This is a genomic window from Enterobacter sp. EGD-HP1, from assembly GCF_000733275.2.
GTDB lineage: Bacteria > Pseudomonadota > Gammaproteobacteria > Enterobacterales > Enterobacteriaceae > Enterobacter.
The window spans coordinates 114,000-171,670 of the sequence record NZ_AVOP01000036.1; the positions used below are offsets into that span (position 1 = coordinate 114,000).

Consider the following 57,671-nt stretch of genomic DNA (forward strand, 5'->3'; position numbering starts at 1 on the left):
TTCATTAGATGGTGTGCTGACAGCCAGCCGTCCGGCTGTTCGCGCAGATATTCGGCCAGCGTACGAGCCTGTGCCAGCAAATCCTGACCGGAGGTAATACGTCCTATGACCGGGGCATCGTAGTGGCTGGCTGTCGTAGGGGTTTCGCTGGCGCTGGCGTTCTGCGGAACAACCGCATCCACACCACCCGCTTTCTGCAAGCGGCTTTCAAGAGCACCATACAGCGTATTGAGTTCCGGTCGGGTATCATCCGGCTCATTTTCCGTCAGTTGCTCAATCAGCAGCAGTGCTCCGGTGGTACGCACCGCATCGATCCTGACCACTTCCGGGTACAGGGAAAGAGAGTCAGTCATTCGCGATCCCGCCAGCCATTCCAGTGCCGCCTTACGGCTGCGGTCACGCTGCGGATGCAACTGTGGTCCAAAGCGCTCCAGCAGACCGGCCAGCAGTTCAAGTCCTTCAGCCAGTCCCTGCTCGCCTTCGCGGTGCAGCTTCGCCCAGCAGTAGTACGTCGCGACGCGAATGTCTTTCGCGGTAGTGGTCAGCAACTTCTCCGCCAGCCGGCAGATGAGTTCGGTATCCGCGCCGGAGAGTTTGTTAACCTCTTCGCGCATCTGCTGGAAGTCATCGTCATAGCCGGGCTCTTCGCCAGCGGGCGATGAACCGGACAGCGGCTGCAGCCAGCTGTCCCACTGCGCCACGCGCTCACGGGTGGCCGCGAGCAGAGGTTCCTGCTCAGTCTGGCAGGCGCTGAGTAAGGCATTGAGCGTGCTCATCAGTATACGTCCTCTGTATCATTGCCTGCACTGGCAACCTGGTCTGGTGATGATGCACCGGAGGTGCTGAAGATGGTTTCCGGCAGACGGAAATTACGCAGCTTCAGCAGCGCCAGCGGGCCCTCTCCCGCTTCGGTACGAAGGGTATAATTGAGAGTGCGACCGTCCTGAGCCGTCCAGCTCAGGCTGTAGCTGCTACCCACGCCCGGATAAGCACTGACGGCGGCTTTGTCGAGCAGTCGGATCCAGCCCCAGGCGCCCGGAATATCCGCATACTGACGGGTGCCTGCCTGGGTGCTTATCCAGCTTAAGTTCGCACCAGGAGCCTCAGTATCCGCAGGCCAGGTGAAGCGCTTCCAGGCTGGCATCTGGTTAACGTATACCAGCTTCTGGCTGTCGATAATCATGGTGGTCTGCATCACGCCATCGGCAGTACCTGGACGTAGTTCGAAGTTCATCCCGGCATTGCCTTCGGTGAAGGCCACATCCGAGATATGACTCAGGGTGTTAATGGCATTGAGGAACTCTGGGTTAAAGGCCAGTCCCTGCGAGTTGATGCTGTCCGGCACCCAATGGTTCCCTTCTTTGTGCAGCACGCCTTTGAGACGGGTCTGCAGGAACTGAGCGATACGCCCGGAATCCGCGTTGAGGTATTTGGCCAGCAGCGGCAACGAGACATCACTACTTGAGTTGTTAAACGGATAGCGGCTACCAAAGGCACTGTTCCACTCAGCCACTACCGCCTGCTGCCACTGGGCATTGAGGCTGTCGGCCGCCGGGGTCAGCACCTGCTGCCAGGCCTGCTCCATTGGATTCACAAACACCGTTCGGCCAAAGCCGCTCCACTCCTGCCCCAGACCGGCGGCAATCAGGCTGCCGTAGTCGCGGGTTTCGGTGAGATCCACAGCTTTACCCTGAAATACGGTCTGGGCAATGGTCTGGGTCATCGCCTGCGGGTCGGCGGCATTGGTCACCTGCTGCAGACGCAGACGCACCTGCGTCACACGCGTCAGGTACGACTGCAGACTCAGCTCCTGTGCTCCCGTGTGATTTTTGTCCATCAGTGCCAGGACCGGGCCAAAGGTCGCATCCAGCGGGCCATGAACACCGGCACTTTGGTCAATGGCATCTTTGTTGTCGCCACCCAGCAGATTTTTGGCTGATTTCACCAGTGAATCTGATATTGCTTCGCCTGTCTGTCCGGTACGCCCCTGAACGTTCAGAGTGTTCATCAGCGCTACCAGAGGCGACTGACGCACGTCGGCCATCAGGGTCAGCTGGTCAATGGAGTCCGACAGCGTGGTGGCCTGGTTCCAGCGCAGGCTGTTGAGAAACTCCAGCCAGGCGCCGCCAAAATCGGCAAAATAACGCTCCGTCAGGCGATTTTTCAGTCCCTCCGGTGAGGTTTCGTCCTGCTTATTCACCTGACGCTTGCTGTCCGTTAGCACCCAGTCAAGCTCGTCCCGGCGTGCCTTCACCACCTTTTCTATAGCAGGTTGCACGGCCTGCTCCCAGGCCTGGCGGGTGAACATCCCCGGTACGATTTCGGTGGTGCTGAACAGGCGGGCAGCATCGGTATCGCCGGTCATGTCTTCGAGGCGCATATCGACATACAGATGCGCCACCTGAGAGAGCATCTTCTGATACAACGTCGATTCACTGTTACGCACGCCCATCAGGCGAACCAGCAGGGAGCGCGCCTGGCTGACCATGTTTTCATCGGCTCGCAGTTTCCACTCAGGATGTGTGAGCAACTGTGCGCCATAGAATGACAGCAGCGATGGCCCCATTCCCTGCCAGACGCCGTCTTTCACACCATCACGTTTTGGCCAGTCGTCCAGCAGCGCAGAACTGAACCAGGCGGCATCCATGTGTTGCGGGCGGGCCAGCATCAGATAGAGTTTGAGCTGATCATAAGTGGTTCTGGCCATCTGCTCGCGCAGCGGGCTGCCCGGTGGCAACGCATTAAAGGCATTCAGTTGTCCCTGCAAATGATCAGCGGCGGCATCCCGCAGCAGCGGCAATGCGCTGTCCTGGTAACGTGGCCAGAGTGCGGCCAGCAACGCATTGTTCTGGCTCAGCCCGGCCTTCTCGTACCACGGCACGCCGTGTTCTGAACGGTACTGCAGACGGGACAGGTTTTTTTGCAGTTCAGACAGCGCGTGCAGGCGCTGCTCCAGGGGCTGATTCTGCCGGGCGGCAAGTGCAGCCTGGGCATTAGCGCCGTCAATCTGGCTGCGGTTGGTGACATACGCAAGCACCATCCACGCGGCCCAGCCCACCATCGACAGGGCGACAACAGACGCAAACACTTTGCGCCAGGGAATGCCGGGCTTGCGAGGACGCAGCCCGGCAGGAAGTGTCCGGACAGACTCAGGCAGGACATCCCAGCGTTTATCCATGCCCCAGTGGTGCGGCACGGCACGTTCGGCACCGGCTGAAGGCTGACTGAACACCACGCCGGCCAGCGGCAGCGGGCGATACGGATTGAGTATCACCGACAGCGGTGCGGTCACGCTTTCCGGCTCACGAATGAGCTGGTCGGCAAGCGTCAGCAGGAAGTTATGTTTCACTTCACCGCAGGTCTGCTGAAGACCCCGTGAAGTCAAATCCGGCGTCAGGGCGGAGAGTTGTTCTGCCAGCCCTTCGGTATGGTAACCGGCAGGTAACAGACAGCCGGTCGCCTGCGTAATACGCCCTTCCGGCTTACCGGCGCGCGGGTGCAGGGACCAGACATATAGCGGGAGCTGCCAGCCAAGCGCCTCCATACGAGCGCTGATGGCGTGAGACAGGGAATCCATGGTGCTTTCAGACGGTACCGGCAACGGCTGTTCCAGCCCTGGTGCTGAGAGCTGGTCAAACGCTGAAGTGACCCACACCAGCCCATCCACCGGGCGACGGCGCAGTTTGCGCAGCGCTGTAAGCCAGGCACTGTCTGCTGGCGTATTGAGATCACCGCCCCACAGCAACAGTGTGCCGCGGTCTTCCTGCCAGAGCTGAGCTGTAAGACCTGGAGTCAGTTGTTCGACCTCAGAGACGGTGCCAGTGACCAGCAGGATGCGTGTTTTACGGGCCCAGCGACGACCGTAGAGGTTACGCATGGCGTCACGGATTGTATCAACGGTGACATTGCGTGGTGCTGTCTGCTTGACGCGGCCTTCATCGGCCGGCAGGACACTTTTACGCTTCCCCTGAAAACGCGACCACTGTTGTTTAATCGCGAGACTCATGATTTTGCCATGGCGGACAAGCAAAAGAAGGATTATAGCTGCCACAGATCCCAGCAACTTTAGTCCATTGCTTGTCAGTCCGAACGCATCACCCTTTTTCCAGATGACCAATCCTATCGCAACAGCAATTAGTGTGGTAATGCTGAGGTGACCCCAGTTACCACGCCACACTGAACTATCCTTCGCCATTCATCAGATTCCCTGTAGTTACGGTATTTACAAATCGCTGCTCTTTGTCATCCGAAAGCATCAGGCAATCTTCTTTTGTGAGCAGAGCTATATCACTGACGACGGCGGCCATAATCCACGGTGAGAAGGGACCACTGAGTCCGGCATATTTTTCCAGCCAGTGGCACTGCTGAGGTTTCCAGCTGCCTCCATATTGTTTTGCACTGGTCAGTAGAGCGGAAAAATCATCGCCCCACTCCATGCTGTCACCCACAATTGCACGCGCAGCAATAGCCTGTGACTGGGTCGAGAAAAAGGTATCGAGCTCTTTACTCAGCATTTGGGTTGATTCAATCGACATAGGCCGAAGCAGGCGAGCGTGATGGTTTAGCTGATACTTCGTTGCGACGTCATCAGAAGTCAGCATTAAAGCCGAGAGCGAATCACTGTACTCATTCCCTCCCTGAGTCTGGTGAACCAACAAAAGCTCAACATCCAGAATCGGGGCTTTAAGGCGTTCGCCCACCCAATCGAAGGCCCGGCCATTAAGAATCGTCAGTAACGGTACGGGGTAGGCCATTCCAACTAACTGGAGCCAGCATGCTGTAAATTCTCTCTGCAATGTCTCATCAGGATCGTGTGAATCAGTCAGTAAGGTTGCGTGGAAAGGGAGGTCTGATAAGCGCTGTAATGCTGATATGTCCAGGCCCCCAATCAATGCTGAAAAAGTATCTTCGCCAGCAGGTAACGTTATTCTCCGAGAAAGAGAGCTACTCTGTTCGAGATCTTTGGGAGCCAGCAGAAATGTTGATGGTGTCAATTTATCAGGCAGAATAACCCGGCTATACAGAACCGCCAGATAACGCCCGGCCCAGGAAACCCATTGCTGTTGTGCATAATCTGCTTCATCAGATTCAAACTGGTGACGATCCATTGCGTGGTTATACATCCAGCCGCGAATACAAATCGTCACGAACCAGATGAAAAGAGGACTTCCGGCAACAATCCAGAGGTTAAATTTTTGCAATTCACCAAGAAACTGATTGGCGTGGAGTACAAAGAGCAACACTCCAGCAATAACAGCAACAAGGCATGCAATCAGCCAGATGACCAGTGAAGGCTCATCAGGTTCTGCAGCAATTGTGGCTTTCTGACGCTCCCAGCTCATAACTTATCCTACTGAACAATCCGGCGCACTGGAGATAACATGGCAGCCACATTCACATTCGCAGCCATCCACAACAACAGGCTTCCCATCAGAGATCCATTCTGGTGATCCTTCGATAATGGCATTAATACCATGACCTACAACAGGGCAATTAATTTCATCCCCAACAAGAGCCACTTTATTTCCGTTAACAGTCATGGTTGAAGATGCAGATATAACCTCACCGCCGTGAGTAGTTTTATCTCCTAGCAATACAAATCCTTTGGACATATGAGCTCCCAACAAAGTAAAATTTGTTTTTACTGATTAATTTTCGACACAGCGGAAACCGTACCCAGGACCTTCAGTTTCAGGCTTATTGCTTCCTCGCGTGATATCATACAGACCAAACATTGAGCCTAAGTAACCTCTTACTACTTTTTCAGTCCCATTAGCTGGCCCCTGAGGATCCCTTTCAGGTGAATGCTGGTAATAATCCTCAGCATACCAGTCATTAACCCAATCATGACCATTACCCATCATATCGAAGAGGCCTAGAGAATTCGGGGCAAAACTACCTACAGGGGCGAAATCAAAAGTGAAATTCTGTTTTTCATCAGGCCAGCTCACATTGTAATAATTATCTCCGTTTGCAAATTGGTTAAATTTACCTCCACTTCGCGCGGCATATTCCCATTGTGCCTCAGTAGGCAGGGTTATTTTTTTATTAGATATAGTCCCTATCCATTGGCAAAAATCAGATGCGTCTTTCCAATTTGCAACAGCTGGAAAATCGTCTCCTGTTGTTTTTTTGAACCGTTCACTCCTATCCTTTTCGGTAGCCCACAAGTAGTACTTGCTTTTACCCCTGCCCGCAAGTTCTAACCATTCATTAAATTCTCGCCAAGTAATACGCTTTGCTGACATATGGAAATCAGAAAGCTCAACCCAGTGCAATGGTTTATTGTTCTGATCAGGGCTAAATGGCAATTTTTCTCCTACCAAAGGACCAAAATCCCCCATCTGAAAGCGCCCACCTTTAACCACGACCATTGAATTAACAATATTGTTAGCAAATTTATGGTTCTCCGCATCGCTTTTAGCATTATCGCACCCAGCAAGGGTGATTGCTGACAAGGATACAAGCGTCAGTACTTTATATTTATTCATTACATTCATAACTCGTGCCCACCAACGATTACTCTAGTGCAACTTTGCATGAGCACTGGAGAAATTTCTTTTAATTTATGCATTTCACCCCCCTTTATTTCCTCTGTATCTGGTAAGCTGCCCCAAATATCCATAAGGTTTTTGGCATAATGGCTTGGAAGTATCTTTATTTCGGATGCATTAGGCACGATACGTGAAGAACCATAAACGCGTTCCTGTTCCCCCAGAGCAAGAAAATCTGCAACTTTCTGCTGGTTTGCTTGCCACGAGCCAACAGCTTTAAAATCCTTGGATAGATGCTGCATTACATTTTCGTACTCACGTTTGGATTGAACCCAACGCAAGCACAACAAAACGGCACGTTTTCTGGCGCTAAACATAACTAACCCTTCACAGTCTGTCTGTGCATTCGAAGCCGGGCTGGCAAATTCATCCCAAAAATTATGTTCTATCAGGGATGCTATCGCCCCACCTTTACTTTCAGGTGGGGAATATTTCAAGCAATCACCATTGGAGTTTATAATCTCCTGCATTAAGGCAACCCTCTTCTCTTTATCACCCCAATCATTTTCTAACTTCATTAATAGAAGTCCAGTTTCATTCTCCAAGTTATTCAATAAAGCAACACCACCATGCATCGTCATTAATAAAGGTAATGCGCAAAATGCATAAAAGTCACCTTTACGAATTACATTCTCAGAGAGTTTTATGTAGTCAGCATTTCGAAGCATATAGGTCAAGCATGGCATGAAATCGGTAATTATAGCCACACCATCAATATCAAAAGCCGCACTTCCTTTTCCTCCCCCTCCCCAGCACATACCTCCACGCGCTAGAACCTGGACTTTCCCATTTTCATAGCTGAATCTGAACGTGCCACTCCATCCAACACCCATTTGGGCTGTCGCACCTACAGCTACTCTTGCAAGAGTGGTATATTCTTTGCTTTTCTCTGGGTTGCACCATTTGATTGAGCCTGAAAGGTTCGCTGAGGCTTGGGCTCCGGCAAAGACGGTTAATTCTCCCGTGACTTCTGGATCCTCAACAACTTTGCTTATATCTATTTTTCGCTCTCCGGGAGCGCCTGTATTGTATGAAGACCCGGGAACTCCTTTTGCCCAGTTACTTTTCATCGATACGCCGAGTTCAACACCTAAGCTTGCACCAACACTACCGGCCAAAGCCAGTTCAAAGTCAAAACGCAGCGTACCCAAATTACCGGTTCCCCCACCCATTTCTGGCTTCAGCGGGTAGGTCATCGTAATACCATGTATGTCAGGAAGCGACAGGGTTAATTTGCTTTTAGACTCAGCGAGAGCAAGACTTGCATAGGCACTTGCTTTTCCGCTGGCGACAGCTTCTTTTTTAAATTTTTTACCCTGATTACGAAAATCCACTTCAAATGGGTTTAGTTCCTCTGTCAGGCCCGCACCATAAGTCCAGCGCATAAGCTGTGACTGAGAATCAAAGCCAAATCTATCCCCCTGGTATGGAGAATGTTTAAGGCTGTCATTCATATCTCTGGCCCACTGACCAAGAATGCCTGTATGCTGTTCTAATAGTTCCTGTTCAGCCTTCAACATTTTTGGCTTTATCTTACTTATCTGGGGTTTAAGTTTATCATAATCAATCTTTTCCCGTGTTTTTGTGTTGCCTTCACTATCAGTATATGACTCAGAGACAACAAAGCTTTTACTTCCAGACTTTTTATCTCCTTCCTCAAGCGGATAACGTCGCCATTTGCTGTCAATTTGATCTGAGCGGGCATAGATATAACGAACGCCTTTCATATTTCCGCGAACTTCAATTAACTCCATTAGCCCGACAGCACTTTTGCTGTTATCAAGAAGAGTGGCCTTCGGAAGTTCTTCTGTAGCTGAAAGCGTCGCCAATTTTACTTTCAGTTTTTTATTAAGATCATCAAGTCTCTGGGCTTCTTGTTGTATCTGAGTTTGGAGAGTCTGCTTTTCCCCAACCTGCCCCCAGTTTAATTTTGTACACTGAGTTGTTAGATCATCTATGCGCATTTGCGTATCAACCTGATCACCTAACAATCTATTTAGTTCATTGCTTTCCTGCTCCAGCTTATCACCGTCAACAGCAAGAAATGTTTCACTATCAGCATGAAAATATAATCGGGTGCCAGTAGCATGATTGGCTTTGATGCCATTCGCTTGCATCCCTGTTTTACCACTACCATGAACGGTTTCTGTCGTATTACTCATGGAGGCAACTCCTGTTAAATTTGTTCTGATATATTCGGGCTAATTATCCGAGTTCAACTTTTATCTTGTCTGATAATGCTGTGAATATTTCAGCGGTTTTGCCCTCAGAATCTGTTACCCCTGAATATACAACACCCTTACCAGTCGTAATCCGATAGCGAGTGTTTGGTGTGATCTGCCCAGTTTTATCATCGTGCGCCACGAAATACTCACTATACCCACCAGGAAAATCAGGTACGGAGGATGTAGCGCTGGCTGCACTCATTTTCTGCGCATTGGCGCATTTCCACAGGATATTACCTTCACAGCCCAGAATAATATTCTTACCCTGCAACTGGATGAACGACCCATCCAGATTTTTCAGCACGACATTTTTCGCCGCCGTGATCTCAATTCGCCCTTCTGTACTGGTTACGGTCACATCCTTTTTGGCTATCGCATCAAGCGCATCATCCTGAGCCTGAATTTCTACTTTTCCCTTAGCCGCAAAGAGTTTCATTCCGGCCTTACGGGCCAGCATACTCACGGCTTCACCTGCTGCTACGGTAAATCGTTTAAGTGCGCTAATGTCTGTATTCTGTTGCGACATGATCCCAATGCTGGCACTACCCGACGCCATACGAACCGCCTGCGGGCTGGTGATGCTGACTCCTTCAGGCGCATTTAGCACCATTCCTGGCTGGGCAAGGTCTTTAAGAGCATCAGTCAACTTCACCTGGCTCTGTATATCAGCAGGAAGTGCTTGTGCCGTTTCAGCGGCATCAGACAAACTTCTGGCAATACTCAGTGCATTTTCCAACTGGGCAATAGCTTCCTGCATCGAAAGCATCTTGTCCCCGGCAAACGGCTGTTTATCTGCTGTGATAAATACACCAGCTCCGCCGCGAACGGCCACCCATTTATCAGTACGTAACTCCGCACCTTCACCCCGAAATACCCTGTCAGCATCCACATTGTGACCCAGATTAAGCTGCGTCTTACCGCCGTACTCTGTACTGATCTTAACGTGTTCTTCTCCCCGCTTGTCTTCCATCCGCAGCTTGTTCAGGCCAGCCGTGCGGATAACATTGCGCGTGCTGTTGGCCTCGGTGACGTGGTCGACGTGGCGGGAGTCGTGGAGGGCATGGGCAATATACGGACGATCTGGATCGCCATCATGGAACGCAATGGCGACTTCAGTACCCTGTATCAGCGGGAAGTGGAAGCCGTACTTGTCGCCACCGTAAGGTTTGGCAAAACGCACCGGCATACTTTCCTGGCCCTGACGCTTATCATCGCGGTCAGCATCAAACTTCACCCGGTACATGCCCGATGCATCCTGCCAGGCGTAGATATCGTTATCTTTGGCACTGGTCACGCGCGCCATCAGGGTGCCGCTGACCACCGGACGCTTTTTCGCGGCAGGGCGCCAGCAACGGTTCTCGTAGTACGGCATGGCCGCCCATTCAACCTTCAGCGCATTCTGACGGCTGGCGGAGTAACTCGCGCTGATGATGACGAGACCGTTTTCGGTTTCACGTGGCAGCGTCGGTGGGATAGCCGTCTCGGTGATAGTCAGCACCTGAGCCGGCCCCAGGGTATGGTCGGTACTGCTGCCGGTCACGGTGGTCTGGGTGGACAGGAAGCGCTCATGCTCCAGGCGCGCCCAGAAGTTACCGGTTTCTGCCGACGGTGTAATTTTGTCGCCACGTTCAAGGTGACGCGGGCGATAATAGTACACATCGCCGTAGGTGTTCCCCTCCCCGTCGCCGCGTGTCATGTCCGCCGGTACGGACATCAGGACGTTCTGGGCTTCGCGGTGGTTGTAATCGCTGGCGGTGACCGAGCGCTCCACTACGTTGTGCCACACATGCACGTCCCACACCGAGTCGACCGCATTGTCATTCGCCCCTGACGGGCTGTTCAGCGGTAGTTTCTTACCAAACGTCCACGCGCTCTGCTTGTCCGCAAAGTGCACCACTTCGGTCTGGGTATCAGGCTGCAGGGTGAAGAAGTAAAAAATCCCCACCTCCGCCAGCAGGCGTTCAATGAAGGCGAGGTCGTTTTCCTGATACTGGTTAATCTGCTCACGCTTTGGATAGTCGGCCTTGAGGGTAAACTCAAACTCCCAGCCTTTGAGGCCATGTTCCTGCAGCACCTCAGCAACCACTTCCGGCACCGACTTGTTGACGAAAAAGCGATGGGTGCGGAACTGATTCCCCAGCAATGCCAGGAAAGGCTCCAGCACGATGCAGTAATACGCTTCATCAGCGGAGCCACCGGTACGCTCGAAACGGGTCACCACCCCGTGAACCACCTTCCGCTCCGTCAGGGAAAGTAGGTTGCCCGCGCCCATGGTCAGGGTCGCGGGCTTGCTCAGCATCTGCCGGGCATCAATGTTCTTGTCGGCACTGGTGAAGTTGATGGTGTAGCTGTAAAGCTCGCTCATCGCTTCTGAGCCACTGAAGTCCTCCACGTCGATATCGGCAGTACAGGAAGGAATATCGAGACGGTAGCGGTTCAGGGCTTTTCCGGTGACGGTGGCCACCATCGTGTTCAGGGTATCCGTCAGGCTCATGGCGTTGACTCCATTGTGTATTTGGTTATTCCGTCAGGGCTGGCGCGGGCCAGTATCGGTCACAGGAAGTGAGAAAGAGATTATTTTTTTCGACGTGTTTTCAACCAGTAGAATAGCTTCATCAGGAGGTACGCCCCGACAGCACACAACGTTGTTTTAATCACGATGATGTGCATCTCGAAGCTGTCCATCGCTTCTTCCCCATCACCGCTAATCGGGATATGGGCCTTCACAAAACTCGCAACCCATACATCAGGAATGAAGTGGATCCCGCTCCAGAACAGCACAACAAACAGCAGGATTTTCATTCGGCATTCCCCGCTCGCTTTTTCAGGGCCTGCTGCATCCGGCGTTTCTCAGCCTCTTTTCGTTCTTCGGTTTCTTTATCACACAGGCTGTAGTCCGGGGTACCACGCACATCGATACGGGCATAGGCCTTCAGGCCATTGCCGCCAGGAACAGGGAACGTCCCCCGCTGCAGTAGCAGACGTCGCAGATGCTGAAAATCACTGGTTCGGCGAAGGGTGATACAGCCCCAGGACTCACCGGAACCATCGCTGTTCAAAGGATGAAGACGAAATCCTGTACGGTTCAGGCCATTCACCATGATGCCGTCTCTTTTAGTTTTATCGCTGAAAAGGGCAAACCATTCTGAATGGTGATTTCGGTAACCATGCCAGGCATCGATCGCCTCTGCCCGGACTCGGTTATACAAGCTGCCGGCAGGCCTGTCGGTCACCCAGTAAGTTCCCGGCGGGATAGCAGCATTTTCATGGTCAGCACAGTCAGGATTATTGATATAAAAATCCACGCCCGTCAGCACTTCAAAAGTCCCGATGCCGTAACATTTCAGGTACGCCGTTTTGCCATCCGCCGACAGGTTGCCGTAATCCATCATGCAAATCTGCATTTCAGCCTCCGTGCGCCTCATTAAACGCCAGTACAATCCCTTCTTCATCATTCCAGCCGAGCGTCAGGCAGTGTGGTTTCTGCTTTGCCGCCATATGGGTCAGTAACTGCTGGCTCAGCACCGGCAAAATTTGTTGATTCAGCAGGCTGTCGACGTTGCGTGCGCCGGTGTCCGGCAGCAGGCAGGCGGCAGTCAGCGCGTCATACAGGCTCTCATCAATATGCGTGGTCAGGCCGTAGTGACGATGTAAGCGCTTGCTGACCTGTGACAGTTTCATTTCAACGATGGTACGCATGGCAGCTTCAGCCAGCGGACGGTAAATCACCGTCTGGAAACGGGCGAGCAGCGCGGGCTGGAAGTGGTCGCGCAGTATCGGACGCAGCAGTTCTTGCAGATCTGCTTCGGTAGCTTCCGGGTTTTCATCCAGCAGCTGCATCAGGTGGTCGCTTCCGAGATTGGAAGTCATCAGGATGACGGTATTGCGGAAGTCGATTTCGCGCCCTTCGCCGTCGCGCATAAAGCCGCGGTCGAAGACCTGATAGAACAGGTTCATCACGTCGCGGTGCGCCTTTTCCACTTCATCCAGCAGCACCACGCTGTACGGGCGCTTACGCACGGCCTCGGTGAGGATCCCGCCCTGGCCGTAACCCACGTAGCCAGGAGGTGACCCTTTCAGTTGGGAAACAGTATGCGGCTCCTGGTATTCAGAGAGGTTAATCGTAACGAGTGACTTCTCGCCGCCGTATATGACATCAGCCAGCGCAAGCGCAGTTTCGGTTTTCCCCACCCCGCTCGGCCCTACCAGCAGGAATACACCCTGCGGGCCGTTCTCGGACGTAAGGCCCGTTTTTGCCGCACGCAGACGCCGGGCGATAGCCTCAAGCGCCACATCCTGCCCAACCACACGTTTACCGATTTCTTTTTCCAGGATCAGCAGTTCGGTCTGCTCGTCCTTCATCAGCGATGACAACGGCACGCCTGTCCAGTCGGCGATCACGTTGGCAACGGTGCGGATATCCACATCCAGGGAGAGCAGCGGGTTGCTGTGCTGCATCTCGTTAAGCTCCTGTTGCAGCCTCTGAGTCTCACGCTGACGTGAGATGTCCTGACGACTTTCGCGTAGCTGCTCGGTGAGTTTCATCTCCTGACCGTACTGGGTTTCCAGATCGTCGAGTGCCACTATCTGGCGCACCTCTTCCCGCTCAATCTCGCTCAGGCGCTCGGTATGACACTGATTGCCAATGGCGATATCGTCCAGTAACGCCAGCTTTTCCATGTCGAGCGCAGCGATACTCGCGCGAAGGCAGGTTAGCTGTTCCGGTACCGTGTCGAGACTCATACGCACACGGGCGGAAGCGGTGTCCAGCAGATCGACCGCTTTATCAGGAAGCTGACGTCCGGTCAGGTAGCGGCGCGAAAGGGTAACTGCCGCACGAACCGCATCGTCGGTAATATGAACATTATGGTGCTCGGCGTAGCGGGATTTCAGGCCACGCAGCATCAGGCAGGCGGTGTCATCGTCCGGCTCATCCACTTTGATCATCTGGAAACGGCGCTCCAGGGCGGCGTCGCGCTCGAAGTACTGTTTGTATTCAGACCAGGTTGTCGCGGCAATGGTACGCAGCTCGCCGCGGGCCAGTGCCGGTTTAAGCAGGTTAGCCGCATCCGCGCCACCCGCCTGGTTACCGGCACCGATAATGGTGTGGGCCTCGTCGATAAACAGCAGCACCGGCACCGGTGACTGCTGTACGGCGTCGATGACGTTTTTCAGGCGCTGTTCAAATTCGCCCTTCACGCCCGCCCCAGCCTGTAACAGACCGAGATCAAGGGTACGCAGGATAACCGGTTTGAGGGATTCCGGGACGTTCCCTTCGGCAATGCGCAGCGCCAGACCTTCAACCAGTGCGGTTTTGCCCACGCCGGGCTCGCCCACCAGGATCGGGTTATTTTTACGACGACGGGAGAGAATATCCACCATCTGGCGGATTTCCGTGTCACGGCCGAACACCGGGTCGATTTTGCCCTCTTTGGCTTTGGCGGTGACGTCGAGGGTGAATTTATCCAGCGCGTTCTGCAGCGCCGGGCTCAATTCCCCCTCTTTCATTTCTACTCCAGCCGGGCGCCCGACAAATTCCACCTCGCCACCATGGCTCTGTGCCAGCTCAGCTTCGCGCTGCATTTCCAGACGCTCATCTGATTGCGCATCCAGCAAAGGTCGCAGGCGCTCCAGCTGACTCTGACCGAGCGTCAGCAGTGGCCACAGGCCATCGCAGCGCACCAGATTCTGTTTTTCCACCAGGGCCATCAGCAGATGGACGCTGCGAATGTGCTCTTCGCCATTGAGTGAGGCCAGTAGCCAGGCTTGCTGCATCAGAGTATGGATGTCCTCTGAGAGCTGGGGCCGATGGCGTACGGAGCGAGGTTGCCTGTCGAGCCAGCCAAGCAAATCCTGCCAGATGCCATCCATATCCCATTCATAGCGACGCGCCAACACCGTCAGGTCACCTTCCCCCTGCTCCAGCAGCTTCAGCAGCCAGTGCTCCGGCAGAATTTCGGCATGGGCACGGGTCTGACAGAGCGAAGCTGCGCCTTCCATCGCTCGGGCACAGTAAGGGTTCAGACGACGTAACAGGATGGCTGGATTTTCCATGAGATTCTCTCTTTGTCGGTTCCTGGACACGCTACCGCCCCTCGCTGTTCACCAAAGCGCATAAGGTCAGGCAGGCAGATTGTTTTTTTCTTTGCTGAGTGCCCGCATCTCAGGCACTCAGCAAAAACTGCGGACAGGAAAAACCTGCCCGCATCAGGATTACGCGGTGGCGCGTTCGTTCCAGGAATCGGAATGAATGATGTTGCCGTCTTTGTAGGTCCAGGTGATTTTTTCGTAACGCAGTTCAACGCGCTCAAGGTGGTTGTGCTTCTCTTTAGAAGGATCCTTGATGTCATACATTTCAGGATTCACTTTCACCACCTTCACGTTTTCCAGTTTGGTGTTGAAGTACTCCACTTCCTGACCCGCGTCGTTGATTTTGTACCACTTGAATTCCGCAGACTTGAGGGTCTGACCGGTGGTCACAGCCTTGTACAGGTACGGGCTGGACGAGTCGATTTCCTTGGTGAACAGGAACGGGGTGTGGATACGGGTACCGGTCAGCTTGCCGGTGTTATTGTCGGTCGGGATGTACAGGTTATGCTCCTGTGCAACCACTTCGATGCTGCCTTCACGATCCTGAACGTCAACAGACCCTTTGATGTCCGCGCCGCCGTCGTCCTTCAGCCAAAGATAAACAGGAATTGCCATGTTAATTACTCCGTTTAATTTTCTGAGACGCCATCATCCTGCGATGGCGCCGGGTGTTTGCCGGGTATCTGACAGGCGTTCGCCTGAGGTACCAGACTGATTTCGACACGTCGGTTGAGCGCACGGCCTTCCGGGGTGTCGTTAGTTGCGATCGGACGGCTTTCGCCGTAGCCCTGCACCGCAAAACAGCTTTCCGGCACATCGCCGGTGTCACGCATCCAGTTGCGCACCGCTTCGGCACGTTTCAGGGACAGCGTCTGGTTCAGTTGCGGAGTACCGGTGTTATCGGTATGGCCGGACACGACAATCAGCCAGCCCGGTTTGGCCTTAACCCCCACCAGGGAATTGACCAGCATTTTGGTAGAGCCAGCTTTCAGCACGAACTTGCCGGAATCGAACAGCGACATACTGTCGAGGCGAAGGGTTTTCGGACCCTGAATGATTTTCTTAATGACCGGAGGAGGCGGTGGCGGTGGTGCCCAGTCACTGACTGCGGCCTCAACGGGCGGAATCAGTCGCAGTCCCTGATACAGCCCCATGCGATATCGCAGTGGCTCCCCGCGACGCGCCCAGTCGTCCAGCAGTGCGCCATCGGCCCGCAGGCGCTGCTGCGCACGCAGTTTCGGGGCAACAGGCTGACCCGTCAGCTGGTGATATAACGCAAGGTGATCGCCAACATTACGAATGAGGCGCTGGTTGTTCACCCAGGACGCCAGCATGGCCAGCGCGAGGAAAATCCCGCCCAGTAATCCGGCATAACGCCAGAACACCATCCTGCGGCTCACGCCACGTCGGCGCGGCAACGTCGGCAGCAGTAGTTCAGGCAGCGGCAGTGGCTTTGTGCTCACAACGGCATCCGGTGGCAGCGCCGTCACGGAAGTGATGTGCTGTTGCCAGAGATTGCCCGCGATACCCGTCACCGGAACTATGCATATACCCTGTACGCAGGGCTTCATCACCGGCAACTCTCCCCGCCGTACCGACAACAGGTCATTCATCGTACTGTTCTGCCAGGCAAGCAGACTGTCCAGCCACAGGCCCTGACTCAGACGAGAAAGACGCCCTTCTGCTTCAGTATCTCGGGCCCATTCCGTCAGTGACACACTGCCCTGACCGGGTTGATACACCTGAATACCGCCCCGCTGGCTTACCGTGGTAAACCAGACAGGCTCTTCCTCCGCACATGTTGCAGGGGGCGATAACCAGGTCACTGTCCACAGAGGGGGGAGCGTGCCGAATGCCGCGCGGCACTGAACGACAGCCCGCTGCCAGCCCCGAAGATTCTGGGTAAAATCATCGCCAGAGGTGTGCTGTTCAGGTACCACCGCCAGCATGACGGAGATTTGCGACACCAGGGCTGGACGCACCAAACTCAGGTGCTGCGCAAAGAGGGGAAGCTGTTCCGCATCTTTCACCCGCAGATACCAGCCCTGCCGGGTTTCCCGGTGACAGGAGCCGGACACAAACAGCGGGCTGTTATCGCCGCAGACGAGGATCACCGCCCCCTGAAAATCTTCCGGCGGCAGGTTTTCATCTACAATCTCGCGGACAGCGGTCGCCCGCGCCTGAGAAGCCCGGCGCTGACGCCAGAGCATCACCCCGGACACCAGCACAACCAGCAGACTGAGTGCCACACGGCTGCCCGAGGACAGTGGCCAGAATCCCAGAATGAGCCACAGCGCCAGCACGGCCCCCAGGACAGTTAACAGACTTCGGTACGCATCCCGCATCGCTTACTCCGGCCTGACGGTCTGGCTTACCAGCTCGGTAAGCGAAGACGAGAGGAAGAACCAGAGCGCCGCCAGGGCGACAACGGCCACGATCCAGGCCAGCCAGTACCCGCGTCGACCGCTGCGCAGACGTGATGCCCGGGCAACAATAGGGGCGTCCTGTGCCAGCGTGAAGGCCGGCACCCGTTCTGCAAGCGCGCGAACTGTATCTTCCCGACGCTCGTCATCCTGGGCGCGATACTGACCCACGAACCCCAGCTGCAGTGTTCGGTACATACAGGTCAGGACGGCGGCGTCAGGGGCAGTTTCTTTCAGCAGGTCTCGGATTCTTTCCCACAACTCCTCACCAGCATTGAGAGTGCCAAAGAAGTGTGCCTGCAGCGGGTCACGCCGCCAGGTCAGATAACCATCATCGGTGGTTCCCCGGTTCATCACGCTCTCATCAAGCAGCGCACACAGGGCATACACCATATGATCACGGCTGATGTCGCTGTAGCCGACTTCCGTGAGCGCCGCTTTCGCGTCCTGCACCAGACGGCAGGCCCGGCGATAGAGCCCTTCACCATCACGAACTTCCTGACCGCCCCGCAGCTGACTGACCATCAGCCAGCCCGGGTAGAAGATACGTTCTAACTGGGTGAGATCGGATATATTCATGTGCGCAGCACCGCAAAGAGTTCAAGTTTCACATCCCCCAGTGAGCGCGGGGTATAGAAGGTGCAGCTTCCCGCTTCCAGCATCGCCCGCGCTGCCTCACTACTCAGATCCAGCGAAAAATACTGGTTCTCAAGGCGTAACGGGATAGCGGCCGGCACATGGGTCAGCGGCTTGATAACCATCCCGCTCAGAGCCACATTCACCACATCCGACACATCTTCAAAGCTGCCCGCTTTACACAGCTGCGGGAATTTCGTCTGAAGTTCATGGTTCGGCATGGAGGAACGTACGGAGAGGTAGAAATCCGCCCCTTCGCGCAGGCGCGCATCGTGCAGGGCACCTTTCCAGATCTGATCCTGATGCTCCAGGTGGATACTCACCACCCGCGACGGCAGACTCGCTTCCAGCAGTTTATCGAGCAGTGTTAGCAGCGGTGGGAATACCCGTTCCGGTGCATCATGCTGATAAGCAGGAATGTTCCCGGCGTCGTGCTCAAGCGAGAAGGTCAGCAGGCTGCCGGCCAGACGAGTCAGTTCTCGGTACAGCAACTCCGGGTGCCGATCCGGTGCCTGCAGCAGTTCCGTCAGCACCGGCTCGGCGCTGTTCAGAGCATTGAGTAGCCAGAACAGGGAGACATCCGCGACTGCAAAGTCGGCCATCCTCTCATTGCTTTCACGGCGCATCGCCATCAGGCGACGTCGGCGGGCCTGCAAACGGATCAGCAAGTCACCCAGTTCGCTGGTCAGAAGCGGGCTTGCAGAAAGGGAAAGCATCGTCGGAATGAAAGCCGGGTCCCGGCTCCACTGCCCCTGAGCGTTACGCACCAGACGGGCCACCGGACAGGTCAGGTATGACGTATTTTCCTGGCTGGACAAACGAAGGGTCAGCGCATGACGCAGAATGGCCAACTCCCCGCTTTCATACCCGGCCAGTTCCTGCACTACCACACGCTCCGCTTTCCAGCGACGCGGGCGCTCACTGTCCTGACCGTTATCGAGGTTGCCGCCGCTGGCGCTCAGCAGCGGCAGTGCGACAACTACATCAACAGATTCACTGCCGGCTGCAACAGACAAGTCGCAGACCGGAGGAAGCGTATCTGCCAGGTCGGTATCCACAAGCGTACCGTCCTGAAAGCGTACCACCAGACGGATGGCATTCAGGCGAGAGAGCGCCAATGCAGCATCATCAAACTCTGCCGCAACCACGCCCCAGGGATGAGAAATACCCATCCGGGCGACCATGTTAGCAACGTGTTCATTCCAGCGGCCCTGCTGCTGGAACTGTTGCGGGGCCAGAGCGGCCCCATCCTCCCAAAGTGGGCGGTAAATTTTCATCCCTGATTTCCCCTCGCCTTACGACTTCGCTTTCGGCATCTGGGAAACCAGCGACAGGTTGACGTCCATCCCTTCCACCTGGAAGTGAGGAATCGCATACAATTTCACGCGGAAGAAGCCCGGGTTATCCTCAATGTCTTCCACCACGACTTTCGCATCACGCAGTGGATGAGACGCCTGCAGTTCGTCGCCCGGATCGGTCATTTCGGTCACCAGACTACGGACCCAGGTGTTCAGCTCCAGCTCCAGCAGTCGGCGATCCTTGGTGGTACCGATGTTCTCGCGCTGAATCAGCTTCAGGTAGTGGGCGATACGCGACAGCAGGAAAATGTACGGAAGACGAGCATTGATGCGGCTGTTAGCCGTCGCGTCTGCAGTGTCATACAGCGCCGGTTTTTGAGTAGAGTTGGCTGAGAAGAAGCAGGCGTAGTCGCGGTTTTTGTAGTAGGACAAAGGAATGAAGCCCAGATTCGCGAATTCGAATTCGCGGGTTTCAGGAATCATCACCTCGCTCGGAATTTTTACCTGATTACCGGTACCCAGGTCATACAGATGGATAGGCAGATCCTGAACCGCACCACCCGCCTGCGGGCCACGGATTTGTACACACCAGCCATTATTGATAAAGCTGCGCACCATGTTGGACGCGAAGGCAAACGAGGCGTTGGTCCACAGGTATTTGTCGTGATCCGGACCTTTGACTTCTTCGACATAGTTGAAGCTGCGAACCGGAACGGTATCCGGGCCATACGGTAGACGTCCCAGCACGCGCGGCATGACCAGGCCAATGTAGCGAGCGTCGTCCGTATCGCGGAACGATTTCCACTTGATGTACTCTGCGCGGTCAAAATAGTTGCCAATATCTTTAATCGCCGCGACGTCTTCCATGGACTCTTTAAGGAAGAATTTCGGGCCTGCAGAGCCGATAAACGGCATGTGCGCAGCAGCGGAGACTTTAGAGATGTTACGCAGCAGAGCGACATCCTGAGCTGAAGCATCAAACTCGTAAGCTGAAATCAGCGCCGCAATCGGCTCGCCGCCTGGAGTATCATATTCATCAATGTAGGCGTGTTTATAGAGACCACTCTGGATAATTTCCGGGCTGTCTTCAAAGTCCTGGCGCAGGTCTTCTTTAGACATGCTCAGCAGCTCAATTTTCACGTTCTGGCGAAAATCTGTTTTATCAACAAGTGACTTCACCCCACGCCACAGGCTTTCAACCGCCTGAAACTCGTCATGGTGCATAACCGCGTCCAGCTGGCGGCTGATTTGATAGTCGAGCTCAGCGATATGGTGATCAATCAGGCTTTTATCCAGTTTTTCGACCTTCGAGCCTGCTTTGGTCAGACATTCCAGAAAGACCTGCATACCGGCAGTCAGACGCTCATCAGCGGTCGCATCTGACATCGCTTGTGCATCTTGCCAGATGTCCAGCGCGCTCAACTCGGAGACAGGACTCAGATTGATTTTCTCAAACAGGGAGGCGTAAACCCCACCCGCAGCAGGACGTTCCAGCACCACGCTTTCACCGCCAGCAATATTATTTTGTACAGACATGAGCATTCCTTGATTAATCCGTTAAAACAGCGCGATGGTTAAGGTTGTTTTGATGCCAGTGCTGATAGCTCATTTCGCAGCTCAGCGCTAAGCGACTGGTCTAAAACGATTTTTTCCAGCTCTTTTCGGAAAGTCTGGTTATCTAACAGGTTCGCCTTTAGATCGCGAAGCAAGTTGCGCATCGCCAGCATCGCCTTCAGCTGCGGTATCTGAGCAGCCACCTGCTCTGGAGTAAAATCTTTCATATTCTGGAAAGTCAGCTGAATATTGTCCTCGCCACCATCATCAGACAGCGTATTTTTAACGGTCAGATTAACTTTTGGGGAATATTCGGAAAGAACGCTATCAAAATTATTCTTGGTGATGTTAATTTTTTCGCGCTCAGATATTGTCGCAGATTCCTGCCCATTGCTGAAATCACCCGTAACAAGCAACTTCAAGGGTAATTCCATTTTCTTGCTTGCTCCGCCCGTATGCAGGTCAAGCTTTAGGTTAATACGTGCCTTAGGCACCTCATTCTGAAAACTGTCAGCCATCTCATCATCCCTCTTTGTTTTGCTATGCCAACTTCACGGTATCGTTCTTGATGCGCAATAATAGAATAATGATCGAATCAAAATCAAATACACAGATCTTTTATCTGCCATGAGAAATTTCTTAAGAATTTTACACTGAAATATTATGGCGAATTACTCTGCCACATCAGAAAAAGACACTGCTTTTGGTATGTAAACCGAATATTTGTATCGAAAAAATGATTGCAGGCAGATAGAGACCTGGGAAAATACCTTATATTGATTTACATCAAGAAGCCGAGACCAAAAATCATTAATGGACTGCAATACATTATTGCAGCACGATAAAAATAAGATATTTTGGAATAATGGAAGAAAACTGAATTATTGATTGTGTAAATAATAAATCGGAAATTTCACAAGGAATTTTCCTATTCGAAAAATTTGAAGGGATAAATGAATTTCATAATTGAGTAATCTGTCACGAATAAACGCGCCGATCTTTTGGCCCATTCACGCCTTCATCATTAGATGAGCTATCTATCAAACTCATGCAGACAGCCCGCTCTTGCAGCGATTCATTATAAAATCCATAAAATCAAACACCTTCCGAACTGCCGCTTTTTTAATCAAAAACGAGTAATAGCACATATCGTATAACGGTGTTACATTATGCCGCCCAGCCAATGTCAGCTATGGCCAGGTAACGCCGTAAAGATCGGTAAAGCCTGCAACCATGACCTTGTACTACGGTCTAATAGGCACGTGGTATCGCACTATGCGTTACTTTCACCGGCTCTACATAGGTTTCTCTATTTTGTCTCAATCCAATTTCAAACGCGCATTTTTACATCCGCGTTACTGGTTTACATGGTTTGGTCTTGGCGTACTCTGGCTGCTGGTTCAACTTCCGTACCCTGTTCTGCGTTTGCTGGGATCGAAACTGGGCAGCGCTTCCCGCGTTTTCCTGAAACGTCGCGAATCCATCGCGCGTAAAAATATTGAGCTTTGTTTTCCGCAGTACAATGCCGAGGAGCGCGAGAAGCTGATCGCTGAAAACTTCAAATCTATCGGCATGGCGCTACTTGAAACCGGCATGGCCTGGTTCTGGCCGGATGAGCGTGTCCGGAAGTGGTTTGACGTGGAAGGTCTGGATAACCTTAAACGCGCACAGATGCAAAAACGCGGCGTGATGGTCGTTGGCGTTCACTTTATGTCGCTGGAGCTGGGCGGCCGCGTGATGGGGCTTTGCCAGCCAATGATGGCAACCTACCGCCCACACAATAGCCAGGTCATGGAGTGGGTGCAGACGCGCGGACGCATGCGTTCCAATAAGGCGATGATCAGCCGCAACAACCTGCGCGGCATGGTAAGCGCCCTGAAAAAAGGCGAAGCCGTCTGGTTTGCGCCAGACCAGGATTATGGACGTAAAGGCAGCAGCTTTGCGCCCTTCTTTGCGGTGAAAGACGTTGCGACGACTAACGGCACCTTTGTCATTTCGCGTCTGTCTGGCGCCTCCATGCTGACCGTGACGATGGTGAGAAAAGCAGATAAGTCGGGCTACCGCCTGCACATCTCTCCTGAAATGGCTAACTATCCGGAAAACGAGTGCGAAGCCGCAGCGTTTATCAATAAAGTCATCGAAACTGAAATCATGCGTGCGCCAGAGCAGTATCTTTGGATGCATCGCCGTTTCAAAACCCGCCCTCTCGGCGAATCCTCGCTCTATATTTAAGCCCTTCATGAAGGTTAGTTTCGCTAAGAAACTAACCTTTTCAATCACCTGTCTTCCAGTTGAAAAACCGTCTTTGATTGCGTCGCCCAAAGTGAATTTATTGCGAAGCGAAATCAAACTGTCGCCGTTCCACGACACTCGTAAGTAACGGAAATTATTTAAAAAAATGCCTCTTGTCACCCCTCATTTTTAGGCGTACATTAGCGCCGTCTGGCAACAGGAAAGCACAGAATTCTGAACTGGAGTCGGCGGCATAACGGGAAAATTCTCATTTCCGTTTTGACCGGATTTCAGCTCTCTATAATCAGGTGGACTCTGTTTTTAAATGCGTACCACAAGATACGCGGAGCGATGAAACGTGAAATATTTCTTTATGGGCATTTCGGTGATTGTTTTAGTCTGGGCCGGAACCTTTGCCCTGATGATCTAGTCAAGAACATGCAGTCAAAAAAACAGGAGCCATCGGCTCCTGTTTTTTTATGTCATGACGACGCGGGGTGATCTGCGACGCTCTTTGAGGTGAGAAGACCGTCGGCCCGGAACATACTCTTGATGCCCCTCACCGCCTGACGAATGCGGTCGCTGTTTTCAATCAGGGCAAATCGCACATGGGTGTCGCCGTAATCACCAAAGCCAATGCCCGGTGATACGCACACCTTCGCATCCTGCAGCAGCTTTTTGGCAAACTCCAGAGATCCCATTGCCGCGTACGGCTCCGGTATTTTCGCCCAAACGTACATGGACGCTTTCGGCATTTCCACCATCCAGCCCGCTTCATGCAACCCTTTCACCAGCACGTCGCGGCGGCGCTTATACTGAGCGGCAATCTCGTGAACGCACTGCTGATCGCCTTCCAGGGCAGCGATAGCCGCGACCTGCAGCGGCGTGAAGGTACCGTAGTCGTGATAACTTTTAATGCGCGCCAGTGCACTCACCAGCGTTTTGTTACCCACCATAAAGCCAATACGCCAGCCCGCCATGTTGTAGCTTTTCGACAACGTAAAGAACTCGACCGCCACGTCACGCGCGCCCGGGACCTGCATAATCGACGGGGCTTTCCAGCCGTCATAGACGATGTCAGCGTAGGCTAAATCGTGAACCACCAGCACGTCATAACGCTTGGCCAGCGCGACAACCTTCTCGAAGAAGTCGAGCTCCACGCACTGGGCCGTTGGGTTCGACGGGAAACCGAGGATCATCATCTTCGGTTTCGGATAACTTTCGCGAATCGCACGTTCCAGTTCGTTAAAGAAATCGACACCTTCCACCAGCGGCACGGAACGGACCTGCGCCCCGGCAATCACCGCGCCGTAGATATGAATCGGGTAGCTTGGATTGGGCACCAGCACCGTATCGCCATGATCCAGCGTGGCCAGCATCAGGTGTGCCAGCCCCTCTTTCGATCCGATGGTGACAATCGCTTCACTTTCCGGATCGATATCAACCTGATAGCGATCCTGATACCAGCGCGAGATCGCGCGACGTAATCTGGGGATACCGCGAGAGGTTGAGTAACCGTGCGTATCCGGACGCTGGGCAACCGTGCAGAGCTTCTCAACGATATGCGGCGGCGTTGGGCCGTCAGGGTTACCCATGCTGAAATCAATGATATCTTCGCCGCGCCGACGCGCAGCCATTTTCAGTTCAGCAGTGATATTGAAAACATAAGGGGGGAGACGATCGATACGCGTAAAACGGCGTTCAGGACTGAATTCAGCCATAGATTCCTCAGATTAACGTTAGCGCCCGGACCGTCCGAGCGACGCTGCCACCGATGTGGCATGTTTAGAAAATAACCTGAAAAAAATCATGCTGTCGAGAGGGAAATGAAAAAAAAGCGATCGACTGAAAACCGGAACCCGGCTGCGCCTAAAAGCGGAAGCCTCTGTTTCGGGATCGGCTTTCTGATAGCTGTTATTTAACATGATGATATCAAAACAGTTACCTGACGATGCGCCATCAGGAAAAAAACGGGACGCATCGGTCACTGCCGGATAATCCCCTTTGTAAATTATGGTTTTTCCTCATTTGATAAACCTGACGGATAGCTGGTCAATACGCGCCAGGTTTTTTATCATGGTTCTTTCCCGTTTTCCCAGGTCTACTCGTGCACGAAATATTCACTATGCTGCTGGCGGTTTTTGACCGTGCGGCATTAATGCTGATTTGCCTGTTCTTCCTCATTCGCATTCGCCTGTTTCGCGAGCTGTTGCACAAATCAGCCCACTCGCCAAAAGAGCTGTTGGCCGTAACCGCCATCTTTTCGCTGTTCGCCTTGTTCAGCACCTGGTCCGGCGTGCCGGTAGAGGGCTCGCTGGTTAACGTACGTATTATCGCCGTCATGTCCGGCGGGATTTTGTTTGGCCCATGGGTAGGCGTCATCACCGGCCTGATTGCCGGGACGCACCGCTACCTGATTGATATCGGTGGCGTAACGGCGGTGCCGTGTTTTATCACCAGCATTATCGCCGGGGTGCTTTCCGGCTGGATCAGCCGCAAAATCCCGAAAAAACAGCGCTGGCGCGCCGGGATCGCCGCAGGCATGGTGTGCGAAACGCTGACCATGATCCTGGTCGTCGTCTGGGCTCCAACCACCGCGCTGGGGCTGGATATCGTCTCGAAAATCGGTATTCCGATGATCCTGGGCAGCGTGTGCATCGGTTTTATCGTACTGCTGGTGCAAAGCGTTGAAGGGGAAAAAGAGGCCAGTGCGGCCCGTCAGGCCAAGCTGGCGCTGGATATCGCCAACAAAACGCTGCCGCTTTTCCGCCACGTTAACGCGGAGTCGTTGCGTCAGATCTGCGAGATTATCCGCCACGACATCCATGCTGACGCCGTCGCCATCACCAATATTGACCACGTGCTGGCCTACGTAGGCGTCGGGGAACATAACTACCGCGACAACGATGACACCATTAGTCCGACCACCAGACAGGCGATTAACTACGGTAAAATCATTATTAAAAACAATGATGAAGCCCACCGAACGCCGGAAATCCACTCGATGCTGGTGATCCCGCTGTGGGAGAAAGGCGTCGTGACGGGCACGCTGAAAATTTATTACTGTCACGCGCATCAGATCACCTCCTCCCTGCAGGAGATGGCGATTGGCCTGTCGCAGATTATCTCCACCCAGCTTGAGGTTTCGCGGGCGGAACAGCTGCGTGAAATGGCAAATAAGGCAGAGCTGCGCGCATTGCAGAGCAAAATCAATCCCCATTTCCTGTTTAACGCGCTGAACGCTATCTCCTCTTCCATACGTCTGAATCCGGACACCGCGCGCCAGCTGATTTTCAACCTGTCGCGCTATCTGCGCTACAACATCGAGCTGAAGGATGACGAGCAGATCGACATCAAAAAAGAGCTGTATCAGATCAAGGATTACATCGCGATTGAGCAGGCGCGCTTTGGCGACAAGCTCACGGTCATTTACGATATTGATGAAGAGGTCAACTGCGTGATCCCGAGCCTGCTTATCCAGCCGCTGGTCGAAAACGCGATTGTTCACGGTATTCAGCCCTGTAAAGGCAAAGGCGTGGTCACGATCGGCGTTACAGAAAGCGGCAACCGCGTGCGTATTGCCGTGCGCGATACCGGCCACGGGATTGATCCAAAAGTTATTGAGCGCGTGGAGTCTAACGAGATGCCCGGGAATAAAATCGGCCTGCTGAACGTGCACCACCGGGTCAAGCTGCTTTACGGCGACGGACTGCATATTCACCGCCTTGAGCCGGGCACCGAAATTTCTTTTTACGTCCCGAATGCGCGCGCGCTCGCGCATACAACGACATCACTGTTGCCCCAGGTGGAGTAGCCCATGAAAGTTATCATCGTAGAAGATGAATTCCTGGCTCAGCAGGAGCTCACCTGGCTTATTAAAACCCACAGCCAGATGGAGATTGTGGGTACGTTTGATGATGGTCTGGACGTGCTGAAGTTTTTGCAGCATAACCGGGTCGACGCCATTTTCCTGGATATCAATATCCCGTCGCTGGATGGCGTATTGCTGGCGCAAAACATCAATCAGTTTGCCCATAAGCCGTTTATCGTTTTCGTCACCGCCTGGAAAGAGCACGCCGTAGAGGCCTTCGAGCTGGAGGCGTTTGACTATATTCTTAAGCCTTATCAGGAGTCCAGGATTGTCAGCATGCTGCAAAAGCTGGAAGCCGCATGGCAGCAGCAGACCGCCCCCGCTAGCGCCACCCCAGCGGTACGGGAAAACGACACCATTAATCTGGTCAAAGACGAGCGCATCATCGTGACGCCGGTCAATGATATCTACTATGCCGAAGCCCATGAAAAGATGACGTTTGTCTATACGCGGCGGGAATCGTACGTGATGGCGATGAACATCACCGAGTTTTGCAGCAAGCTGCCAACGGCACACTTTTTCCGCTGCCATCGTTCGTTCTGCGTGAATTTAAACAAGATCCGCGAGATCGAACCCTGGTTTAACAACACCTACATTTTGCGTCTGAAGGATCTGGATTTTCAGGTGCCGGTGAGCCGCAGCAAGGTGAAAGAGTTCCGCCAGCTGATGCACCTGTAAAGAAAAAGCCCTCTCCCGCCGGAGAGGGCTATCCGTCAGAGGATTTGACCAAGAACCTGACGCAGATGGGCCCCCGAACCCAGCAGGCCAGGGTTATCATGCACGATCAGATAAACAGGAATGTCCTGCACGTAGCTTCTGAAACGCCCTTTATCTTCAAACCCGCCGCGGAAGCCCGAGGCTTTAAAGAAGTCGAGGAAGCGCGGTACGATCCCGCCCGCAATATAGACCCCACCGAAGGTGCCCAGCGTCAGCGCCAGGTTGCCGCCAAAACGCCCCATGATCACGCAGAACAGCGACAGGGCACGACGGCAGTCAATGCAGCTGTCCGCCAGCGCACGTTCGGTGACGTCTTTCGGCTGCAGGTTTTCCGGCAGACGGCCGTCAGATTTCACAATCGCCCGGTACAGGTTCACCAGCCCCGGGCCTGAAAGGACGCGCTCGGCGGAGACGTGGCCGATCTCAGCGCGTAACTCTTCAAGGATGATGCCCTCTTCTTCGCTGTTTGGCGCAAAGTCCACGTGGCCGCCCTCACCCGGCAGGCTCACCCAGCGCTGAGCAACATGCACCAGATGCGACACGCCCAGACCGGTACCGGCCCCGTAAACCGCAATCGGCTTGCCTTCGACCGGTTCAGCGCCGCCAAACTGGATCAGATGCTCTGGCTTCAGCATCGGGATCGCCATGGAGACTGCAGTGAAGTCATTGATGATTTCAAGATGCGAAAAACCGAGGTTTTTTTTCATCTCTGCGATGGAGAATGCCCAGGTATGGTTGGTCATTGCGACCCAGTCGCCGGTTATCGGGCAGGCAATTGCGATGCAGCCGTCTTCAACGCTTACCTGATGCTCGTCCAGATAGACGCGGACAACGGCCTCAAGGCTTGGATAATCCAGCCCTGAGTAGGTTTTCGCCCGGGAAATCTCACCGCTACTTACATCGCATAATGCGAGGCGCGCGTTCGTGCCGCCCACATCACCTACCAAAGCATACTTTGTCATTCTTCTACTGCTCCGCTAAAGTCAGAATAAATCTTTGGGACACTGTAAATTCAAGGCGTGATAACAACAACGGCCATAAGGTGAATGCCCATGGATTATCGATCTTCGTCACAGAATAACTTTACCGTTTCAGCACCTTTTGCACTATTGCCATAAAGCTTAATGTGCAAAGTAACGTAATACCGTTTTGTACAAGGAAATCATCATGCTCCACCCGCGAGCCAGAACCATGCTGTTACTGGCCATTCCGGCGTTAATCATTGGCGTGGCCTCAAGCCTGGTGCTCATTGTCGTGATGAAAGTCGCGTCGGTGCTGCAAACAATGTTATGGACAGCACTTCCGGCAAAACTGGGGGCCACCGCTGATTCTCCTGCCTGGATCGTTGTAATGCTGACGTTGACCGGTATTGCGGTGGGCCTGGTGATCCGTTTCAGTCCCGGCCATGCTGGACCAGACCCGGCGCAGGAACCGCTGATTGGCGCCCCGGTTTCCCCTTCTGCACTGCCGGGGCTGATTATCGCGTTGATTATCGGTCTGGCCGGCGGCGTCAGCCTGGGGCCTGAGCATCCGATTATGGCGGTGAATATTGGTCTGGCGGTTTTTCTCGGTTCACGCATTTTGCCCCGCGTCGGCGCACTGGACTGGACCATCCTTGCCTCCGCAGGCACCATCGGGGCGCTTTTCGGCACGCCCGTCGCTGCCGCACTGATCTTTTCACAGACGCTCAGCAGCAATAACGACGTTCCGCTGTGGGACAAGCTCTTTGCGCCGCTGATGGCCGCAGCCGCCGGGGCGTTGACGACCAGCCTGTTTTTCCATCCCCATTTTTCACTCTCCCTTCCCCACTACGGCCAGATGCAGATAGCCGATATTTTCAGCGGCGCCATCGTTGTCGCCATCGCCATCGCGCTGGGAATGGTCGCGGTATGGTGTCTTCCGCGCCTGCACCGGCTGGTGCATAAACTGAAACACCCGGTGTTAATCCTGGGGGCCGGCGGTTTGATCCTCGGTATTTTAGGGGCAATCGGCGGGACGGTGACATTGTTCAAAGGTCTGGACGAGATGCAGCAGCTGGCCTTCAGCCAGGTGTTCAGCGTCTCCGACTATCTGCTGTTTGCCGTGATTAAGCTGGCCGCGCTGTTGGTGGCTGCAGCCTGCGGTTTCCGCGGTGGGCGTATCTTCCCGGCGGTCTTTGTTGGCGTAGCGCTGGGGCTGATGCTGCACGAACATGTCGATGCGGTGCCGGCGGCCATTACCGTCTCCTGCTCTATTCTGGGGCTGGTTCTGGTGGTCACGCGCGACGCGTGGCTTAGCCTGTTTATGGCGGCGGTGGTAGTACCCGATTCAACGCTTTTCCCCCTGCTCTGTATCGTGATGTTGCCCGCCTGGCTCCTGCTGGCGGGCAAACCGATGATGATGGCCTGGCGAAACGACAAGTAATCAGGCGTTATTGCGCGCTTCCAGCGCTTTGGTAAGCGCGCCCAGCAACGGTGGGATATCGGCTTTCGGCAGCATCACCTCAATCAGCGAGAGACGCTCGTGATGCGCGACTTTTTCCAGTACGTCCGCCAGCTGCTCCGCTTCACTGACTCGCCAGCTCTGAGCCTGAGGATCAAGGCTCAGGGCCTGCGGAATTTGCGTCCAGTTCCATAGCGCAATGTCGTTGTACCGCTGCTCCGGCCCGTGGATCGCCCTTTCCACCGTGTACCCTTCGTTGTTAAGGACCAGAATGATGGGGTGTTGTTTATCCCGCAGCATCGAGCCAAGCTCCTGTATGGTGAGCTGCGCCGCGCCATCCCCCGTCAGCACAATCACGCGCCGGTTCGGACACGCAGTTTGCGCGCCAAATGCTGCCGCCAGGGTGTAGCCAATCGATCCCCACAGCGGCTGGACGATAAAATTCACGTCAGCCGGAAGACGAAGGTCGATCGCACCGAAGGCCGAGGTCCCCTGATCCGCAAGAATGATGTCCCCCGGGCGGATAAACGTCTGCAACGTTTTCCAGAAATTCTCCTGCGTCAGCGAGCCATCCGGCTGCGGATAGGGCATTGCGCTTTGAGACGACGGTCCCGGCGTATTGTGCACGTGCTGTTTACACAGCTCCACCAGCGTTTCGATTGCCTGAAGCATGGGGATGCCGGTAAACCAGACGTCACCAACGCGTGAGGCATGAGGCTGAACTTCAATTGTTTGTGACGGGGTTAGCTGATGCGTGAAGCCAGCGGTCAGGGTATCGGTAAATCGCGTGCCGATGCACAGCACCGTATCTGCCCCTTCAATCGCCTCTTTTACCGCACCGGCGCTCGCCGAACCGCTGTAGGTGCCGTAAAAACCGGCGTGACGCTCGTCAAATATGCCTTTGCCCATCAGCATGGTGGCGTGTGCCATCGGCACGTCTTTGACCCATTTCTGTAGGGCATGTTTCAGGCCGTGGCGCAGCACAAGGAAATCGGCCAGCAGCGCAGTACGCTTGCTCATGGCGAGCCTATTCTCTGCGGCATCCCGGAACGCTTTCAGGCAGGCGCTATCGGCATGCGCGTGCCTGAGAGTGAGAGCGTTTACAGGCGGTGTAGCGGCCTTTTTAGCTACGTCGGCAGGCAACATCAGATAGCCGGGGCGACGTTCCCGGAGCATGGTAGTTAACACCCGGTCAATCTCATAGCAGGCATTTTGTTCGGTCAGGATCGCCTGTGCGGCAGTGATCGGTTCGCTCATATGGTAAAAATGACGAAACTCACCATCGCCCAGCGTATGGTGCAGCAACTCCCCTCTTTGCTGTGACGCCGTACCCGGCGCGCCCACAATATGCAGTACCGGAACGTGCTCGGCATAGCTGCCCGCAATGCCGTTCATGGCACTTAGCTCCCCTACGCCAAATGTCGTCAGCAGCGCGGCGAAGCCCTTACATCGGGCATATCCGTCCGCGGCATAAGAAGCGTTTAACTCGTTGGCACAGCCCACCCAGCAGATATCCGGGCTGTCTATCACATGGTCGAGAAACTGCAGGTTATAGTCGCCCGGCACGCCAAACAGATGATCGGCTCCACAATCTGTAAGACGGTCCAGCAGGTAATCGGCGACGCAGTATGGGGTACGCATAAACAGGTATCCTTCTAATGTTGACCTCACCTTGAGTATTAAATAAGCGTGATGGCTGTCCAGAATTGGCGATAAGTAGGACATGGAAAGAATGCTTTACAAAAAAGGCTGCGCTATGCTGCTTTTTTTCACGTTAATGTAAACGCATACACTGACTTTTTTCTTCAGCGCCTGAGGTCACAAGAATGAGTTATCAGCCGGACAAAAATCGTTACCAGACAATGGAATATCGCCGTTGCGGCCAAAGCGGGCTTAGGCTGTCCGCCATCTCGCTTGGGCTATGGCATAATTTTGGCGACACCACACTTATCGAAAACAGCCGTCAACTTTTACAGCGCGCGTTCGACCTGGGTATTACGCATTTCGACCTTGCCAATAACTATGGTCCCCCTCCGGGGGCCGCCGAGCGTAATTTCGGCCGTATTTTGCAGGAGGATTTTCTGCCCTGGCGCGATGAACTCATCATCTCCACCAAAGCGGGCTATACCATGTGGGAGGGTCCCTACGGCGATTGGGGGTCTCGCAAATACCTGCTGGCAAGCCTGGATCAGAGCCTGAGGCGCATGGGGCTGGAGTATGTGGATATCTTCTATCATCACCGTCCCGACCCACAAACGCCGCTGCTGGAAACCATGAAAGCGCTTGACCATGTGGTACGCCAGGGAAAAGCCCTGTATGTCGGGTTATCCAACTACCCTGCAGAGCTGGCCCGCAAGGCGATAGATATCCTTAATGACCTCGGTACGCCCTGCCTGATCCACCAGCCGAAATACTCCATGTTTGAACGTGCGCCGGAAGCGGGACTGTTGGACGTGTTGCAGGAAAAGGGGGTTGGCTGTATTCCCTTCTCGCCGCTGGCTGGCGGGCAGTTGACCAACCGCTATCTGAACGGCATTCCGGCAGACTCCCGCGCCGCAAGCGGCAGTCAGTTCCTTAACCCTGACCAGATCACCGAAGAGAAGCTGGAGAAGGTAAGAAAGCTGAATGCCCTGGCAGAAAGTCGCGGCCAGAAGCTTTCTCAGATGGCGCTGGCCTGGGTATTACGCCATGAGAATGTGACGTCAGTGCTGATTGGGGCAAGTAAAGTGGCGCAGATTGATGACGCCGTGGGCATGCTGCAAAACCGCCATTTCACTGCGGAGGAACTGGCCCGTATAGAAGGGATTCTGAGCAGCTCAAAATAAAATCACTTTTAGCAAAAAGTGCTCTCATTCAGCAATTCGGAGTTGAGGCGATGAAACGAGGCTTTACCAACTCGTAATATTGCGTTAACAGGCCCAACAAAGGCCCCGATCGTGAAGGAGAAAGAGTATGTTCAGGTCACTGATTCTTGCAGCGGTATTACTGGCTTCAGCCCCGCTGATCGCCACTGCGGGCGAAATCACCCTGTTGCCATCAGTAAAATTACAAATTGGCGATCGTGACGACTACGGCAGATACTGGGACGGTGGCTACTGGCGCGACCGTGACTACTGGAACCGTCACTATGAGTGGCGCGGAGACCGCTGGTGGAAACATGATAACGGCAGACACCGCGGCTGGTATAAAGACAACGCGTATGAGCGCGGCTACCGCGAAGGCTGGAACGATCGTGACGACCGTCGCGGCGGCTGGGGCCACGGCAAAGGTCATGGCCACGGCCACCATCACTAATAAAAAAGGAGCCCCTGCGGCTCCTTTTTTTGTTAGAGCCCCAACGCTGTGCCAATTAGCAGCCACAGGTTCAGCGCCACCACTACCACCACGATGGCCCACCCGGTCCGTTTCACCAGCGTTGAGTTGACCAGTTCGCCCATCAGGGTTTTGTTGCTGGTAAAGATCAGCAGCGGCACCAGCGCCAGCGCGATACCAAAACTCAGCAGCACCTGGCTCATGACCAGAATTCGCGTTGGGTCGAGCCCCATCAGAATCACGATAAATGACGGGAGCATGGTTACAGCGCGACGAACCCACAGCGGAATGTGGAACCGAACAAATCCCTGCATCACCACCTGCCCTGCCAGCGTGCCTACCACCGTAGAAGACAGACCTGCGGCCACCAGGCTGAGACCAAATATCGTGGCCGCAGCATGACTCAGTAATGGCTCCAGCGTGAGATAGGCCTGGTCGAGATCGGCAATACCGGTATGACCGTTAAAATGGAAAGCGGCGGCAGCGGTGGCCATCATCGCCAGATTAACAAACCCCGCGATGGTCATGGCGATCGCCACGTCCCATTTGGTGGCGGAGTAACGCTCTTTACGCGTCCCACCGTGGAGATGCTGAGTCAACGAGGAGTGAAGGTAAATCACATGCGGCATGATGGTCGCCCCCAATACCCCGGCGGCCAGGAACACCGCTTCCGAGGTTGGCAGGCTTGGGATCACCATACCTTTACCAAGCTGCGCCAGATTCGGCTGTGAGAAAATTAGCTCGACGATATAAGCCGCCGCGACAAACAGCAGCAGACCGCCGATGACCTTCTCCAGCGGCTTTTGTCCCCGACGCTGCAGCATCAGGATAAGGAAAGTGGCAATCCCGGTCAGTACCGCCCCCTGCAATAGCGACACGCCCAGAATCAGCTTAAAGCCGATCGCCGCGCCGATAAATTCAGCGAGGTCAGTGGCCATGGCGATGATTTCCGCCTGGACCCAGTAGAGCCAGACGGCAGGACGCGGATAATGGTCGCGAATTTGCTCCGCCAGGTTTTTACCTGTTGCAATCCCAAGCTTTGCGGAGAGCATCTGAATCAGCATCGCCATCAGGTTAGCCCAGACGACCACCCACAGCAGCTTATAGCCGAAGCTGGCCCCGGCCTGAATATTGGTCGCAAAGTTACCTGGATCGATATAGCCAATGGCAGCGATGAACGCAGGTCCCATTAATGCGAACCGCAACTTGCGCGCGGCTCTGCCACTGCTACCCTCTACGCGACTGTTTGTCATTTCTGCCTCTGAAATATAGCCTTTGCTATGTTTAATGCTATCAAAATGAGAATGATTATCAAGATCATTTATAAAGTTTACAGTGATTTCTCTGATAGCTTTGAACGATAGGCGGCGGGTAAGTGGGGCGATCTAACAGAAACTGAAATCGCGCGCGCTTTTGTGAAGACTAGCACACAAACTTAACTTTTCACTCATTTACCTAACATAACAAAAATGTATTGTGGATCACTATTTTTGAGACTCGTCACAGGATGTAACTATAGTGTGTCCTCGATCTCGTTTTCTTTTCGCTTGTTACATAGAATGTGCACGAAAATTAAACCTGCCTCATATTTGGAGCAAATATGGACCGCGTCCTTCATTTTGTCCTGGCACTTGTTGTCGTTACTGCACTTGCATTGCTGGTCAGCACAGACCGCAAAAAAATTCGTATCCGTTATGTTGTCCAACTGCTGGTCATTGAAGTTTTACTTGCGTGGTTCTTCCTGAACTCCAACGTAGGCCTCGGCTTCGTGAAAGGCTTCTCCGAAATGTTCGAAAAACTGCTCGGATTCGCCAACGAAGGGACCAACTTTGTCTTTGGTAAAATGAACGACGAAGGTCTGGCGTTCTTCTTCCTGAAGGTTCTGTGCCCAATCGTCTTCATCTCCGCGCTGATCGGTATTCTGCAGCACATCCGCGTTCTGCCGTTCGTTATTCGTGGAATTGGCTTCCTGTTATCCAAAGTGAACGGCATGGGCAAGCTGGAATCCTTTAACGCCGTCAGTTCCCTGATCCTCGGTCAGTCTGAGAACTTCATCGCGTATAAAGATATTCTCGGCAAAATGTCCCGCAACCGCATGTACACCATGGCGGCAACTGCAATGTCTACCGTTTCCATGTCTATCGTGGGCGCGTATATGACCATGCTGGAGCCAAAGTATGTTGTTGCGGCGCTGGTTCTGAACATGTTCAGCACCTTTATCGTTCTGTCGCTGATCAACCCATACCGCGTTGACGCCAGCGAAGAGAACATCCAGATGTCTAACCTGCACGAAGGCCAGAGCTTCTTCGAAATGCTGGGTGAATACATTCTGGCCGGTTTCAAAGTGGCAATTATCGTTGCCGCCATGCTGATCGGCTTCATTGCGCTGATTTCTGCGCTGAACGCCCTGTTCGCCGCAGTGCTGGGTATCTCCTTCCAGGGGATTCTGGGCTACATCTTCTATCCGGTTGCATGGGTGATGGGTGTGCCGGCTCACGAAGCGCTGCAGGTAGGGAGTATCATGGCAACCAAACTGGTTTCTAACGAATTCGTTGCGATGATGGATCTGCAGAAAATTGCCAGCACGCTTTCTCCGCGCGCGGAAGGCATTCTGTCCGTGTTCCTGGTCTCCTTCGCGAACTTCTCATCTATCGGGATTATCGCAGGGGCGATTAAAGGTCTGAACGAAGAACAGGGTAACGTGGTTTCTCGCTTTGGCCTGAAGCTGGTTTACGGCTCTACGCTGGTAAGCGTCCTGTCTGCTTCCATCGCGGCACTGGTCCTGTAACGTTTATCCTTAAACAAAAAAACCGGGAGCCTGGCTCCCGGTTTTTTTATGCCCGCAACTCTTCCAGCGGTTTCGGTTTACCTATCAGGTAGCCCTGCAGGTAATCCACGCCAAAGCGAAGCAGCATCTCCCGCTGTGCCGGTGTTTCGACGTATTCCGCTACAACGCACAGCGATTTTGTCTTCGCCAGATTACACATCGACTGGACGATCATCGCATCCATATCGTCGGTACAAATGTCTTTAACAAAGCAGCCGTCAATTTTAATGATATCTGCCTGCAGTCGTCTGAGACGCTCGTAGTTGGCGTAGCCGGTACCAAAATCATCAATGGCAATCCGGAAACCGTAATCCCGCAGCTGCTGAATATTGTGGATGCTGCAGCCCGAATTTGAGAAGGCCTGCTCTTCGGTGATCTCAATCACGACGGCCTGAGGCGCAACGCCGTAGCGTTCAAAGAGCGCGCAAATCTCGGTCGCCACCTCTTTTTGCATCAGCGTGAGCGGCATCAGATTGACAGAGAAACGGGTGCCAGCCTGCTTTACAGGGTTATCGCGCAGCCACAGCAGTAATTTCTCCATGATGCTCATATCAAACCGGTGGCTCAGGTTGAACTGGGCAATCAACGGAATAAAGCGGTCAGGAGTGAAAATCTCGCCCTCGCTCTCCATACGCGCCAGAATTTCGTAATACCCGCTCCCGTCCGCCTTCTGGATCGGCTGCGCGTATAAATGGAATTGATCCGTCTCCAGAGCGTGCTTAATCCGCGCCAGCATCAGGACGCGCTCTGTTGTTTGCCCAGATGCCGCCTCGAGGCTATTCGTGAGTGCGAGAACGTTTTGCGCTCCGCTGGCCTGCTCTGCCAGCCAGCTCAGCTGCCCCAGCGTGTGATGCAGTTTTTCGCCATTTTCGACCATTCCCCAGGACGCGCCAAACTCAATATCCAGCCCTGCGTTGTTCCAGAAAATCTTACTGCTGTTGAGCCGATCGACCATATGCTGGAGGCGTTCAGCAATTTCCGGCCCGAGCAGTACCAGCACCAGCTCGCTTCCGGGCAACTGGAAGAGCATCTCATCTTTTTGCAGGAGCGGCTGAAGCGATGTGGCGATCGTTCGTTTGCAATGAACCCGCATAATAATCCCGTAGTGGCGGCTCAAAAATTCCAGATTATCCATGCGCAAAATGCACACTTTGGCATCTGGATGAATCTCAAGATAATCTTCCAGCGCACGGATGTTCGGTAACCCGGTCAGCGGATCGGTGAGCGCTCTGTCCTGCCAGCCCCGCTTGAGCCATTCGCTACGTTGATAGATCCGCGACATGTAAAGCAAACAGATAGCGAAAGAGATAAGCACGGACAGGATAAAAGAGAGCGAATGGCCCGATTCCACCCCGTTAAGGAAGTTGTAGTTGTAGGTCAACAGCAGGAGCGCAGATGCAGCCCACAGCAGAGAGATAAGCGCATAGGTCAGGCGGCTTATCGCCAGGGTAAAAAGAATAAAAATCAGCGGCATCAAATAGCCGGCAATGACGGGGGATTCAAAAGGACCACATAAAATGACGAGAATGAAAATTAAAAGCATCAGCCAGACAAAAATATATAATGAATTCTTGTGAAAAAACACGGGCTTCACGCTTTGCCGCCAGAAGTTCCTCGCGTAGCGAGGATTAATTATCATTCTTAATGGGTAATAAAACATCATGGTAAAAATCAACGCCGCACATATCAGGCTCAGTATATCCACAACGTTATAAATTACCGTTCCTTCGCCGAAAAATGTCGAGATTGTGACAGGAAAATCAAACAAATAGCCTGCCATATACATCGACAGCTTAATACCTATCGGCACGATAAAACCAAGCCAGAATATACGTAAACCGATGTGCTTGTTAGGAATGCAGTAGCGCCAGCGCTTACCCAGTATGATGCGCAGAACGCCGCACGCCGTGAACAACGCAAAGGTCTGACAAAACAGTAATACTGCATATTGTAGCGGTGCTAAATTAATATAAAATAGATTAGTGACAGTAAAACCTAACACAATGGGAAGAATAGCCCTGCGCCCAAATAGCAGAATTACCGCCAGCATAACGCTTAGCGGTAGCCATGCTAAATAAACGTCGTGACCATTAACAATTGCGCGGGGAGAGAGATAACGGGAGACAGGTACCGTAATCAGGCAAAGTATCAGGGCAATTATAAATATCTTTACATTCTTATACGTTTTTCTATTCATTAAGCTGATGAGTATATTATCCGTTCGAATCATTGACCGGATGGATAATAGGTTTATTAATTGCACGAATCAAGTTCAAGTCTATTTATAGACTGGTTTATTGATGTCGATTGAGGTGAGGTATGGGAATACCTTCTTTTTGATAACAAAATACGGGGATGGGTGTTACAAACACATAAAAAAAACCCTCGTCTTTTGACGAGGGTTTACAATTTTGGTGGAGCTAAGCGGGATCGAACCGCTGACCTCTTGCATGCCATGCAAGCGCTCTCCCAGCTGAGCTATAGCCCCACATGTTACTTTACTGACCGCACTCTGTTGGGTTCAGAGTTTGGTGGAGCTAAGCGGGATCGAACCGCTGACCTCTTGCATGCCATGCAAGCGCTCTCCCAGCTGAGCTATAGCCCCATCGTAAAGCTGTCATGTTGACGGGCGGCATAATATGAATTCCGCTGCGGAGTGTCAACGGCAAAATCAATCCCAGCCATTCAATCGCCGAAAAATCATGCAAATGAATCACTTTGCGAGCCTGCTCGCAGCCAGGAGTTAAGCCTGTCACGTTTTCACGTAAAACGGTGCTATAAAATGAGCCGTTAATTAACCCCACAGATATTCAGGAAATTGCATGATCAAGGAACGAATGACGCCAGAAGAGTTAGCCCTCCTCACTGGCTATAGCCGCCAGACCATCAATAAATGGGTACGCAAAGAGGGTTGGATTACGTCACCAAAACCAGGCGTCCAGGGCGGGAAAGCGCGCCTGGTTCATGTGAACGAAAAAGTCCGTGACTTTATCCGCAGCGCACGTCGGGCAAGTGAGACGTCCGAACTGCCAGACGGCATCAGCCATGACGGTTCGCTTCACACCCTGCTCCTCACGCTGGCCAATGAAATGACGCCGGAAGAGCAGAAGCAGATGACATCGCTGTTAATGCGGGAAGGGATTACCGGATTGTTGCAACGTTTAGGGATACGCGATCGGGACTGATATGAAAAGATTACGGAGCAAAATGACCACGGAAGAGCTGGCGGAAAGTTTGGGCGTTGCCAGACAAACGGTTAATCGCTGGATACGCCAGCAGGGGTGGAAAACGGAAGGGCTCAACGGCGTGAAAGGCGGTCGCGCGCGGCTCATTCATGTCGATGCACGCGTGAAGGAACATATAATGAGTCTCCCGGCGATCCGCAACCGTCAGGCGGTTTACCACCTCGCTGAGGTCACCGCTTCCTACCGTGCCCCCTCTTCAAATCTCTCTCCCGGCATTATTGAGACGCTGGAGAGTATGACGCCGTCAGAACAGAAGCGTCTGGATGCCTTTTTGAAACGCGAAGGCATTCACGGCTTTCTTACGCGGCTGGGAATCACCGAATAAAAGGCATAAAAAACGGCAGGTTACCCTGCCGTTTTTTTATCTGAGGCGTAATTACTGCTGATTTTCACGTTCAGCGATAAAGTCCAGCGCCTTGTTAATGCGCGCCACGCTGCGTGACTTGCCGATGGCATGAACCGTCACATCCAGCGCCGGAGACTGACCCGCACCCGTCACCGCAACGCGCAGTGGCATACCCACTTTACCCATACCGATTTCCAGCTCGTCTGCCGTCGCCTGAATGGCGTGATGCACATTCTCAGCGGTCCACTCGGTGAGTGCAGCCAGCTTGTCGCGCACCACTTCCAGCGGCTGACGCGCTACCGGGCGGAGGTGTTTCTTCGCGGCATCTGCGTCGAACGCATCAAACTCTTCATAGAAGTAGCGGCAGCTTTCGGCAATCTCTTTCAGCGTCTTGCAGCGCTCGCCGAGCAGTTTCACCAGATCCGCCAGTTCAGGGCCAGTGCGGGTATCAATATTTGCCTGCTCAATGTGCCACTGCAGATACGTCGCCACATATTCTGGCTGCATGGTATTGATGTAATGGTGGTTCAGCCACAGGAGCTTATCGGTATTAAATGCGCTCGCTGATTTGCTCACAGAGCTCAGAGAGAATAGTTCGATCATCTCTTCGCGACTGAAGATCTCCTGGTCACCGTGGGCCCAGCCCAGGCGAACCAGATAGTTCAGCAGCGCTTCCGGCAGATAGCCGTCGTCGCGATACTGCATAACGCTTACCGCACCGTGACGTTTAGACAGTTTCTTGCCATCATCGCCGTTGATCATCGAAACGTGCGCATAGACCGGAACAGGCGCATTCAGCGCTTTCAGGATGTTGATCTGGCGCGGCGTATTGTTGATATGGTCTTCACCACGGACAACGTGGGTAATTTCCATATCCCAGTCATCAACTACTACGCAGAAGTTGTACGTTGGGGAACCGTCGGTACGGCGGATGATCAGATCGTCCAGCTCCTGGTTGCTGAATTCAATTGGGCCACGGATCTGGTCGTCAAAGATCACCGAGCCATCCTGTGGGTTAGCAAAACGCACCACGCAAGGCTCATCAGCAGCATGCTCGCTGTGGTCGTGGCGGCAGCGGCCGTCATAGCGCGGCTTCTCACCGTTCGCCATCTGCGCTTCACGCAGCGCATCCAGACGCTCTTTCGAGCAATAGCATTTGTACGCCGTGCCCGCGACCAGCATCTCATCAATGACGGCGTTATAGCGGTCAAAGCGTTTGGTCTGGAAATACGGGCCTTCGTCCCATTCCAGATTCAGCCAGTTCATCCCATCCATAATGGCTTCAATTGCTTCCGGCGTGGAGCGCTCAAGATCGGTGTCTTCAATACGCAGCACGAACTCACCTTTGTTGTGGCGTGCGAAAAGCCAGGAATAGAGAGCGGTACGTGCACCACCGACGTGCAGATAGCCTGTCGGGCTCGGCGCGAAGCGAGTTTTGATTTTCATGAAATGGCCTTACGTTATAAAGATGCCGGCAATCGGCAAATCCTGGGGAAAAAACGATGGGCAATATTCTATCACTGTGGGGGGATTCCTCAATGTTGATCCCTTTATCGTGCCCGAGTTTGCGATTTTTGTTTAGAAATCATGCGCCACTGCCCGTTTCGCGATCGTTTTGTCTAATTTTACGACGAACGAATAAAAACTTTAGAAAATGCGTTGACTCATTTTCAACTCTCCCTATAATGCGACTCCACACAGCGGGGGTGATTAGCTCAGTTGGTAGAGCATCTCCTTTACACGGAGGGGGTCGGCGGTTCGAGCCCGTCATCACCCACCATCTACTTCGGTAGACTCGCAGTGTAGATAAGAATTGAGATTGGGCGATTAGCTCAGTTGGTAGAGCATCTCCTTTACACGGAGGGGGTCGGCGGTTCGAGCCCGTCATCGCCCACCATTCTCACCTTATCGCAGCAGTTCCGAAATGGGCGATTAGCTCAGTTGGTAGAGCATCTCCTTTACACGGAGGGGGTCGGCGGTTCGAGCCCGTCATCGCCCACCATTTCGGGTCGTTAGCTCAGTTGGTAGAGCAGTTGACTTTTAATCAATTGGTCGCAGGTTCGAATCCTGCACGACCCACCAATGTAAAAAGGCGCCCTAAAGGCGCCTTTTTGCTATCTGCGATCTGGATGATTCGAACCTGCAGCAGGTTCGAGCCGAACGCAGTGAGGCACCGGAGCCGTTTACGGCGACGGCCCGAAGGGCGAGCGAAGCGAGTCATCCTGCACGACCCACCAATGTAGAAAGGCGCCCTAAAGGCGCCTTTTTGCTATCTACGATTTACATCGTTAGTGTTGCAATCAGCGTCTTCACCGCTGGCGTCGCCTGCTTCTCGTCATACACCACATATAAATCTGCCGGTATACGCTCTTTCAGCGGGCGGAATACCACACCCGGCCACTGCATTTGCGCGTAGCTGTCTGCGGCGAGCGTGATCCCCATGCCCATGCTGATCATCGCCAGCACCGTTTGCGGTTCAACGGCTTCGCGCACAATCATCGGCGAAAACCCGGCCTGCTGGCAGACGCGATGTAAAAATGCCCAGTCAGAATGGGCCGAAGGCATCGTGACAAAATACTCATCCTGCAATTCTTCGAGCGCAATGGAATGCTCCCTGACCAGCCGGTGATCTTCCGGCATTGCCACCAGAAAAGCCGCCTCACGCAACCGCAGGCTGGTAAACCCCGCGGTAGGTTCCGTTGCCATTCGCCAGATGCCAACATCCAGTTCCCGGCGCTCAAGCAGCGCCATCTGCATTACCGGCGATTTTTCGCGAAACACAACATCAACATTCGGATGCTCTTTCAGGAAAGCGCGCATGACCGTGCGCACCTCACTCCACATGGCGGTGCCCACAATCCCCAGCTCAATACGCCCTGCCTCACCCCTGCCAATTTGCTCGACGCGAGCCAGAGCCTGGTTTGCGCTGGCGAGCAGCCGGCGTGACTCTTCCATCAGCACTTTACCGGCATGCGTCAACGCGACGCTCCGCGAGTGGCGAATAAACAGTAACGTGCCCAGCTGACTTTCCAGCTCTTTGATATGCAGGCTTAACGGCGGCTGAGACATGTTGAGACGGGCCGCAGCCCGTCCAAAATGCAGTTCCTCCGCAACGGACAGAAAATAACGCAGCAGCTTGAGATCGGTCCGATAGACGCGTTCCATCAAAACATATCCTGGCGAAAACACTTATGCGCCTACCTTAAAGCCTTTCAGCGTGCGGAGGGAAAATTTAGTGCGCAACTGTGCGCATCCCGCTGTTTTTACAGGTGTGGCGGTCGTTAAAGCTGAAGTAAAAGACTACCGCGAGCCCCAGGGAATAGGCCGCAAACACCAGCCAGATCGTCTGCCAGTCCTTTACCCCGTCCACCGAGAAATAATCCACTGCCATACCGCTCAATACCGAACCGAAATACGCCCCGATACCGTTAACGGTCGTCATAAACAACCCTTGCGCGCTGGCGCGGATATCGGCGCTGACCTCCTGTTCAACAAATACCGAGCCTGAAATATTGAAGAAGTCGAACGCGCAGCCGTAGACAATCATTGAGAGCATGAGCAGCACAAAGCCCGTTGCGGACGGATCGCCAAAGGCAAATAGCCCGAACCGCAGCATCCAGGCCGCCATGCTCATCAGCATGACGGTTTTAATACCAAATCGTCCGAGGAAATACGGAATGGTCAGAATGAAGAACACCTCAGACATTTGCGAAACGGAGAGCAGGATGGACGGGTATTTGACGATAAAGCTCTCTGCATACGCCGGATTACGCGCAAAATCATGCAGGAAGGGGCTGCCAAACGTGTTGGTTATCTGCAGCACGGCGCCCAGCAGCATCGCGAATAAAAAGAACACTGCCATGCGGGGCTGTTTAAACAGGATAAACGCATTGAGGCCCAGCTTGCTTGCCAGAGACGAAGACTTTTTTGTCTTTGCAACCGGAATGGCCGGTAGCGTCAGAGAGTAGAGCGCCAGCAGCAGGGACGCGGCAGCCGCGATATAGAGCTGCACGTTGCTCAGCTCCGCCCCCATCAGGCTTATGGCCCACATCGCGGCAATAAAGCCCACGGTGCCATACACCCGCACTCGCGGAAAATGGCTCACCGTATCCAGCCCTGCCTGTTCAAGACAGGAGTAGGAAATGGTGTTCGACAGCGCAATCGTGGGCATGAAGGCCATCGCATTCACCAGCATGACCCAGAACATCAGCCCGGGCTCATTGACCTGCGCGGCATAGCAGAGCGCGACGGCGCAGACGAGGTGGCAAATCACGTAGGCACGGTCGGCCCGCAGCCACTTGTCGGCAATAATCCCCACCAGCGAAGGCATAACGATCGCGGCAAGTCCTTTAGAGCTGTACACCATGCCCACGTCGGAGCCGGTAAAGTGTAGGGTGTTAATCATGTAAGCGCCGAGGGTAACCAGCCAGCTCCCCCAGATAAAATATTGCATAAAGGACATCATCTTTAAGCGAGTCGTGATGTTCATAACCCATTCCTTATAGCAGTGTGGCCCTCGCGGGCCACTTTATTGTTTTACTCAGGCAATATGGCGAAGAAAACCGCAGATAAGATTGATAAAGTTCTGGCGGGAGAGCTCGGCGGCGGCAAGGGTTTGTTCATGCGAGAGTTTGACCTCACCCAGACCTTCGGCGAGGTTGGTAATTGCAGAAACGGCCACGACCTTCAGGCCGCAGTGGCGCGCGGAAATCACTTCCGGCACCACGGACATCCCCACCACATCGCCGCCGATAATCTGCATCATGCGGATCTCGGCCGCCGTCTCGAAGTTCGGGCCGGGATAAGAGACAAACACCCCTTCATGCAGCGGGAAGCCTTCTTTCGTTGCCACGGTTTGCAGAACGGCACGGTAATCCGCGTCGTAAGCATTGGCCAGAGAGAAGAAACGATCGCCAAAGCGCTCATCGTTCAGCCCCACCATCGGCGTGCCCGGCATAGTGTTGATATGGTCGCTCAGGGCAACCAGGCTTCCTGGCTGAACCGCCGGGCGCAGCGAGCCCGCCGCGTTGGTGCTAAACAACAGCTCGCACCCCAGCAGCGCAAAGGTGCGGATCGCATCGGTCATGATAGTCATCCCGCGTCCTTCATAGAAATGGCCGCGCCCCTTCATGCAGGCCACAGGCACCCCGGCCAGATGCCCGAGCACCAGCTCGCCGGCATGCCCATGCACGGTGCTCACCGGAAACCCCGGCAGCTTTTCGTAGCTCAGGGAAACGGCGTCATCAATCTGGTCGGCGAGCGCGCCCAGGCCAGAACCGAGAATAAATGCCACGCGAGGCGTGAAGTTCGGCTTAGCGGCACGAATGATGTCGGCGCAGTACCACGGGTTATTCGAGAGGGTCATAGAGGCTCCTTAAGGATTAAGATCGCGATAGCGGGAATCGCATGACTTACGTCTTATATCCCCAGCCTGCAGGTGGCCTCCAATACACTTTCACCGCACCATCAATACTGATTGTGTATTGATGCAACTCCCTGCCAGATATGGCAGTTTTGCTCAAGCTAATCCCATCGGTGCCGATACCTCTGTTTTATACGCGAGGAAAAAGTATGACGACCATTCAGGCTTCAACCCAACAGATTCAAACCAGCGGCGCGAGTGGAACTTCGAGCAGTAACGATATCTCAGCGCAAATCACCCGCATTCTCGACAAGATCAAAAAGCTGACTCAGCAGTTAAAAGAACTGGCAAACAGTCCCGTCAGCACCGATGAGAAGAAGAAGCAGCAGGAACTTATTCAGACCCAGATCAAAGTGCTGCAGGCGCAGCTCGCCGCACTGCAGCGCCAGCAGGCCGAAGAGGCTCAGAAGAAGCAGGATCAAAAGCTGGGTAAAGTGGAAGGGGTGAACAGCCCGTCAGACGCTAATCAGATTGATATCTACATCTAATCTTCTGACGCGTTAAACAGTGGGTCGCGTATGCGGGCTTCGGTTAATCGTTGTGCCTGGATACGCACCACTTCCCAGATAGCCTGTGCCGCCCCTGAAAGTGAACGATTTTTTCGCCGCACCAGCATCAGTTTTCGCTCGACAACGGGCGTTAATCGCCTGACGGCCAGCCGGCTTCCCTGCGGCAGGGGAAGCGCCAGGGCGGGCAACACGCTGATGCCAATGCCGGCTTCCACCATCGGAAACAGCGTCGCCGGGTGACCAATCTCCTGCACGATCGTTGCCTTTACGCCCTGATTCACCAGCGCGGAATCAATCAGCGGACGGCTGCCCGAGGCATAATCCTGTAAAACCAGGTTCGCGCCCGTCAGGCACTGCCAGCTGACCACCGGCAACGTGGCCAGCGGATCGTCATCACGGCAGAGCAGCAAAAAGGGCTCAGAAAGTACGCTTTCGCACGCCAGATCGCTTACCTGACCGGGATCGATAACAATACCAAAATCCACATCCCCCTGGCGGATGCTCTCCAGCACCCACTGTTGCGGCCTGTCATGCAGTACAAAATCAATATCCGGGTAGCGATGACTTCCCTCGGCAATACACTGCGGGATAAGGTGCGCAGAGATCGTCTGACTGGCCGCGACGCGCACGGTCCCCGAAAGCTGCTGCCCCAGCCTCCCCACGTCTCTGAGCGTGCTGTTCAGCTCATCCAGCAGCCGTTCGAGGCGCAGGGCCAGCTGCTGCCCTGCTTCGGTCAACACCACTTCGCGCGTGGTGCGGTCAAGCAACTTCACCCCGGTCTGATTCTCCAGCTCTTTCACGCTGTGGCTGACCGCCGACTGGCTCAGGCCGATGATATCCCCTGCCCTGCTAAAGCTGCGGGCATGGGCAACGGTGACGAAAATACGAAGCTGACGTAAGGAGTAATTCATCTGTTTCATTCATGAATGGATGCAATAAATCAATTTTATTTCTCAAATGGAAAAAAGCACAATAGCGATATCTGATTTCAGGAGTCATTATGAAACTGTTTCGTATCCTTGATCCGTTCACGCTTACCCTGGTGGTCACCGTTTTACTGGCCTCCTTCTTCCCCGCACGCGGCGGTTTTGTCCCGTTCTTTGAAGGACTCACCACGGCGGCCATCGCGTTACTGTTCTTCATGCACGGCGCCAAACTTTCCCGTGAAGCAATCATTGCAGGCGGTGGTCACTGGCGACTGCACCTGTGGGTGATGTGCAGCACGTTTATTCTGTTCCCGATCCTCGGCGTCCTGTTTGCCTGGTGGGCACCGGTAAACGTCGATCCGGCCCTTTATACGGGTTTCCTCTATCTGTGCATTCTGCCCGCGACCGTGCAGTCCGCCATTGCGTTTACCTCGCTGGCTGGCGGCAACGTAGCGGCGGCGGTTTGTTCAGCATCCGCGTCCAGCCTGTTAGGAATTTTCGTCTCCCCGCTGCTGGTAGGCCTGCTGATGAACATGCACGGTGCGGAAGGTAACCTTGAGCAGGTCGGCAAAATCTGTCTGCAGCTGCTGCTGCCGTTTGTGCTGGGGCATCTTTCCCGACCGTGGACCGGCGCGTTTGTGGCGAAGCATAAAAAATGGATTTCAAAAACCGACCAGACCTCGATTCTGCTGGTGGTTTACTCCGCCTTTAGCGAAGCGGTCGTGAACGGGATCTGGCACAAGGTGGGCGCAGGCTCGCTGCTGTTTATCGTGGTGGTCAGCATCGTCCTGCTGGCGATTGTGATTGCAGTAAACGTCTTTGTGGCACGCAGGTGCGGCTTCAACAAAGCGGATGAAATCACGATTGTGTTCTGCGGTTCGAAGAAGAGCCTGGCGAACGGCATCCCGATGGCCAACATTCTGTTCCCGACCTCGGTGATCGGGATGATGGTGCTGCCGCTGATGATTTTCCATCAGATCCAGCTGATGGTCTGCGCGGTGCTGGCGCGTCGCTACAAGCGCCAGACGGAAAAGCTGGCGCAGGAAGAGACCCGCGCCGCGAAGGCTTAAGGACGTTTCAGGGGCTGAACCAGCTGGGTCAGCCCCTCGGTTTTGATCAGTAACGTGATAGCCATCAGCTCGCCCAGTCGCCCGGCCGGGAACTCATCCTTGCGGGCAAACCACAGCAGATACTCCTCCGGCAAATCAATCAGCCTGCGGCCCTTGTATTTACCGAACGGCATCTCGGTATTGGCGATCTCAACGAGCTGCTCTTTCTCCACGTTACTCTCCTAACAGACGCATCATTTCCGCTTCGTCGATAACCGCAATACCGAGCTCCTGGGCTTTTGCCAGCTTCGAACCCGCCGCTTCCCCGGCGATCACCAGGTCGGTTTTCTTCGACACGCTGCCCGCCACTTTGGCCCCCAGCGCCACCAGACGGGCTTTGGCATCGTCACGTGAAAGCTGGCTCAGGCTGCCGGTCAGCACTACCGTTTTACCGGCGAACGGGCTGTCGATCTCTTCGGCGTTAACCACCACCGGCGCGGGCCACCTGATGCCCTCTTCCAGCAGTTTGCCGATGACTTCACGGTTGCTCTCTTCGGCGAAGAAGTTAAAGACGTGCGTGGCGACGACGATGCCGACATCCGGAACTTTCTGCAGCTCGTCGATGCTTGCCTTTTCCAGCGCCTCCAGCGTACCAAAGTACGCCGCCAGGCCCGCGGCCGTCGCCTCACCCACTTCACGAATGCCCAGCGCGTAAAGGAAGCGGGCGAAGGTGGTCTCTTTGGCGGCTTCCAGCGCGTTTACCACGTTCTGGGCTGACTTTGGCCCCATACGATCCAGGCCGGTCAGTTTACCTGCCGTCAGCCTGAAGAGATCCGCCGGCGTGTGGACATACTCTTTCTCAACCAGCTGATCGATAATTTTATCGCCCATGCCGTCGACGTCCATCGCCCGACGGGAGACGAAGTGCTTCAGCGACTCTTTACGCTGCGCGCCACAGATTAAGCCGCCCGTACAGCGCGCCACCGCTTCACCTTCCACACGCTCAACGTCAGATCCACACACCGGGCAGTGGGTCGGGAAGACGATCTCGCGCGTATCGGCAGGACGTTCAGACTCCACGACGTTAACCACCTGCGGAATAACGTCGCCCGCGCGGCGAATCACCACTTTGTCACCAATGCGCAGGCCCAGGCGTTCGATTTCATCGGCGTTATGCAGGGTGGCATTACTCACCAGCACGCCCGCCACCTGCACGGGCTCCAGACGGGCAACCGGGGTAATGGCCCCCGTACGGCCGACCTGGAACTCGACGTCGCGAACGAAGGTCATCTGCTCCTGAGCAGGGAACTTAAACGCCACCGCCCAGCGCGGCGCGCGCGCCACAAAGCCCAGCTGCTCCTGCAGCGCCAGTGAATTCACCTTGATGACGACGCCATCAATATCAAACCCGAGCGTCGGACGGTCCTCTTCCACTTTGTGGTAGAACGCCAGCACCGCTTCCGGCGAGTCGCAGAGCTGGACGCGGTTGCTCACCGGCAGGCCCCACGCTTTAAACTGCAGCAGACGCCCGAGGTGGGTGTCCGGCAGCTCGCCGCCCTCAAGAATACCGACGCCGTAGCAGAAGAAAGTCAGCGGTCGCTTCGCGGTGATACGCGGGTCAAGCTGGCGCAGAGAGCCTGCTGCCGCATTACGCGGGTTAGCAAACACCTTCCCGCCGGTGCGGCGCGCCTCTTCGTTAATTTTCTCGAAGCCCGCCTGGGGCAGGAACACTTCGCCGCGCACTTCCAGACGCGCAGGAATATTGTCGCCCTGCAGCTTCAGCGGGATCGCGCGGATGGTACGCACGTTGGTGGTGATATCTTCACCCGTCGTACCGTCGCCACGCGTCGCGGCACGCACCAGCACGCCGTTTTCGTAGAGAAGGCTGACCGCCAGGCCATCCAGCTTGAGCTCGCAGCACCATGTGAGGGAGTCGCTGCTTTTCAGGCGATCCTGCACGCGCTTGTTAAACGCCAGAAAGCTCTCTTCATCGAAGACGTTATCGAGCGACAGCATCGGCACCTCATGGCGCACCTGGCTAAACGCCCCCAGCGGCTCAGCGCCGACGCGCTGGGTGGGGGAGTCCGGCGTGATGAGCTCCGGATGCTGCGCCTCTAATTCGCGCAGCTCGCGCATCAGGCGGTCATATTCCGCGTCCGGGACTTCCGGCGCGTCCATAACATGATAGAGGTATTCATGATGGCGAAGCGTGGTTCGCAGTTCAGTGAGTTGTTGTTCGATTGAGTCCATATCGCACCATCAATGAGAAAAAACCCCCGACAGGCGGGGGTTGAGGAGGAGTTGAAGTAAACGCGACGATTACGCGTTAGCTTCCTTAACTTCGCGGATGCGGTCCTGATACTCGCGCAGCTTCTGCGGGGTCATCATTCGACGCTGATCGTCGAGCACCACGCCGCCGACTTCGTCCGCGATGTGCTGAGCGGACTGCAGCATCAGCTTAAAGTTTTGCAGTTCGTCGCCGTAGGACGGCACCTGCATAAAGATAGTCACGCCCGGGGTGACGAAATCACCGGTCATTTCCGGATCAAAGGTGCCTGGGTTAACCATGTTGGCCAGGCTGAACAGCGCCGGGCCGCTACCGTCAGGGCTCAGGTGGCGATGGAAAATGTTCATATCGCCAAACTTGAAGCCTGCCTGTTGAATACTGTTAAGCAGCACGTCACCGTTGAGATGGCTACCGTGATGCGCGGCCACGTTCATGATGATCACCGCTTCTTTACGCTGCGGTTTTTCAACAACTGGCTCTGGCTCGACAACGGGCTCAGGCTCAACGTGCGGGGCCGGAGCAGGCTGAGGCGCAGGCTGCACGTGAACAGGCTGCTGCGGCTGTTGTACCGGCTGAGCAGGCTGTTGCTGCACGGGCTGCTGTACCGGTTGCTGTTGAACCGGCTGGGCAGGCTGCTGATAGACAGGCTGTTGCGGCGGCTGGCGCACCGGCTCTTCCACAGGCTGCGGCGCTGGCTGGCGCGGCTGTGCAGAAGCATACGGCGGTTGATACTGGTGCTGCGAAGGACGAGGCGCTTCATGCTCCCCATGGCCTGCGCCGGGCGCAGTATTGACCCGATGAACACGAACTTCACCCACGCCGTCGTCATCGCTGCCGTCGATGTCATCTTCACTGTCATCGTCGTCACGACTGGACTTCATGCGCTTCAGTGGGCGATCGCGAAACATCGAGGAACGCTCTTTACGGCTGGTCCAGAAACCATGTACCAGTAAAGCGATTATGGCGATCGCGCCAACAATGATTAATATCAGACGCAAATCCTGCATCATTATATTCTCTGTTGTTCTAACACCTTGCCACCACGGCAAACATTTACTCACTAAGAGTATTTGCCGTTTACGTCAAGTGCAAGTGTGTGCAGAGCATTCACAGCATAAAGATGAAGGAAATCGTGCTTTTTGCTGGTTTTTCGAACATTTCCGAACTGGTCATTGCTCCGTAAGTGGATAATATAGGCGGGCAATTCCACTGGTTGTGTAAAAAGGAGTACAGCCTGTCTATGGTTTCAACATCTTCTTCTCCCCCGCGCAGCGGCGTCTGGTATTTTTCTCAGGGCTGGAAACTGGTCTCCCTGCCGGGGATTCGACGCTTCGTGATTCTGCCGCTGTTGATCAATATTATTCTGATGGGCGGTGCGTTCTGGTGGCTGTTCACAAAGCTGGAGATCTGGATCCCGTCGCTAATGAGCCATGTGCCGAACTGGCTTCAGTGGCTTAACTACCTGCTCTGGCCGGTGGCGGTGATCTCCGTGCTGCTGGTATTTGGGTACTTCTTTTCGACGATTGCCAACTGGATAGCCGCACCGTTTAACGGTCTGCTGGCGGAACAGCTGGAAGCGCGGCTTACTGGCGCGACGCCGCCGGACACGGGCGTGCTGGGGATCATGAAAGATCTGCCACGCATCATGAAGCGCGAGTGGCAGAAGTTTGCCTGGTACCTGCCCCGCGCGATTGTGCTGCTTATCCTCTATTTTGTGCCAGGCATTGGCCAGACGGTGGCACCGGTGCTGTGGTTCCTGTTCAGCGCCTGGATGCTGGCCATCCAGTACTGCGATTATCCGTTCGATAACCACAAGGTGCCGTTTAAAACGATGCGCACCGCCCTGCGCAGCCAGAAGGTCGCCAATATGCAGTTTGGCGCACTGACCAGCCTGTTCACCATGATTCCCTTCCTGAATCTGTTCATCATGCCTGTCGCCGTCTGCGGCGCGACGGCGATGTGGGTCGACTGCTACCGTGCTAAGCACGCGTTATGGAAATAATGCAAAAATGTGTAAAGCAGGGGTGGCTTATGCCGCCCCTTATTCCATACTGATCCCCATTATTTCCTTGCAGTATATAGATATGCGAATTCCTTACTTCCCCCTACCTGCTTAGCAGGTATGCTGGGTCGGTATCCCAATTTCATACAGTTAAGGACAGGCCATGAGTAAGATTTATGAAGACAACTCGCTGACTATCGGTCATACGCCCCTGGTTCGACTGAACCGTATCGGTAATGGACGCATTCTGGCGAAGGTCGAATCACGTAACCCGAGCTTCAGCGTAAAATGCCGTATCGGTGCAAACATGATTTGGGATGCTGAAAAACGTGGCGTACTGAAGCCAGGCGTTGAGCTGGTGGAACCGACCAGCGGCAATACCGGTATCGCTCTGGCCTATGTGGCTGCCGCGCGCGGCTACAAGTTAACGCTGACCATGCCAGAGACCATGAGCATCGAGCGTCGTAAGCTGCTCAAAGCGCTGGGCGCGAACCTCGTTCTGACCGAAGGCGCGAAGGGCATGAAAGGTGCCATTCAGAAAGCTGAAGAGATTGTGGCCAGCGATCCGGCGAAATATCTGCTGCTGCAGCAGTTCAGCAACCCGGCTAACCCGGAAATTCACGAGAAGACCACCGGTCCGGAAATCTGGGAAGATACCGACGGCCAGGTTGACGTCTTTATCTCCGGCGTGGGTACCGGCGGTACGCTGACCGGCGTGTCACGCTATATTAAAGGCACCAAAGGTAAAAAAGACCTGATCACCGTTGCCGTTGAGCCGACTGACTCACCGGTTATCACCCAGGCACTGGCGGGTGAAGAGCTTAAACCAGGCCCGCATAAAATCCAGGGTATTGGCGCAGGCTTCATTCCGGGCAACCTGGATCTGAAGCTGATCGATAAAGTGGTTACCATCACTAACGAAGAAGCCATCTCTACCGCGCGTCGCCTGATGGACGAAGAGGGCATTCTGGCGGGTATCTCTTCCGGTGCAGCCGTTGCGGCAGCGCTCAAACTTCAGGAAGATGAAGCCTTTACCAATAAGAATATTGTGGTTATCCTTCCTTCCTCGGGTGAGCGTTACTTGAGCACCGCACTGTTTGCCGATCTGTTTACCGAAAAAGAGCTGCAACAGTAGTGCCAGCATGTTAATAACGCGTAAAAAAGCACCTTTTCAGGTGCTTTTTTGTGGCCTGCTTCAAACTTTTGCCCCTCCTGGCATTGCTTCACCCCGTTGGGTCTGGTATTTAAACCAGCAATTATTTTGATGCGTGAAATTAATCAGTGAACGAAATAGCCTTGCTGAATCGATTTTATGATTTGGTTCAAGTCTTGCTTTCGCTGCATAATGTTTAATGACGATCGAAACGTCAGCGCTAACAATACAGGCTAAAGTTCAGTCGCCAGGCTAGACTTTAGTTCCACAACACTAAACCTATAAGTTGGGGAAATACAATGTTCCAGCAAGAAGTTACCATTACCGCTCCGAACGGTCTGCACACCCGCCCTGCTGCTCAGTTTGTTAAAGAAGCAAAAGGCTTCACTTCTGAAATCACTGTGACTTCCAACGGCAAAAGCGCGAGCGCAAAAAGCCTGTTCAAACTGCAGACTCTGGGACTGACTCAGGGCACCGTTGTCACCATCTCTGCAGAAGGTGAAGACGAGCAGAAAGCAGTTGAGCATCTGGTAAAACTGATGGCTGAGCTCGAGTAAGTTTCCGGGTTCTTTTAAATATCAGTCACAAGTAAGGTAGGGTTATGATTTCAGGCATTTTAGCATCCCCGGGTATCGCTTTCGGCAAAGCACTGCTGCTGAAAGAAGACGAGATCGTCATCGACCGGAAAAAAATTTCTGCCGACAAGGTTGATCAGGAAGTTGAACGTTTTCTGAGCGGTCGTGCCAAGGCATCTGCGCAACTGGAAGCAATCAAAACTAAAGCTGGCGAAACTTTCGGTGAAGAAAAAGAAGCCATCTTCGAAGGGCACATCATGCTGCTCGAAGATGAGGAGCTGGAGCAGGAAATCATAGCCCTGATTAAAGATAAAGGCATGACGGCCGACGCGGCTGCGCATGAAGTTATCGAAGGTCAGGCAACTGCCCTGGAAGAACTGGATGATGAATACCTGAAAGAGCGTGCGGCCGACGTACGTGACATCGGTAAGCGCCTGCTGCGCAACATCCTGGGCCTGGCCATCATCGACCTGAGCGCGATTCAGGATGAAGTGATCCTGGTTGCCGCTGACCTCACCCCGTCTGAAACTGCACAGCTGAACCTGAAAAAGGTCCTCGGTTTCATCACCGACGCGGGCGGCCGTACCTCCCACACCTCAATCATGGCGCGCTCTCTGGAACTGCCTGCCATCGTGGGTACCGGTAGCGTCACCTCTCAGGTGAAAAACGGCGACTATCTGATTCTGGATGCCGTAAACAATCTGGTTTACGTCAACCCAACCAATGAAGAGATCGATAAACTGCGCGCGGTTCAGGAGCAGGTTGCGACTGAAAAAGCGGAACTCGCTAAGCTGAAAGACCTGCCGGCCATCACCCTGGACGGTCATCAGGTAGAAGTGTGCGCAAACATCGGTACCGTCCGCGACGTTGATGGCGCTGAGCGCAACGGTGCGGAAGGCGTAGGTCTCTATCGTACAGAATTCCTGTTCATGGACCGCGACGCGCTGCCAACGGAAGAAGAGCAGTTTGCTGCCTATAAAGCCGTGGCTGAAGCGTGTGGCTCTCAGGCGGTTATCGTCCGTACCATGGACATCGGTGGCGACAAAGAGCTGCCGTACATGAACTTCCCGAAAGAAGAGAACCCGTTCCTGGGCTGGCGTGCAATCCGTATCGCGATGGATCGTAAAGAGATCCTGCGTGACCAGGTTCGCGCGATCCTGCGTGCCTCTGCTTTCGGTAAACTGCGCATCATGTTCCCGATGATCATCTCTGTTGAAGAAGTGCGTGCACTGAAGAAAGAGATCGAAATCTACAAACAGGAACTGCGCGACGAAGGTAAAGCGTTTGACGAGTCAATCGAGATCGGCGTGATGGTGGAAACACCTGCGGCGGCGACCATTGCGCGTCATTTAGCCAAAGAAGTTGATTTCTTTAGTATCGGCACCAATGATTTAACGCAGTACACCCTGGCAGTTGACCGTGGTAATGATATGATTTCACATCTCTACCAGCCAATGTCACCGTCCGTACTGAACTTGATCAAGCAAGTTATTGATGCTTCTCATGCAGAAGGTAAATGGACTGGCATGTGTGGTGAGCTTGCAGGCGACGAACGTGCTACACTTCTGTTGCTGGGTATGGGTCTGGACGAATTCTCTATGAGCGCCATTTCCATCCCGCGCATTAAGAAGATTATCCGTAACACGAACTTCGAAGATGCGAAGGTGTTAGCAGAGCAGGCTCTTGCTCAACCGACAACGGACGAGTTAATGACGCTGGTTAACAAGTTCATTGAAGAAAAAACAATCTGCTAATCCACGAGATGCGGCCCAAATTACTGCTTAGGAGAAGATCATGGGTTTGTTCGATAAACTGAAATCTCTGGTTTCTGATGATAAGAAAGACTCCGGAACTATTGAGATTGTTGCTCCGCTCTCCGGCGAGATCGTCAACATCGAAGACGTGCCGGATGTAGTGTTTGCTGAGAAAATCGTTGGTGATGGCATTGCTATCAAACCAACTGGCAACAAAATGGTTGCTCCAGTTGACGGCACCATCGGTAAAATTTTTGAAACCAACCATGCGTTCTCTATCGAATCCGATAGCGGTATCGAACTGTTCGTTCACTTCGGTATCGACACCGTTGAACTGAAAGGCGAAGGCTTCAAACGTATCGCGGAAGAAGGCCAGCGTGTTAAAGTTGGCGACCCGGTGATTGAATTCGATCTGCCACTGCTGGAAGAAAAAGCCAAGTCTACCCTGACGCCGGTTGTTATCTCCAACATGGACGAAATCAAAGAACTGATCAAACTGTCTGGCAGCGTCACCGTGGGTGAAACCCCGGTTATCCGCATCAAGAAGTAATTCTTGCCGCACAGAAAAATGGCGCCTTCGGGCGCCATTTTTGTTTATGCGGGGAGGATAAGCTCGTCGTAGCCTTTCGACTGCGTATACAGCATCACGTCGGTCACCCGATCGCCCGCCATGCGAATGGCATCGGCAACGGTTTTTCCCTCAACAATTCCGCTCACCAGCTCTGAACAGAACAGGTCGCCCGTCCCTTTCAGATCGGTTTCTACCCGCGGATGCGCGCTGACGGTCATGCCTTCATTCGTCACTAGCACCACGTGGATGTTTTCCGGGTCATCGGCCACCGGCGCGCTGGTGATCGCCACCCATTTCAGACTGTCGGAGAGCAGTCCCTGCGCCGCCGCGATGGCGCTTTCGGGCGTGCGGCAGGTTTTGCCGCTTAACACTTCCAGCTCATAGACGTTTGGCGTGATCCCCTGCGCCAGCGGCAGCAGGTGCTCCCGATACGCCTGCGGGATCTCAGGCTTAACGTACATACCGCTGTCGATGTCGCCGATAACCGGGTCGACCAGCACGAGCAGGTCAGGATGCTGCGCTTTGACCGCCTTCAGCCATTGAGCCAGCAGGACGATCTGGCTGGCGCTGCCCATATAGCCAGTGGTCACCGCCTTAAGCTCGCGCAGTATCTCGCGCTCTTCCAGCGCCTTAAGGTAGCCGCTGAACCACTCGTCGGGGATCACCCCACCATAAAACGTGTCGTAGTGCGGTGTGTTGCTAAACAGTACTGTCGGCACGGCGGTAACGTTCAGCCTGTGGGTACGAATATTCGGTACCGCAATGCTGTTCCCCACGCTACCGTAAACCACCTGCGACTGCACGGCGACAATGTCGGTTTGCTGCGCCCGGGTATTATCCCGGAATAGAATCATCTCCATGACGCTTAAATCCCCGCCCCCTGCGAATAACTCTCTTCACCAAAGACGCCGGTAGACAGATAGCGATCGCCGCGATCGCAAATAATCGCCACCACTACGGCACCCGGGTTTGCCTGCGCTACCCGAATCGCACCCGCTACCGCGCCGCCCGAGCTGACCCCGCAGAAGATACCTTCGCGCACGGCCAGCTCACGCATGGTATTTTCCGCCTCGCGCTGGTGAAGATCCAGCACCTGGTCCACAAGCTGCGCATTAAAGATGCCGGGCATATACTCCGCCGGCCAGCGGCGAATGCCCGGAATGCTGCTCCCCTCTTCCGGCTGGAGGCCAACGATGGTGACGGCTTTTTCCTGCTCGCGCAGAAAACGCGATACGCCGGTAATGGTGCCGGTGGTGCCCATGCTGGAGACAAAATGGGTGATACGCCCGTCGGTTTGCTGCCAGATTTCCGGGCCGGTGGTGGTGTAGTGCGCGTACGGGTTGTCCGGGTTGTTGAACTGATCGAGCAGTTTACCTTCACCGCGCTCGGCCATTTCTAACGCTAAGTCGCGTGCGCCTTCCATTCCCTGCTCTTTAGTCACCAGAATCAGCTCCGCCCCGTAGGCACGCATCGCGGCGCGGCGCTCCTGACTCATGTTGTCCGGCATCAGCAGCTTCATGCGGTAGCCTTTCAGCGCGGCAATCATCGCCAGGGCGATACCGGTGTTGCCGCTGGTGGCCTCAATCAGCACGTCGCCTGGCTTTATCTCGCCGCGTTTTTCGGCCTGGACAATCATCGACAGCGCCGCGCGGTCTTTCACCGACCCCGCCGG

At 54.2% G+C, this 57,671-nt stretch carries 48 protein-coding genes, 6 tRNA genes and 1 other RNA gene (2 of these 55 cut by a window edge); 22 read left to right on the top strand and 33 right to left on the bottom strand.

What is annotated here, in order from left to right:
* The 16 genes from tssA to tssB all read right to left on the bottom strand — a co-directional run.
* On the bottom strand, positions 1-776 hold the 5' end (the start) of the coding sequence (tssA, locus tag N037_RS21835) for a type VI secretion system protein TssA (protein ID WP_032643487.1). The gene continues 820 nt to the left of window position 1, outside the view; 776 of the gene's 1,596 nt are visible here — the first part of the coding sequence; it begins with the start codon at positions 774-776; the stop codon falls past the left edge of the window.
* Positions 776-4,195, bottom strand: a complete 3,420-nt coding sequence (locus tag N037_RS21840; protein WP_032643489.1) for an ImcF-related family protein — start codon at positions 4,193-4,195, stop codon at positions 776-778. The genes tssA and N037_RS21840 overlap by 1 nt, the downstream gene beginning before the upstream one ends.
* Entirely contained in the window at positions 4,182-5,342 is a 1,161-nt protein-coding gene (locus tag N037_RS21845; RefSeq protein ID WP_032643491.1) for a hypothetical protein, read from the bottom strand. The genes N037_RS21840 and N037_RS21845 overlap by 14 nt, the downstream gene beginning before the upstream one ends.
* Positions 5,343-5,345: 3 nt before the next feature.
* On the bottom strand, positions 5,346-5,612 hold the full coding sequence (locus N037_RS24440) for a PAAR domain-containing protein (protein WP_072164040.1): 267 nt from the start codon (positions 5,610-5,612) through the stop codon (positions 5,346-5,348).
* Between the two features lie 36 nt (positions 5,613-5,648).
* Complete coding sequence (locus tag N037_RS21850) at positions 5,649-6,491, bottom strand: formylglycine-generating enzyme family protein (RefSeq protein ID WP_032643626.1); 843 nt, start codon at positions 6,489-6,491, stop codon at positions 5,649-5,651.
* 5 nt (positions 6,492-6,496) lie between these two features.
* A complete protein-coding gene (locus N037_RS21855; RefSeq protein WP_032643492.1) occupies positions 6,497-8,716 on the bottom strand; it encodes a hypothetical protein in 2,220 nt (739 codons plus the stop codon).
* Between the two features lie 43 nt (positions 8,717-8,759).
* The gene (locus tag N037_RS21860; protein WP_032643494.1) at positions 8,760-11,273 is read right to left on the bottom strand and encodes a type VI secretion system Vgr family protein; all 2,514 of its coding nucleotides are present in this window, start codon (positions 11,271-11,273) and stop codon (positions 8,760-8,762) included.
* 80 nt (positions 11,274-11,353) lie between these two features.
* Positions 11,354-11,581 carry a hypothetical protein gene (locus N037_RS21865; protein ID WP_032643496.1) on the bottom strand — a complete coding sequence of 76 codons (228 nt, stop codon included), beginning with the start codon at positions 11,579-11,581 and terminating at the stop codon, positions 11,354-11,356.
* Positions 11,578-12,234: a DUF2778 domain-containing protein gene (locus N037_RS21870; protein ID WP_331456757.1), complete on the bottom strand. Its 657-nt coding sequence runs from the start codon at positions 12,232-12,234 to the stop codon at positions 11,578-11,580. The genes N037_RS21865 and N037_RS21870 overlap by 4 nt, the downstream gene beginning before the upstream one ends.
* Positions 12,185-14,833 (bottom strand): type VI secretion system ATPase TssH, encoded by a 2,649-nt coding sequence (gene tssH / locus N037_RS21875; protein ID WP_032643500.1) that lies wholly within the window; start codon positions 14,831-14,833, stop codon positions 12,185-12,187. Before tssH ends, N037_RS21870 begins: the two co-directional genes overlap by 50 nt.
* Positions 14,834-14,992: 159 nt before the next feature.
* The gene (gene hcp / locus N037_RS21880) at positions 14,993-15,484 is read right to left on the bottom strand and encodes a type VI secretion system effector Hcp (protein WP_023325816.1); all 492 of its coding nucleotides are present in this window, start codon (positions 15,482-15,484) and stop codon (positions 14,993-14,995) included.
* Positions 15,485-15,498: 14 nt separating this feature from the next.
* Entirely contained in the window at positions 15,499-17,214 is a 1,716-nt protein-coding gene (locus tag N037_RS21885) for an OmpA family protein (RefSeq protein WP_197278588.1), read from the bottom strand.
* Between the two features lie 3 nt (positions 17,215-17,217).
* Positions 17,218-17,871 (bottom strand): type VI secretion system protein TssL, short form, encoded by a 654-nt coding sequence (gene tssL, locus N037_RS21890; protein ID WP_032643502.1) that lies wholly within the window; start codon positions 17,869-17,871, stop codon positions 17,218-17,220.
* Positions 17,868-19,205, bottom strand: a complete 1,338-nt coding sequence (gene tssK / locus N037_RS21895) for a type VI secretion system baseplate subunit TssK (RefSeq protein ID WP_032643504.1) — start codon at positions 19,203-19,205, stop codon at positions 17,868-17,870. The genes tssL and tssK overlap by 4 nt, the downstream gene beginning before the upstream one ends.
* Positions 19,206-19,223: 18 nt before the next feature.
* The gene (gene tssC, locus N037_RS21900; RefSeq protein ID WP_032643506.1) at positions 19,224-20,768 is read right to left on the bottom strand and encodes a type VI secretion system contractile sheath large subunit; all 1,545 of its coding nucleotides are present in this window, start codon (positions 20,766-20,768) and stop codon (positions 19,224-19,226) included.
* A 32-nt stretch (positions 20,769-20,800) separates the two neighbouring features.
* The gene (tssB, locus tag N037_RS21905; protein ID WP_032643508.1) at positions 20,801-21,298 is read right to left on the bottom strand and encodes a type VI secretion system contractile sheath small subunit; all 498 of its coding nucleotides are present in this window, start codon (positions 21,296-21,298) and stop codon (positions 20,801-20,803) included.
* Between the two features lie 757 nt (positions 21,299-22,055).
* On the opposite strand from tssB, the gene lpxP reads away from it, so the two are divergent.
* A complete protein-coding gene (lpxP, locus tag N037_RS21910) occupies positions 22,056-23,012 on the top strand; it encodes a kdo(2)-lipid IV(A) palmitoleoyltransferase (RefSeq protein WP_050511275.1) in 957 nt (318 codons plus the stop codon).
* Between the two features lie 358 nt (positions 23,013-23,370).
* Positions 23,371-23,442 (top strand): membrane protein YpdK, encoded by a 72-nt coding sequence (gene ypdK, locus N037_RS24990; protein ID WP_099458937.1) that lies wholly within the window; start codon positions 23,371-23,373, stop codon positions 23,440-23,442.
* A gap of 52 nt (positions 23,443-23,494) precedes the next feature.
* Here the strand turns inward: ypdK and alaC are convergent, their stop codons facing one another.
* On the bottom strand, positions 23,495-24,733 hold the full coding sequence (gene alaC / locus N037_RS21915) for an alanine transaminase (RefSeq protein WP_023332931.1): 1,239 nt from the start codon (positions 24,731-24,733) through the stop codon (positions 23,495-23,497).
* A 386-nt stretch (positions 24,734-25,119) separates the two neighbouring features.
* On the opposite strand from alaC, the gene N037_RS21920 reads away from it, so the two are divergent.
* Entirely contained in the window at positions 25,120-26,826 is a 1,707-nt protein-coding gene (locus N037_RS21920; RefSeq protein ID WP_032643510.1) for a sensor histidine kinase, read from the top strand.
* Positions 26,827-26,829: 3 nt separating this feature from the next.
* Positions 26,830-27,561, top strand: a complete 732-nt coding sequence (locus N037_RS21925; RefSeq protein WP_023332934.1) for a LytR/AlgR family response regulator transcription factor — start codon at positions 26,830-26,832, stop codon at positions 27,559-27,561.
* A 35-nt stretch (positions 27,562-27,596) separates the two neighbouring features.
* On the opposite strand, the gene glk is transcribed toward N037_RS21925, so the two are convergent.
* On the bottom strand, positions 27,597-28,562 hold the full coding sequence (glk, locus tag N037_RS21930; protein ID WP_023332935.1) for a glucokinase: 966 nt from the start codon (positions 28,560-28,562) through the stop codon (positions 27,597-27,599).
* Positions 28,563-28,767: 205 nt separating this feature from the next.
* On the opposite strand from glk, the gene N037_RS21935 reads away from it, so the two are divergent.
* Entirely contained in the window at positions 28,768-30,003 is a 1,236-nt protein-coding gene (locus tag N037_RS21935; protein ID WP_032643512.1) for an ion channel protein, read from the top strand.
* On the opposite strand, the gene ipdC is transcribed toward N037_RS21935, so the two are convergent.
* On the bottom strand, positions 30,004-31,662 hold the full coding sequence (gene ipdC / locus N037_RS21940; RefSeq protein WP_032643514.1) for an indolepyruvate decarboxylase: 1,659 nt from the start codon (positions 31,660-31,662) through the stop codon (positions 30,004-30,006). It abuts the gene before it with no gap.
* A gap of 185 nt (positions 31,663-31,847) precedes the next feature.
* Between ipdC and mgrA the strand changes: the two genes are divergently transcribed.
* On the top strand, positions 31,848-32,846 hold the full coding sequence (gene mgrA / locus N037_RS21945) for an L-glyceraldehyde 3-phosphate reductase (protein WP_032643516.1): 999 nt from the start codon (positions 31,848-31,850) through the stop codon (positions 32,844-32,846).
* Positions 32,847-32,973: 127 nt separating this feature from the next.
* On the top strand, positions 32,974-33,315 hold the full coding sequence (locus N037_RS21950) for a DUF2502 domain-containing protein (protein WP_023332939.1): 342 nt from the start codon (positions 32,974-32,976) through the stop codon (positions 33,313-33,315).
* A 32-nt stretch (positions 33,316-33,347) separates the two neighbouring features.
* On the opposite strand, the gene N037_RS21955 is transcribed toward N037_RS21950, so the two are convergent.
* Positions 33,348-34,586, bottom strand: a complete 1,239-nt coding sequence (locus N037_RS21955) for an Nramp family divalent metal transporter (RefSeq protein WP_023332940.1) — start codon at positions 34,584-34,586, stop codon at positions 33,348-33,350.
* A gap of 347 nt (positions 34,587-34,933) precedes the next feature.
* On the opposite strand from N037_RS21955, the gene N037_RS21960 reads away from it, so the two are divergent.
* Entirely contained in the window at positions 34,934-36,121 is a 1,188-nt protein-coding gene (locus N037_RS21960; RefSeq protein ID WP_008501591.1) for a NupC/NupG family nucleoside CNT transporter, read from the top strand.
* A 46-nt stretch (positions 36,122-36,167) separates the two neighbouring features.
* On the opposite strand, the gene N037_RS21965 is transcribed toward N037_RS21960, so the two are convergent.
* From N037_RS21965 to N037_RS21975, 3 genes are all read right to left on the bottom strand, one after another.
* On the bottom strand, positions 36,168-38,357 hold the full coding sequence (locus N037_RS21965; protein WP_032643518.1) for a sensor domain-containing phosphodiesterase: 2,190 nt from the start codon (positions 38,355-38,357) through the stop codon (positions 36,168-36,170).
* 215 nt (positions 38,358-38,572) lie between these two features.
* A tRNA-Ala gene (locus tag N037_RS21970) sits at positions 38,573-38,648 on the bottom strand.
* 41 nt (positions 38,649-38,689) lie between these two features.
* A tRNA-Ala gene (locus tag N037_RS21975) sits at positions 38,690-38,765 on the bottom strand.
* Between the two features lie 217 nt (positions 38,766-38,982).
* Here N037_RS21975 and N037_RS21980 point away from each other — a divergent pair.
* Both N037_RS21980 and N037_RS21985 read left to right on the top strand, forming a co-directional pair.
* On the top strand, positions 38,983-39,345 hold the full coding sequence (locus N037_RS21980; protein ID WP_032643520.1) for a YfeC-like transcriptional regulator: 363 nt from the start codon (positions 38,983-38,985) through the stop codon (positions 39,343-39,345).
* A gap of 1 nt (position 39,346) precedes the next feature.
* Complete coding sequence (locus tag N037_RS21985; RefSeq protein WP_032643522.1) at positions 39,347-39,730, top strand: YfeC-like transcriptional regulator; 384 nt, start codon at positions 39,347-39,349, stop codon at positions 39,728-39,730.
* A 51-nt stretch (positions 39,731-39,781) separates the two neighbouring features.
* Here N037_RS21985 and gltX read toward each other — a convergent pair whose 3' ends face one another.
* Positions 39,782-41,197 (bottom strand): glutamate--tRNA ligase, encoded by a 1,416-nt coding sequence (gltX, locus tag N037_RS21990; protein WP_032643524.1) that lies wholly within the window; start codon positions 41,195-41,197, stop codon positions 39,782-39,784.
* A gap of 258 nt (positions 41,198-41,455) precedes the next feature.
* Between gltX and N037_RS21995 the strand changes: the two genes are divergently transcribed.
* The 5 genes from N037_RS21995 (at position 41,456) to N037_RS24445 (ending at position 41,988) form a co-directional block, all read left to right on the top strand.
* A tRNA-Val gene (locus N037_RS21995) sits at positions 41,456-41,531 on the top strand.
* Between the two features lie 41 nt (positions 41,532-41,572).
* Positions 41,573-41,648, top strand: a tRNA-Val gene (locus N037_RS22000).
* A 29-nt stretch (positions 41,649-41,677) separates the two neighbouring features.
* Positions 41,678-41,753: transfer RNA gene (locus N037_RS22005), tRNA-Val, on the top strand.
* 4 nt (positions 41,754-41,757) lie between these two features.
* Positions 41,758-41,833 (top strand) — tRNA-Lys (locus N037_RS22010).
* Between the two features lie 26 nt (positions 41,834-41,859).
* Positions 41,860-41,988, top strand: a non-coding RNA gene (locus tag N037_RS24445) — RtT sRNA.
* 43 nt (positions 41,989-42,031) lie between these two features.
* Here N037_RS24445 and N037_RS22015 read toward each other — a convergent pair.
* From N037_RS22015 to xapA, 3 genes are all read right to left on the bottom strand, one after another.
* Positions 42,032-42,916 (bottom strand): LysR family transcriptional regulator, encoded by an 885-nt coding sequence (locus N037_RS22015; protein WP_032643526.1) that lies wholly within the window; start codon positions 42,914-42,916, stop codon positions 42,032-42,034.
* Between the two features lie 67 nt (positions 42,917-42,983).
* Complete coding sequence (locus N037_RS22020) at positions 42,984-44,240, bottom strand: nucleoside permease (RefSeq protein WP_032643528.1); 1,257 nt, start codon at positions 44,238-44,240, stop codon at positions 42,984-42,986.
* A gap of 51 nt (positions 44,241-44,291) precedes the next feature.
* Complete coding sequence (gene xapA, locus N037_RS22025) at positions 44,292-45,116, bottom strand: xanthosine phosphorylase (protein WP_032643529.1); 825 nt, start codon at positions 45,114-45,116, stop codon at positions 44,292-44,294.
* A 206-nt stretch (positions 45,117-45,322) separates the two neighbouring features.
* On the opposite strand from xapA, the gene N037_RS22030 reads away from it, so the two are divergent.
* The gene (locus N037_RS22030; RefSeq protein WP_023332948.1) at positions 45,323-45,661 is read left to right on the top strand and encodes a FlxA-like family protein; all 339 of its coding nucleotides are present in this window, start codon (positions 45,323-45,325) and stop codon (positions 45,659-45,661) included.
* Here the strand turns inward: N037_RS22030 and N037_RS22035 are convergent.
* The gene (locus tag N037_RS22035) at positions 45,658-46,593 is read right to left on the bottom strand and encodes a LysR family transcriptional regulator (protein WP_032643531.1); all 936 of its coding nucleotides are present in this window, start codon (positions 46,591-46,593) and stop codon (positions 45,658-45,660) included. The genes N037_RS22030 and N037_RS22035 overlap by 4 nt on opposite strands.
* 89 nt (positions 46,594-46,682) lie before the next feature.
* On the opposite strand from N037_RS22035, the gene N037_RS22040 reads away from it, so the two are divergent.
* Positions 46,683-47,678 carry a bile acid:sodium symporter family protein gene (locus N037_RS22040; protein WP_023332950.1) on the top strand — a complete coding sequence of 332 codons (996 nt, stop codon included), beginning with the start codon at positions 46,683-46,685 and terminating at the stop codon, positions 47,676-47,678.
* On the opposite strand, the gene N037_RS22045 is transcribed toward N037_RS22040, so the two are convergent.
* From N037_RS22045 to zipA, 3 genes are all read right to left on the bottom strand, one after another.
* Positions 47,675-47,890, bottom strand: coding sequence for a DUF3820 family protein (locus N037_RS22045; protein WP_003861328.1), 216 nt, complete (start codon positions 47,888-47,890; stop codon positions 47,675-47,677). The two genes, N037_RS22040 and N037_RS22045, sit on opposite strands and share 4 nt — an antisense overlap.
* 1 nt (position 47,891) lies before the next feature.
* Positions 47,892-49,907 (bottom strand): NAD-dependent DNA ligase LigA, encoded by a 2,016-nt coding sequence (ligA, locus tag N037_RS22050; RefSeq protein ID WP_032643533.1) that lies wholly within the window; start codon positions 49,905-49,907, stop codon positions 47,892-47,894.
* A 69-nt stretch (positions 49,908-49,976) separates the two neighbouring features.
* Positions 49,977-50,954, bottom strand: coding sequence for a cell division protein ZipA (gene zipA / locus N037_RS22055; RefSeq protein WP_023332952.1), 978 nt, complete (start codon positions 50,952-50,954; stop codon positions 49,977-49,979).
* Between the two features lie 230 nt (positions 50,955-51,184).
* On the opposite strand from zipA, the gene cysZ reads away from it, so the two are divergent.
* The 5 genes from cysZ (at position 51,185) to crr (ending at position 55,978) form a co-directional block, all read left to right on the top strand.
* Positions 51,185-51,946, top strand: a complete 762-nt coding sequence (cysZ, locus tag N037_RS22060; RefSeq protein ID WP_032643535.1) for a sulfate transporter CysZ — start codon at positions 51,185-51,187, stop codon at positions 51,944-51,946.
* Positions 51,947-52,109: 163 nt separating this feature from the next.
* Positions 52,110-53,081: a cysteine synthase A gene (cysK, locus tag N037_RS22065; RefSeq protein ID WP_014884739.1), complete on the top strand. Its 972-nt coding sequence runs from the start codon at positions 52,110-52,112 to the stop codon at positions 53,079-53,081.
* Positions 53,082-53,398: 317 nt separating this feature from the next.
* Complete coding sequence (ptsH, locus tag N037_RS22070) at positions 53,399-53,656, top strand: phosphocarrier protein Hpr (RefSeq protein WP_000487600.1); 258 nt, start codon at positions 53,399-53,401, stop codon at positions 53,654-53,656.
* A gap of 44 nt (positions 53,657-53,700) precedes the next feature.
* Positions 53,701-55,428 (top strand): phosphoenolpyruvate-protein phosphotransferase PtsI, encoded by a 1,728-nt coding sequence (ptsI, locus tag N037_RS22075; RefSeq protein WP_023332954.1) that lies wholly within the window; start codon positions 53,701-53,703, stop codon positions 55,426-55,428.
* Between the two features lie 40 nt (positions 55,429-55,468).
* The gene (gene crr, locus N037_RS22080; protein WP_003861316.1) at positions 55,469-55,978 is read left to right on the top strand and encodes a PTS glucose transporter subunit IIA; all 510 of its coding nucleotides are present in this window, start codon (positions 55,469-55,471) and stop codon (positions 55,976-55,978) included.
* Between the two features lie 44 nt (positions 55,979-56,022).
* Here crr and pdxK read toward each other — a convergent pair whose 3' ends face one another.
* Positions 56,023-56,859, bottom strand: a complete 837-nt coding sequence (gene pdxK / locus N037_RS22085; RefSeq protein ID WP_032643537.1) for a pyridoxine/pyridoxal/pyridoxamine kinase — start codon at positions 56,857-56,859, stop codon at positions 56,023-56,025.
* 5 nt (positions 56,860-56,864) lie between these two features.
* On the bottom strand, positions 56,865-57,671 hold the 3' portion of the coding sequence (gene cysM / locus N037_RS22090) for a cysteine synthase CysM (RefSeq protein ID WP_032643539.1). It continues 105 nt past the right edge of the window; only the last 807 of its 912 coding nucleotides appear in the window; the start codon falls outside the window, past its right edge — the gene reads right to left on this strand; the stop codon is at positions 56,865-56,867.

Excerpts from the sequence above, each read along its gene's own strand:
- N037_RS21840 (WP_032643489.1), bottom strand. The coding sequence starts at position 4,195 with ATGGCGAAGGATAGTTCAGTGTGGCGTGGTAACTGGGGTCACCTCAGC.
- N037_RS21845 (WP_032643491.1), bottom strand. The coding sequence starts at position 5,342 with ATGAGCTGGGAGCGTCAGAAAGCCACAATTGCTGCAGAACCTGATGAG.
- N037_RS24440 (WP_072164040.1), bottom strand. The coding sequence starts at position 5,612 with ATGTCCAAAGGATTTGTATTGCTAGGAGATAAAACTACTCACGGCGGT.
- N037_RS21850 (WP_032643626.1), bottom strand. The coding sequence starts at position 6,491 with ATGAATAAATATAAAGTACTGACGCTTGTATCCTTGTCAGCAATCACC.
- N037_RS21855 (WP_032643492.1), bottom strand. The coding sequence starts at position 8,716 with ATGAGTAATACGACAGAAACCGTTCATGGTAGTGGTAAAACAGGGATG.
- N037_RS21860 (WP_032643494.1), bottom strand. The coding sequence starts at position 11,273 with ATGAGCCTGACGGATACCCTGAACACGATGGTGGCCACCGTCACCGGA.
- N037_RS21865 (WP_032643496.1), bottom strand. The coding sequence starts at position 11,581 with ATGAAAATCCTGCTGTTTGTTGTGCTGTTCTGGAGCGGGATCCACTTC.
- N037_RS21870 (WP_331456757.1), bottom strand. The coding sequence starts at position 12,234 with ATGATGAAGAAGGGATTGTACTGGCGTTTAATGAGGCGCACGGAGGCT.
- tssH (WP_032643500.1), bottom strand. The coding sequence starts at position 14,833 with ATGGAAAATCCAGCCATCCTGTTACGTCGTCTGAACCCTTACTGTGCC.
- hcp (WP_023325816.1), bottom strand. The coding sequence starts at position 15,484 with ATGGCAATTCCTGTTTATCTTTGGCTGAAGGACGACGGCGGCGCGGAC.
- N037_RS21885 (WP_197278588.1), bottom strand. The coding sequence starts at position 17,214 with ATGCGGGATGCGTACCGAAGTCTGTTAACTGTCCTGGGGGCCGTGCTG.
- tssL (WP_032643502.1), bottom strand. The coding sequence starts at position 17,871 with ATGAATATATCCGATCTCACCCAGTTAGAACGTATCTTCTACCCGGGC.
- tssK (WP_032643504.1), bottom strand. The coding sequence starts at position 19,205 with ATGAAAATTTACCGCCCACTTTGGGAGGATGGGGCCGCTCTGGCCCCG.
- tssC (WP_032643506.1), bottom strand. The coding sequence starts at position 20,768 with ATGCTCATGTCTGTACAAAATAATATTGCTGGCGGTGAAAGCGTGGTG.
- tssB (WP_032643508.1), bottom strand. The coding sequence starts at position 21,298 with ATGGCTGACAGTTTTCAGAATGAGGTGCCTAAGGCACGTATTAACCTA.
- lpxP (WP_050511275.1), top strand. The coding sequence starts at position 22,056 with ATGCGTTACTTTCACCGGCTCTACATAGGTTTCTCTATTTTGTCTCAA.
- alaC (WP_023332931.1), bottom strand. The coding sequence starts at position 24,733 with ATGGCTGAATTCAGTCCTGAACGCCGTTTTACGCGTATCGATCGTCTC.
- N037_RS21925 (WP_023332934.1), top strand. The coding sequence starts at position 26,830 with ATGAAAGTTATCATCGTAGAAGATGAATTCCTGGCTCAGCAGGAGCTC.
- glk (WP_023332935.1), bottom strand. The coding sequence starts at position 28,562 with ATGACAAAGTATGCTTTGGTAGGTGATGTGGGCGGCACGAACGCGCGC.
- N037_RS21935 (WP_032643512.1), top strand. The coding sequence starts at position 28,768 with ATGCTCCACCCGCGAGCCAGAACCATGCTGTTACTGGCCATTCCGGCG.
- ipdC (WP_032643514.1), bottom strand. The coding sequence starts at position 31,662 with ATGCGTACCCCATACTGCGTCGCCGATTACCTGCTGGACCGTCTTACA.
- mgrA (WP_032643516.1), top strand. The coding sequence starts at position 31,848 with ATGAGTTATCAGCCGGACAAAAATCGTTACCAGACAATGGAATATCGC.
- N037_RS21950 (WP_023332939.1), top strand. The coding sequence starts at position 32,974 with ATGTTCAGGTCACTGATTCTTGCAGCGGTATTACTGGCTTCAGCCCCG.
- N037_RS21955 (WP_023332940.1), bottom strand. The coding sequence starts at position 34,586 with ATGACAAACAGTCGCGTAGAGGGTAGCAGTGGCAGAGCCGCGCGCAAG.
- N037_RS21960 (WP_008501591.1), top strand. The coding sequence starts at position 34,934 with ATGGACCGCGTCCTTCATTTTGTCCTGGCACTTGTTGTCGTTACTGCA.
- N037_RS21965 (WP_032643518.1), bottom strand. The coding sequence starts at position 38,357 with ATGAATAGAAAAACGTATAAGAATGTAAAGATATTTATAATTGCCCTG.
- N037_RS21980 (WP_032643520.1), top strand. The coding sequence starts at position 38,983 with ATGATCAAGGAACGAATGACGCCAGAAGAGTTAGCCCTCCTCACTGGC.
- N037_RS21985 (WP_032643522.1), top strand. The coding sequence starts at position 39,347 with ATGAAAAGATTACGGAGCAAAATGACCACGGAAGAGCTGGCGGAAAGT.
- gltX (WP_032643524.1), bottom strand. The coding sequence starts at position 41,197 with ATGAAAATCAAAACTCGCTTCGCGCCGAGCCCGACAGGCTATCTGCAC.
- N037_RS22015 (WP_032643526.1), bottom strand. The coding sequence starts at position 42,916 with ATGGAACGCGTCTATCGGACCGATCTCAAGCTGCTGCGTTATTTTCTG.
- N037_RS22020 (WP_032643528.1), bottom strand. The coding sequence starts at position 44,240 with ATGAACATCACGACTCGCTTAAAGATGATGTCCTTTATGCAATATTTT.
- xapA (WP_032643529.1), bottom strand. The coding sequence starts at position 45,116 with ATGACCCTCTCGAATAACCCGTGGTACTGCGCCGACATCATTCGTGCC.
- N037_RS22030 (WP_023332948.1), top strand. The coding sequence starts at position 45,323 with ATGACGACCATTCAGGCTTCAACCCAACAGATTCAAACCAGCGGCGCG.
- N037_RS22035 (WP_032643531.1), bottom strand. The coding sequence starts at position 46,593 with ATGAATTACTCCTTACGTCAGCTTCGTATTTTCGTCACCGTTGCCCAT.
- N037_RS22040 (WP_023332950.1), top strand. The coding sequence starts at position 46,683 with ATGAAACTGTTTCGTATCCTTGATCCGTTCACGCTTACCCTGGTGGTC.
- ligA (WP_032643533.1), bottom strand. The coding sequence starts at position 49,907 with ATGGACTCAATCGAACAACAACTCACTGAACTGCGAACCACGCTTCGC.
- zipA (WP_023332952.1), bottom strand. The coding sequence starts at position 50,954 with ATGATGCAGGATTTGCGTCTGATATTAATCATTGTTGGCGCGATCGCC.
- cysZ (WP_032643535.1), top strand. The coding sequence starts at position 51,185 with ATGGTTTCAACATCTTCTTCTCCCCCGCGCAGCGGCGTCTGGTATTTT.
- cysK (WP_014884739.1), top strand. The coding sequence starts at position 52,110 with ATGAGTAAGATTTATGAAGACAACTCGCTGACTATCGGTCATACGCCC.
- ptsH (WP_000487600.1), top strand. The coding sequence starts at position 53,399 with ATGTTCCAGCAAGAAGTTACCATTACCGCTCCGAACGGTCTGCACACC.
- ptsI (WP_023332954.1), top strand. The coding sequence starts at position 53,701 with ATGATTTCAGGCATTTTAGCATCCCCGGGTATCGCTTTCGGCAAAGCA.
- crr (WP_003861316.1), top strand. The coding sequence starts at position 55,469 with ATGGGTTTGTTCGATAAACTGAAATCTCTGGTTTCTGATGATAAGAAA.
- pdxK (WP_032643537.1), bottom strand. The coding sequence starts at position 56,859 with ATGGAGATGATTCTATTCCGGGATAATACCCGGGCGCAGCAAACCGAC.